The organism is Pseudomonas sp. MF08875 (genome assembly GCF_059862525.1).
Genome location: NZ_JCBCUW010000046.1, coordinates 1 through 44,563, shown reverse-complemented (window position 1 = coordinate 44,563; position 44,563 = coordinate 1). Strand labels below are relative to the sequence as shown.

The 44,563-nt window shown below is 61.7% G+C and carries 47 protein-coding genes and 1 pseudogene; 19 read left to right on the top strand and 29 right to left on the bottom strand.

The genetic code is table 11. The annotated features are described in order from the left end of the window. Positions 1–410: 410 nt before the first annotated feature. From cysN to AC19YT_RS22540, 4 genes and pseudogenes are all read right to left on the bottom strand, one after another. Positions 411–2,309 carry a sulfate adenylyltransferase subunit CysN gene (gene cysN / locus AC19YT_RS22555; protein WP_500611062.1) on the bottom strand — a complete coding sequence of 633 codons (1,899 nt, stop codon included), beginning with the start codon at positions 2,307–2,309 and terminating at the stop codon, positions 411–413. 53 nt (positions 2,310–2,362) lie between these two features. Then, positions 2,363–2,704: pseudogene (locus AC19YT_RS22550) on the bottom strand (four helix bundle protein). A gap of 104 nt (positions 2,705–2,808) precedes the next feature. Next, positions 2,809–3,726, bottom strand: coding sequence for a sulfate adenylyltransferase subunit CysD (gene cysD / locus AC19YT_RS22545; RefSeq protein ID WP_095107849.1), 918 nt, complete (start codon positions 3,724–3,726; stop codon positions 2,809–2,811). A 169-nt stretch (positions 3,727–3,895) separates the two neighbouring features. Continuing rightward, positions 3,896–4,654, bottom strand: coding sequence for a Nif3-like dinuclear metal center hexameric protein (locus AC19YT_RS22540; RefSeq protein WP_095107848.1), 759 nt, complete (start codon positions 4,652–4,654; stop codon positions 3,896–3,898). 102 nt (positions 4,655–4,756) lie between these two features. Between AC19YT_RS22540 and algW the strand changes: the two genes are divergently transcribed. After that, positions 4,757–5,917: a Do family serine endopeptidase AlgW gene (algW, locus tag AC19YT_RS22535; protein ID WP_500599783.1), complete on the top strand. Its 1,161-nt coding sequence runs from the start codon at positions 4,757–4,759 to the stop codon at positions 5,915–5,917. A gap of 71 nt (positions 5,918–5,988) precedes the next feature. Here algW and hisC read toward each other — a convergent pair whose 3' ends face one another. From hisC to AC19YT_RS22485, 10 genes are all read right to left on the bottom strand, one after another. Next, on the bottom strand, positions 5,989–7,041 hold the full coding sequence (hisC, locus tag AC19YT_RS22530; RefSeq protein ID WP_500599782.1) for a histidinol-phosphate transaminase: 1,053 nt from the start codon (positions 7,039–7,041) through the stop codon (positions 5,989–5,991). A 2-nt stretch (positions 7,042–7,043) separates the two neighbouring features. Further along, complete coding sequence (gene hisD, locus AC19YT_RS22525; RefSeq protein WP_095107845.1) at positions 7,044–8,369, bottom strand: histidinol dehydrogenase; 1,326 nt, start codon at positions 8,367–8,369, stop codon at positions 7,044–7,046. A 126-nt stretch (positions 8,370–8,495) separates the two neighbouring features. Next, positions 8,496–9,131 (bottom strand): ATP phosphoribosyltransferase, encoded by a 636-nt coding sequence (gene hisG, locus AC19YT_RS22520; protein ID WP_095107844.1) that lies wholly within the window; start codon positions 9,129–9,131, stop codon positions 8,496–8,498. A 124-nt stretch (positions 9,132–9,255) separates the two neighbouring features. Further along, positions 9,256–10,521, bottom strand: coding sequence for a UDP-N-acetylglucosamine 1-carboxyvinyltransferase (gene murA, locus AC19YT_RS22515; RefSeq protein ID WP_095107843.1), 1,266 nt, complete (start codon positions 10,519–10,521; stop codon positions 9,256–9,258). A gap of 22 nt (positions 10,522–10,543) precedes the next feature. Further along, entirely contained in the window at positions 10,544–10,783 is a 240-nt protein-coding gene (locus AC19YT_RS22510; protein ID WP_095107842.1) for a BolA family protein, read from the bottom strand. Between the two features lie 114 nt (positions 10,784–10,897). Next, positions 10,898–11,203 (bottom strand): STAS domain-containing protein, encoded by a 306-nt coding sequence (locus AC19YT_RS22505; RefSeq protein WP_500611061.1) that lies wholly within the window; start codon positions 11,201–11,203, stop codon positions 10,898–10,900. Continuing rightward, the gene (locus AC19YT_RS22500) at positions 11,200–11,853 is read right to left on the bottom strand and encodes an MlaC/ttg2D family ABC transporter substrate-binding protein (protein WP_095107840.1); all 654 of its coding nucleotides are present in this window, start codon (positions 11,851–11,853) and stop codon (positions 11,200–11,202) included. The genes AC19YT_RS22505 and AC19YT_RS22500 overlap by 4 nt, the downstream gene beginning before the upstream one ends. 11 nt (positions 11,854–11,864) lie before the next feature. Continuing rightward, positions 11,865–12,332 carry an outer membrane lipid asymmetry maintenance protein MlaD gene (mlaD, locus tag AC19YT_RS22495; protein ID WP_095107839.1) on the bottom strand — a complete coding sequence of 156 codons (468 nt, stop codon included), beginning with the start codon at positions 12,330–12,332 and terminating at the stop codon, positions 11,865–11,867. Beyond that, positions 12,332–13,129 carry a lipid asymmetry maintenance ABC transporter permease subunit MlaE gene (mlaE, locus tag AC19YT_RS22490; RefSeq protein ID WP_095107838.1) on the bottom strand — a complete coding sequence of 266 codons (798 nt, stop codon included), beginning with the start codon at positions 13,127–13,129 and terminating at the stop codon, positions 12,332–12,334. The genes mlaD and mlaE overlap by 1 nt, the downstream gene beginning before the upstream one ends. Beyond that, complete coding sequence (locus tag AC19YT_RS22485; protein WP_095107837.1) at positions 13,129–13,938, bottom strand: ATP-binding cassette domain-containing protein; 810 nt, start codon at positions 13,936–13,938, stop codon at positions 13,129–13,131. Before AC19YT_RS22485 ends, mlaE begins: the two co-directional genes overlap by 1 nt. Positions 13,939–14,214: 276 nt before the next feature. Here AC19YT_RS22485 and AC19YT_RS22480 point away from each other — a divergent pair, with 276 nt between their 5' ends. From AC19YT_RS22480 to AC19YT_RS22435, 10 genes are all read left to right on the top strand, one after another. Continuing rightward, complete coding sequence (locus AC19YT_RS22480; RefSeq protein WP_095107836.1) at positions 14,215–15,189, top strand: KpsF/GutQ family sugar-phosphate isomerase; 975 nt, start codon at positions 14,215–14,217, stop codon at positions 15,187–15,189. Further along, the gene (locus tag AC19YT_RS22475) at positions 15,190–15,714 is read left to right on the top strand and encodes a KdsC family phosphatase (protein WP_095107835.1); all 525 of its coding nucleotides are present in this window, start codon (positions 15,190–15,192) and stop codon (positions 15,712–15,714) included. It abuts the gene before it with no gap. A 7-nt stretch (positions 15,715–15,721) separates the two neighbouring features. Continuing rightward, the gene (gene lptC / locus AC19YT_RS22470; protein ID WP_095107834.1) at positions 15,722–16,294 is read left to right on the top strand and encodes an LPS export ABC transporter periplasmic protein LptC; all 573 of its coding nucleotides are present in this window, start codon (positions 15,722–15,724) and stop codon (positions 16,292–16,294) included. Next, the gene (lptA, locus tag AC19YT_RS22465) at positions 16,281–16,826 is read left to right on the top strand and encodes a lipopolysaccharide transport periplasmic protein LptA (protein ID WP_095107833.1); all 546 of its coding nucleotides are present in this window, start codon (positions 16,281–16,283) and stop codon (positions 16,824–16,826) included. Before lptC ends, lptA begins: the two co-directional genes overlap by 14 nt. Next, positions 16,826–17,551, top strand: a complete 726-nt coding sequence (gene lptB, locus AC19YT_RS22460; protein WP_500611060.1) for an LPS export ABC transporter ATP-binding protein — start codon at positions 16,826–16,828, stop codon at positions 17,549–17,551. The genes lptA and lptB overlap by 1 nt, the downstream gene beginning before the upstream one ends. A 176-nt stretch (positions 17,552–17,727) precedes the next feature. Further along, a complete protein-coding gene (locus tag AC19YT_RS22455; RefSeq protein ID WP_095107831.1) occupies positions 17,728–19,221 on the top strand; it encodes an RNA polymerase factor sigma-54 in 1,494 nt (497 codons plus the stop codon). 125 nt (positions 19,222–19,346) lie between these two features. After that, positions 19,347–19,655 (top strand): ribosome hibernation-promoting factor, HPF/YfiA family, encoded by a 309-nt coding sequence (gene hpf / locus AC19YT_RS22450; protein ID WP_095107830.1) that lies wholly within the window; start codon positions 19,347–19,349, stop codon positions 19,653–19,655. Positions 19,656–19,667: 12 nt separating this feature from the next. After that, complete coding sequence (gene ptsN / locus AC19YT_RS22445) at positions 19,668–20,132, top strand: PTS IIA-like nitrogen regulatory protein PtsN (protein WP_095107829.1); 465 nt, start codon at positions 19,668–19,670, stop codon at positions 20,130–20,132. 1 nt (position 20,133) lies between these two features. Continuing rightward, complete coding sequence (rapZ, locus tag AC19YT_RS22440) at positions 20,134–20,991, top strand: RNase adapter RapZ (protein ID WP_095107828.1); 858 nt, start codon at positions 20,134–20,136, stop codon at positions 20,989–20,991. A gap of 16 nt (positions 20,992–21,007) precedes the next feature. Next, positions 21,008–21,280, top strand: a complete 273-nt coding sequence (locus tag AC19YT_RS22435) for an HPr family phosphocarrier protein (protein ID WP_095107827.1) — start codon at positions 21,008–21,010, stop codon at positions 21,278–21,280. A gap of 64 nt (positions 21,281–21,344) precedes the next feature. Here the strand turns inward: AC19YT_RS22435 and AC19YT_RS22430 are convergent, their stop codons facing one another. From AC19YT_RS22430 to AC19YT_RS22410, 5 genes are read right to left on the bottom strand one after another with little or no spacing between them, the layout of a single operon-like run. Continuing rightward, positions 21,345–22,238, bottom strand: a complete 894-nt coding sequence (locus tag AC19YT_RS22430; RefSeq protein WP_500611059.1) for a ZIP family metal transporter — start codon at positions 22,236–22,238, stop codon at positions 21,345–21,347. 32 nt (positions 22,239–22,270) lie between these two features. Further along, positions 22,271–22,882, bottom strand: a complete 612-nt coding sequence (locus AC19YT_RS22425; protein WP_095107825.1) for a superoxide dismutase — start codon at positions 22,880–22,882, stop codon at positions 22,271–22,273. Beyond that, positions 22,883–23,332 (bottom strand): DUF2753 family protein, encoded by a 450-nt coding sequence (locus AC19YT_RS22420; protein WP_500611058.1) that lies wholly within the window; start codon positions 23,330–23,332, stop codon positions 22,883–22,885. It abuts the gene before it with no gap. 27 nt (positions 23,333–23,359) lie between these two features. Then, the gene (locus AC19YT_RS22415) at positions 23,360–24,730 is read right to left on the bottom strand and encodes a class II fumarate hydratase (RefSeq protein WP_500611057.1); all 1,371 of its coding nucleotides are present in this window, start codon (positions 24,728–24,730) and stop codon (positions 23,360–23,362) included. Further along, complete coding sequence (locus AC19YT_RS22410) at positions 24,717–25,118, bottom strand: FagA protein (RefSeq protein ID WP_095107822.1); 402 nt, start codon at positions 25,116–25,118, stop codon at positions 24,717–24,719. Before AC19YT_RS22410 ends, AC19YT_RS22415 begins: the two co-directional genes overlap by 14 nt. A 297-nt stretch (positions 25,119–25,415) precedes the next feature. On the opposite strand from AC19YT_RS22410, the gene AC19YT_RS22405 reads away from it, so the two are divergent. Further along, a complete protein-coding gene (locus tag AC19YT_RS22405; protein ID WP_095107821.1) occupies positions 25,416–25,676 on the top strand; it encodes a hypothetical protein in 261 nt (86 codons plus the stop codon). Positions 25,677–25,781: 105 nt separating this feature from the next. Here AC19YT_RS22405 and pmbA read toward each other — a convergent pair whose 3' ends face one another. Continuing rightward, a complete protein-coding gene (pmbA, locus tag AC19YT_RS22400) occupies positions 25,782–27,128 on the bottom strand; it encodes a metalloprotease PmbA (protein WP_095107820.1) in 1,347 nt (448 codons plus the stop codon). Between the two features lie 108 nt (positions 27,129–27,236). On the opposite strand from pmbA, the gene yjgA reads away from it, so the two are divergent. After that, on the top strand, positions 27,237–27,758 hold the full coding sequence (gene yjgA, locus AC19YT_RS22395; RefSeq protein WP_095107819.1) for a ribosome biogenesis factor YjgA: 522 nt from the start codon (positions 27,237–27,239) through the stop codon (positions 27,756–27,758). Positions 27,759–27,814: 56 nt separating this feature from the next. Here yjgA and tldD read toward each other — a convergent pair whose 3' ends face one another. From tldD to mreB, 8 genes are all read right to left on the bottom strand, one after another. After that, positions 27,815–29,257, bottom strand: a complete 1,443-nt coding sequence (gene tldD, locus AC19YT_RS22390) for a metalloprotease TldD (RefSeq protein WP_500599026.1) — start codon at positions 29,255–29,257, stop codon at positions 27,815–27,817. A gap of 18 nt (positions 29,258–29,275) precedes the next feature. Beyond that, the gene (locus AC19YT_RS22385) at positions 29,276–30,124 is read right to left on the bottom strand and encodes a carbon-nitrogen hydrolase family protein (RefSeq protein WP_500611056.1); all 849 of its coding nucleotides are present in this window, start codon (positions 30,122–30,124) and stop codon (positions 29,276–29,278) included. A 58-nt stretch (positions 30,125–30,182) separates the two neighbouring features. After that, on the bottom strand, positions 30,183–33,986 hold the full coding sequence (locus tag AC19YT_RS22380; protein WP_500611055.1) for a YhdP family protein: 3,804 nt from the start codon (positions 33,984–33,986) through the stop codon (positions 30,183–30,185). 76 nt (positions 33,987–34,062) lie between these two features. After that, positions 34,063–35,520, bottom strand: coding sequence for a ribonuclease G (gene rng / locus AC19YT_RS22375; RefSeq protein ID WP_095107815.1), 1,458 nt, complete (start codon positions 35,518–35,520; stop codon positions 34,063–34,065). A 57-nt stretch (positions 35,521–35,577) separates the two neighbouring features. Next, positions 35,578–36,171: a Maf family protein gene (locus tag AC19YT_RS22370; RefSeq protein WP_500599020.1), complete on the bottom strand. Its 594-nt coding sequence runs from the start codon at positions 36,169–36,171 to the stop codon at positions 35,578–35,580. Positions 36,172–36,214: 43 nt separating this feature from the next. Further along, a complete protein-coding gene (gene mreD / locus AC19YT_RS22365) occupies positions 36,215–36,703 on the bottom strand; it encodes a rod shape-determining protein MreD (protein WP_095107813.1) in 489 nt (162 codons plus the stop codon). Further along, positions 36,704–37,771, bottom strand: coding sequence for a rod shape-determining protein MreC (gene mreC / locus AC19YT_RS22360; RefSeq protein WP_500611063.1), 1,068 nt, complete (start codon positions 37,769–37,771; stop codon positions 36,704–36,706). 141 nt (positions 37,772–37,912) lie between these two features. After that, complete coding sequence (gene mreB, locus AC19YT_RS22355; RefSeq protein WP_002555108.1) at positions 37,913–38,950, bottom strand: rod shape-determining protein MreB; 1,038 nt, start codon at positions 38,948–38,950, stop codon at positions 37,913–37,915. Positions 38,951–39,160: 210 nt separating this feature from the next. Between mreB and gatC the strand changes: the two genes are divergently transcribed. From gatC to AC19YT_RS22325, 6 genes are read left to right on the top strand one after another with little or no spacing between them, the layout of a single operon-like run. After that, a complete protein-coding gene (gatC, locus tag AC19YT_RS22350) occupies positions 39,161–39,448 on the top strand; it encodes an Asp-tRNA(Asn)/Glu-tRNA(Gln) amidotransferase subunit GatC (protein WP_095107811.1) in 288 nt (95 codons plus the stop codon). 16 nt (positions 39,449–39,464) lie between these two features. Continuing rightward, positions 39,465–40,916 carry an Asp-tRNA(Asn)/Glu-tRNA(Gln) amidotransferase subunit GatA gene (gene gatA, locus AC19YT_RS22345; RefSeq protein WP_500611054.1) on the top strand — a complete coding sequence of 484 codons (1,452 nt, stop codon included), beginning with the start codon at positions 39,465–39,467 and terminating at the stop codon, positions 40,914–40,916. Positions 40,917–40,926: 10 nt separating this feature from the next. Next, positions 40,927–42,372, top strand: coding sequence for an Asp-tRNA(Asn)/Glu-tRNA(Gln) amidotransferase subunit GatB (gatB, locus tag AC19YT_RS22340; protein WP_500611053.1), 1,446 nt, complete (start codon positions 40,927–40,929; stop codon positions 42,370–42,372). A gap of 58 nt (positions 42,373–42,430) precedes the next feature. Next, on the top strand, positions 42,431–42,802 hold the full coding sequence (locus tag AC19YT_RS22335) for a septal ring lytic transglycosylase RlpA family protein (protein WP_095107808.1): 372 nt from the start codon (positions 42,431–42,433) through the stop codon (positions 42,800–42,802). Positions 42,803–42,851: 49 nt separating this feature from the next. Next, positions 42,852–43,907 carry a calcium/sodium antiporter gene (locus AC19YT_RS22330; RefSeq protein ID WP_095107807.1) on the top strand — a complete coding sequence of 352 codons (1,056 nt, stop codon included), beginning with the start codon at positions 42,852–42,854 and terminating at the stop codon, positions 43,905–43,907. After that, positions 43,904–44,281 carry a carboxymuconolactone decarboxylase family protein gene (locus tag AC19YT_RS22325; protein WP_095107806.1) on the top strand — a complete coding sequence of 126 codons (378 nt, stop codon included), beginning with the start codon at positions 43,904–43,906 and terminating at the stop codon, positions 44,279–44,281. The genes AC19YT_RS22330 and AC19YT_RS22325 overlap by 4 nt, the downstream gene beginning before the upstream one ends. Before the next feature lie 102 nt (positions 44,282–44,383). On the opposite strand, the gene AC19YT_RS22320 is transcribed toward AC19YT_RS22325, so the two are convergent. Beyond that, a partial coding sequence (locus tag AC19YT_RS22320; protein WP_500611052.1) for a hypothetical protein occupies positions 44,384–44,563 on the bottom strand: 180 nt, incomplete at its 5' end.

The following is a 44,563-nucleotide window of genomic DNA, read 5'->3' as shown; positions in this document are numbered from 1 at the left end:
AGGCTGAACGCTTGGGCACGAGCGATTTGAATGGTGGCGCGTTCTTCAACGCTGAGTTCGGAATAAGACATAGGGGCAACACCGTACCGGAAAGGTCAGGTGTTGCACTCAGTTTTTGCCGCCGCCCCCATTTAAAGTTTTAAAGAACCATCCCCTTTCCGACAATCATGCAGTCCATTTCTGATAGCACCTATAATGGCGGGCTGTCCGTATGTATTTCAGCATTTTCAGGGCCGTTGCTTACGGAGCGGGATGCGCTGCTGGAGCAGATGCATCGGGAGTATCCAGCGAAGTTTTGAGTCGCCTGTACCGGCCCTCATCGCTGGCAAGCCAGCGATGGCGATTTCAAGGACACAAAAAAACCCGCCGATGAGTGATCATCGGCGGGTTTTTAGTGGAGCGGCGAACGCTTAGATCGCGCCGCGTTGACGCAGCAGATCCAGCACTTGCTTGACGCTTTCTTCCAACGATAACGCCTGGGTGTCGATCACCAGGTCGGCATTGAGCGGCACATCGTAGGGGAAGGATTCACCCGGGATGTTGTCGCCACCCGCCGCATACAGGCCCTGCGGGTCACGCTCGGCGCACACCGCAGGCGAGGCCTGGACGTACACGGTGAGCAGGCGCTCGTTGCCGATCAGCGCCTTGGCCTGTTCGCGGCCTTCGGCATCCGGGGCGACGAACGCGGCCAGGGTCAGCAGGCCGGCTTCGTTGAACTGACGTGCGACATGGGCCGCACGGCGCCAGTTCTCGGTGCGCCCGGCGCGGTCCTGGGGCAAGCCCTTGTTCAGGTCGTGGCGCAGGTTCTGGCCATCGAGCACAAACACCGCCCGGCCCATGTCGAACAGCTTGCGCTCTACCGCATAGGCCAGGGTGCTTTTACCGGCGCCCGACAAGCCACTGAACAGCACGGTGGCCGGTTGCTGGCCGAAGCGCTGGGCGCGCTCTTCGGTGGCCACGTGGGCCAGTTTGCCGTGGTGGCTTACGCTGCAGTGGGCCAGGGGCGCGGCGATAATCATGCCGGCGGCGACGGTGCCGTTGGTCAGGCGATCGATGACGATGAACGAGCCAGTGGTGCGGTTGCTGGCGTAACCGTCCAGGGCGATGGCGGCGTCCAGGCTGATCTTGACCCGGCCGATTTCGTTCAACTGCAACGCACTGGCCGGGCCTTCGGCCAGGGTGTTGACGTCCACGCGGTGAACGATGCTGGTGATCGAGCCCGGCACATAACTGGTGGCGCGCTTGATGTCGTATTTCTTGCCCGGCAGCATCGGCTCTTCGGCCATCCACACCAGCATGGCGTCGAAGGCGTCAGTGACTTGCGGCACGTTGTCGGCATGCACCAGCAGGTCGCCACGGGAGATGTCGATCTCGTCTTCCATGGTCAGGGTCACGGCTTGGCCCGGGCCGGCGTGCTCCAGCTCACCTTCGAAGGTGACGATGGATTTGACGCGGCTGCTCTTGCCCGACGGCAGCACCACCACTTCGTCGCCCTTGTGCACGATGCCGCTGGCCAGGGTGCCAGCAAAACCGCGGAAGTTCAGGTTCGGCCGGTTGACATACTGCACCGGGAAACGCAGGTCGGTGTAGTTGCGGTCGTTGGCGATCTCGACGGTCTCGAGGATCTCCATCAGCGACTGCCCGGTGTACCAAGGCGAGCGCTCGCTCTTGTTCACCACGTTGTCGCCCTTGAGCGCCGACATCGGAACGAAGGCCAAGGTGCTCGGCTTGAAGGCGATACCTTCGGCGAACTTCAGGTAATCGGCCTTGATCGACTCGAAAATGCTCTCGTCGAAACCGTTGAGGTCCATTTTGTTGATCGCGACCACGATGTGCTTGATGCCCAACAACGAGGCAATAAAGCTGTGGCGACGGGTCTGGGTCTGCACGCCGTAGCGGGCGTCCACCAGGATGATCGCCAGGTCACAGGTGGACGCACCGGTGGCCATGTTGCGGGTGTACTGCTCATGGCCGGGGGTGTCGGCGATGATGAACTTGCGCTTGGCGGTAGAGAAATAGCGGTAGGCCACATCGATGGTGATGCCCTGCTCACGCTCGGCCTGCAGGCCGTCGACCAGCAACGCCAGGTCGATATCGTCACCGGTGGTGCCGACTTTCTTCGAGTCGCGGGTGATGGCTTCCAGATGATCTTCGTAGATCATCTTGGAGTCGTGCAGCAAACGCCCGATCAGCGTGCTCTTGCCGTCGTCAACGTTGCCACAGGTCAGAAAGCGCAGCATTTCCTTGCGTTCGTGCTGGCCCAGGTAGGCGAGGATGTCCTCGCTAATCAAATCAGATTGATGGCTCATTACGTTCAAGCTCCAAGCTGTGAGCTTCAAGCGGCAAGCTTGTCGGCGTACAGCTAGTCAGAAATTTTGTTAATCAGGCCGCAGAGCATTTTTGAGAGCTCCCGGGTTTCTGCAATCCAGTTATCAGCCAGTGGTTGGGCGATATAAGCGATGTCACTGCCGATGAGAGTCTGAGTTCGGAACTCTCCACAAGAGGCCTTCGCAATCCAGAGAAAACATACCTTTTCTTTGGCACTGCGACGCTCCATTCCTTCAGCAATATTGGAAGGCACCGAAAGTGCTGAGCGAGTGATTTGGTCCTTGAAACCAAGATCCCTGCATTGAGCAAACTCTCAGTAAACTCTCATCGCTAGACACTTGCTTCTCTGCCAAACAACCAACTTCTCGAAATCCATTACGAGTCACTCAAACGCGACCCGCAACAACCGGCTGCTAGCACCAGGCTGCAAGATGACGCATACCGCCCTTCACTTGCAGCTTGAGGCTTGTAACTCGAAGCTTAAAAGTACCCCTGCCGTTTTTTGTCTTCCATGGAGCCTGCGCCATCGTGGTCGATGACACGGCCCTGGCGCTCGGAAGTTCGCGTCAGGAGCATTTCCTGGATGATGTCCGTCAGCGTCTCGGCTTCGGACTCCACCGCGCCCGTCAGCGGGTAGCAGCCGAGGGTGCGGAAACGCACTTTCTTTTTGACGATGCGGGCTTTGTCCTCGTCGGAGAGGTGCTCGAGGATGCGCTCGTCGTCGATCATGATGAGCGTGCCGTTTTTCTCGATCACTTCGCGCTCGGCGGCAAAGTACAGCGGCACGATCGGGATGCCTTCGAGGTAGATGTACTGCCAGATGTCCAGCTCGGTCCAGTTGGACAGGGGGAACACGCGGATCGACTCGCCCTTGTTGACGTTGCCGTTGTAGACGTTCCACAGCTCCGGGCGCTGGTTTTTCGGGTCCCAGCGGTGCTTGCTGTCGCGGAACGAGTACACGCGCTCTTTGGCGCGGGATTTCTCTTCATCGCGGCGCGCACCGCCGAAAGCGGCGTCGAAACCGTACTTATCCAGGGCCTGCTTGAGGCCCTCGGTTTTCATGATGTCGGTGTGCTTGGCGCTGCCGTGGGTGAAGGGGTTGATCCCTTGCGCCACGCCGTCGGGGTTGACGTGGGTAATCAGCTCCAGGCCCAGCTCTTCGACCATGCGGTCGCGGAACCTGTACATCTCCTGGAATTTCCACTGGGTATCGACGTGCATCACCGGAAAGGGCAGCTTGCCCGGGAAGAAGGCCTTGCGCGCCAGGTGCAGCATCACGGCGGAATCTTTACCGATCGAGTAGAGCATCACCGGGTTATCGAACTCGGCGGCGACCTCGCGGATGATGTGGATGCTTTCGGCCTCCAGCTGTTTCAGATGCGTCAGTTTGTCGACCATGGCTACTCACGAAAACGATCTTATGGACGGCCAGCGGGCCGTGTTCGAGCGGGGCATGCTAGCACAGCGCCTGATTCTATAGAGGGCGCCAACTAGATCGAAACGGTATATGAATATGCCTGCTCGTTTGGCCTTGGCGCCCGCCTGCTACGGGGATCGCGTGCAGGGCTCAGATCGGGTTCGGGCAATCGATGAACAGGTGCTCAAGGGCAAAGCGCCGCGCCAGGTAGTCGCCCAACGCCTGAACGCCGTAGCGCTCAGTGGCGTGGTGGCCGGCGGCAATGAAGCTGATGTTGTTTTCCCGCGCACTGTGGAACGTCTGCTCGCTGGCCTCGCCGCTCAGGTAGAGGTCAACGCCGGCCACGACAGCCTGGTCGATGTAGCCCTGGCCGCCGCCGGTGCACCAGCCGACCCGGCGGATCATCTCGCTGCCTTCGATGAGCAAGGGCTCGCGGCCCATGGCGCCCTGCACGCGGCGGGCGAAATCCCGCGCGGTCAGGGGCTCGGCCAGGGAGCCCACCAGCCCCACGACCTTGAGGTTGTCCGGGTCCAGCGGGCCTTCGACGGTGATGTCCAGTTGCCGGGCCAGTTGCACGTTGTTGCCCACCTCGGGGTGCAAGTCCAGCGGCAGGTGGTAGGCCAGCAGGCTGATGTCGTGCTTGAGCAGGGTCTTGAGGCGGCGCTGCTTCATACCGGTGATGCAGGGGTTTTCGCCCTTCCAGAAATAACCGTGGTGGACCAGCACCAAGTCGGCTTTGGCCTCTACCGCCGCATCCAGCAGCGCCTGGCTGGCGGTGACGCCGCTGACGATGCGCATCACCTGCGGGCGGCCCTCGACCTGCAGGCCGTTGGGGCAATAGTCGGCAATTTTCGAACTGCCCAGATAACGATCCGCTTCTTGTACCAGGGTGCTCAGGGCGACGGCCATAAAAGACTCCTAAATATCCCGTTCAGAGCCGCACGCGCGCCTCTATAATGCGCGACATTATGGGCCGTCCATGGCCCTTCGTAACCTCTCAGGACTTGCTTAATGCTCAAGGCGCTGCGTTTCTTTGGCTGGCCGCTGTTGGCCGGCGTGCTTATCGCGTTGCTGATTATCCAGCGTTACCCGCAGTGGGTCGGCCTGCCCAGCCTGGACGTCAACCTGCAACAGGCGCCGCAAACCACGTCTATCCAGCAGGGTCCGGTGTCCTATGCCGACGCCGTGACCCTCGCCGCCCCCGCCGTGGTCAACCTGTACACCACTAAAGTCATCAACAAACCGGCCCACCCGCTGTTTGAAGACCCGCAGTTCCGGCGCTTCTTCGGCGATAACTCGCCCAAGCAGAAACGCATGGAATCGAGCCTCGGCTCGGGCGTCATCATGAGCCCCGAAGGCTATCTGCTGACCAACAACCACGTCACCAGCGGCGCCGACCAGATCGTCGTCGCCCTCAAGGACGGCCGCGAAACCCTGGCTCGAGTGATCGGCAGCGACCCGGAAACCGACCTGGCGGTGCTGAAGATCGACCTCAAGAACCTGCCCTCGATCACCATCGGCCGCTCGGACAACATCCGCATCGGCGACGTGACCCTGGCCATCGGCAACCCCTTCGGCGTTGGCCAGACCGTAACCATGGGCATCATCAGCGCCACCGGGCGCAACCAGTTGGGCCTGAACAACTACGAAGACTTCATCCAGACCGATGCGGCGATCAACCCCGGCAACTCCGGCGGCGCCCTGGTGGATGCCAACGGCAACCTGACCGGCATCAACACCGCGATTTTCTCCAAGTCCGGCGGCTCCCAGGGCATCGGCTTCGCCATCCCGGTGAAACTGGCCATGGAAGTGATGAAGTCGATCATCGAGCACGGCCAGGTGATCCGTGGCTGGCTTGGCATCGAGGTGCAGCCGCTGTCCCAGGAACTGGCGGAATCCTTTGGCCTCTCCGGGCGCCCGGGCATTGTGGTGGCGGGGATTTTCCGGGACGGCCCGGCGCAGAAGGCCGGTTTGCAACTGGGTGACGTGATCCTGAGCATCGACGGCGAACCGGCCGGCGATGGCCGCCGCTCGATGAACCAGGTGGCGCGGATCAAGCCGACGGACAAGGTCCGCATCCAGGTGATGCGCAACGGCCAGGAGCTTAAGCTCACCGCCGAAATCGGCCTGCGCCCACCGCCGGCCGTGGCGCCGGTGAAAGAAGAAGAGTAAGCCGCAATACTCATGTGGGGGCGGGCAAGCCCGCTCCCACACAAGCCTACGCCTGGAAATCCGGCTGAGGCTTAAAGCTCCCCCAACCCTTCGACCAACGCCTGATTCTGCTCGGGCGTGCCGATGCTGATGCGCAGGAATTGGTCGATGCGCTGCTGCTTGAAGTGGCGCACGATCACGCCCTGCTCGCGCAACTTGGCCGCCAGGGCGGCTGCGTCGTGCTGCGGGTGGCGGGCGAAGATGAAGTTCGCGGCCGAGGGCAGCACCTCGAAGCCCTTGGCCTTGAGCTGGCCCACCAGTGCTTCGCGGCTGTCGATGACCAACCGGCAAGTCTTGGCGAAGTACTCGCGGTCGTCGAACGCCGCTGCGCCGCCGACATTGGCCAGGCGATCAAGCGGATAGGAGTTGAAGCTGTTCTTGACCCGCTCCAGCGCCTCGATCAAATCCGCATGGCCTACCGCCAGGCCCACCCGCAGGCCCGCCAGGGAGCGGGACTTGGACAGGGTCTGGGTGACCAACAGGTTCGGGTAGCGATCCACCAGGCTGATGGCCGTCTCGCCGCCGAAATCGATGTACGCCTCGTCGACCACCACCACCGAGGCCGGGTTGGCCTTGAGGATCTGCTCAACCGCTTCCAGCGCCAGCAGGCAACCGGTGGGCGCGTTCGGGTTGGGGAAAATGATCCCGCCGTTGGGCCGTGCGTAATCCGCCGGGTCGATCTGGAACTGCTCATCCAACGGCACTGCATCGAAGTGGATGCCGTAGAGGCCGCAGTAGACCGGGTAGAAGCTGTAGCTGATGTCCGGGAACAGCAGCGGCAAGTCGTGCTGCAACAAGCCGTGGAAGATGTGCGCCAGCACTTCATCCGAGCCGTTGCCCAGGAATACCTGGTTGCCCTGCACGCCGTAGTAGCGGGCGACGGCTTGCTTGAGCAGGTCGCTGTTGGGGTCCGGGTACAGGCGCAACGTATCGCCCAGCTCGGCCTGCATCGCGGCCAGGGCCTTGGGCGATGGGCCATAGGGGTTTTCGTTGGTGTTGAGCTTGACCAGTTTGGTCAGCTTCGGTTGCTCGCCCGGCACGTAAGGCACCAGGTCCTTGACGAATGGGCTCCAGAATTTACTCATGCTCAGTCTCCTTTTTTATCGGCAAGGATGCGGTATTCAGCACTGCGGGCGTGGCCCGTGAGGGATTCGCCCCGGGCCAGTACCGAGGCGGTCTTGCCCAGCTCGGAGGCGCCTTGAGGCGAGCAGAAAATGATCGACGACCGCTTCTGGAAGTCATACACCCCCAGCGGCGACGAAAACCGCGCAGTGCCGGAGGTCGGCAGCACGTGGTTGGGGCCCGCGCAGTAGTCGCCCAGGGCTTCGCTGGTGTGGCGGCCCATGAAGATCGCGCCGGCGTGGCGGATCTGCGGCAACCAGGCCTGGGGGTCGGCTACCGACAGTTCCAGGTGTTCCGGGGCGATGCGGTTGGCGACGTCTATCGCTTGCTGCATGTCGCGCACCTGGATCAACGCGCCACGGCCGTTGATCGAGGTTTCGATGATCTCGGCACGCTCCATGGTGGGCAGCAACTTGGCGATGCTGGCGGCAACCTTGTCGAGAAACGCGGCGTCCGGGCTGACCAGGATCGCCTGGGCGTCTTCATCGTGCTCAGCCTGGGAGAACAGGTCCATGGCGATCCAGTCCGGGTCGGTCTGGCCATCGCACACGACGAGGATCTCCGAAGGGCCGGCGATCATGTCGATACCCACTTGGCCGAAGACATGGCGCTTGGCCGTGGCCACGTAGATGTTGCCCGGGCCGACCACTTTGTCCACCTTGGGCACGCTTTCGGTGCCGTAGGCCAGGGCCGCCACCGCTTGGGCGCCGCCGATGGTGAACACCCGGTCCACCCCGGCAATGCAGGCAGCGGCCAGCACCAGCTCATTGATTTCGCCGCGCGGCGTAGGCACGACCATGACCACTTCGGCCACACCCGCCACCTTGGCCGGAATCGCGTTCATCAATACCGACGACGGATAAGACGCTTTGCCGCCCGGCACGTAGAGGCCGGCGCGGTCCAGTGGCGTGACCTTCTGGCCCAGCACCGTGCCGTCGGCCTCGGTGTAGGTCCAGGAGTCCTGCTTCTGTTTTTCGTGGTAGCTGCGCACGCGCTCGGCGGCGGTTTCCAGGGCCTGGCGCTGCTCGGCGGTGATGCGGGTCAGGGCCAGCTCCAGGCGTTCGCGGGGCAGGATCAGGTCCGCCATGGACGCCACTTGCAGGCCATCGAACTGCTGGGTGAACTCCACCAACGCCGCATCGCCGCGCTCGCGCACAGCCTTGATGATGTCCAGCACCCGCTGGTTGACCGAGTCGTCGGACACACTCTCCCAGCTCAGCAGATGATCCAGATGATGGGCGAAATCCGGGTCGGCAGCGTTGAGTCGGCGAATGGCAGTGGACGTGGTCATAGCGAGAGCCTCATAGGATTGGCAAAAACTCAGGCGCCCATAACTAGCAGTCATTTCCGCTTGGGCACCTGAGAATTCTGGCTATGAGGCGGATAGACGGGCGCGCTTTAGGGGCGCGCGAGTAAATCAACCGCGGTGTCGCGACTCCACTGCTGTGCGCAGGGTATCGATCAACGCCTGAATCCGGGCGTGCTGCATTTTCATCGAGGCTTTGTTGACGATCAGCCGGGAACTGATGGCCGCGATGAATTCCTGGGGTTCCAGGCCATTGGCGCGCAGGGTGTTACCGGTGTCGACGACGTCGATGATTTTGTCGGCCAAGCCGATCAACGGCGCCAGTTCCATCGAGCCGTAGAGCTTGATGATATCGACCTGGCGGCCCTGTTCTGCGTAGTAACGCTTGGCGACATTGACGAACTTGGTGGCGATGCGCAGGCGGCCCTTGGGCTCGGGCGCGCCGACCTTGCCGGCCGTCATCAGCTTGCACTGGGCAATCTGCAGATCCAGCGGCTCGTACAGGCCCTGGCCGCCGTACTCCATCAACACGTCCTTGCCCGCCACGCCGAGGTCGGCGGCGCCATGCTCGACGTAGGTCGGCACATCGGTGGCGCGCACAATCAGCAGGCGCACATCGGCCTGGGTCGTGGGGATAATCAGCTTGCGGCTCTTGTCCGGATCCTCGGTCGGCACGATGCCCGCTTCAGCCAGAAGCGGCAGGGTGTCGTCAAGGATGCGGCCCTTGGACAGTGCGATGGTCAACATGGGAAACGTCAGTCCTTATCAGGCTACTGATGCCCGGTCGCAAACGGCGCCGGACATGAATCGAGGCCGTGAAGCCCCGATCGAAAAAACCTTGTGGGCACGTCCCTGTGCCCTGCTGCGAGAACTAGCCCGGTACGCGGCGGATTTTCGCGCCGAGCATCTGCAGTTTCTCTTCGATGCACTCATAGCCACGGTCTATGTGGTAAATGCGGTCGATCAGCGTGTCACCTTCGGCGATCAGCGCCGAAATCACCAGGCTGGCCGAAGCCCGCAGGTCGGTGGCCATGACCGGGGCGCCCTTGAGCTTCTCGGTGCCGGTGACGATGGCAGTGTTGCCTTCGACCTGGATCTTGGCACCCATGCGATGCAGCTCGTAGACGTGCATGAAGCGGTTTTCGAAGATCGTCTCGATCACCGCGCCGGTGCCTTCGGCAATGGCGTTCAGGGAGATGAACTGCGCCTGCATGTCGGTGGGGAACGCCGGGTATGGAGCAGTACGCACGTTGACAGCCTTGGGCCGCTTGCCGTGCATGTTCAGCTCGATCCAGTCTTCGCCGGTGGTGATCTCGGCGCCCGCTTCCTTGAGTTTTTCCAGGACAGCTTCGAGGATGGTCGGATCGGTGTCCTTGACCTTCACACGGCCGCCGGTCACGGCAGCGGCGACCAGGTAGGTGCCCGTCTCGATACGGTCCGGCATCACTTTATAAGTGGCCGAGTGCAGGCGAGGCACGCCGTCGATGGTGATGGTGTCGGTGCCCGCGCCGGACACTTTCGCGCCCATGGCGTTGAGGAAGTTCGCCAAGTCCACCACTTCCGGCTCACGGGCGGCGTTTTGCAGCACGCTGCGGCCAGTGGCCAGTGCAGCGGCCATCATGATGTTCTCAGTGCCGGTCACGCTGACGGTATCGAAGAAGAAACTCGCGCCGCGCAGGCCACCCTCAGGCGCCTTGGCCTTGATGTAGCCACCTTCGACGTCGATGGTCGCGCCCATGGCTTCCAGGCCACGGATGTGCAGGTCGACCGGACGTGAACCGATGGCGCAACCGCCCGGCAGAGCCACTTCAGCCTCACCGAAACGGGCAACCATCGGCCCCAGCACCAGGATCGAGGCCCGCATGGTTTTCACCAGTTCGTACGGGGCGATCAGGGTCTTGATGGTGCGTGGGTCGATTTCGACGCTCAGCTTCTCGTCGATCACCGGCTCAATACCCATGCGCCCGAACAGCTCGATCATGGTGGTGATGTCATGCAGGTGCGGCAGGTTGGCGACCGTGACCGGGCCATCGCACAGCAGGGTGGCTGCCAGAATCGGCAGGGCAGAGTTCTTTGCCCCGGAAATACGGATCTCGCCATCAAGACGAACACCGCCGGTAATAATCAGTTTATCCATAAGAATCTCGACGCCCTTGGGCTCAGGTGCGCTCGGCCCAGGCCGCGCTGCTGAAAAATTTCATAGTGACCGCGTGGATGCTGCCATCGGCGATCCATGGGTTCAAATGGGCATAGACCTGCTGCTGACGCTTGACCGGGCTCAAAGCCACCAGTTCGTCGCTAATCACGTTCAGCTGGAAGTTGCAGCCTTCGCCTTCAACTTCCACCTGCGTATCTGGCAGCTTTCCTTCAAGGAAGCTCTTCACTTCTACGGCCTGCATGCTCAACCTCAATCGGCGCCCTGTGCGCGCGGGTCGTGCATCATACAAAAAAGCCCCGCGCCTGCGAACCCCGCGAAGCAGGACTCTGACGGGGGGCTTTTGTATCGATGCTATTTAGGGATGGATCAGCAACTCGGTCAAACCGCTGACCTGGGCGATTTCCTGCATGTCTTCAGGCAACGCGCGAATGCTCAACGGCTTGCCGGCGGCCTGCGCATCGCGCATGAAGGCCAGCAACAGCGACAAACCGACGCTGCTGGATTTGACCACCGCCGAACAGTCGACTACCAACGCAGTGGCCGTGCTGCTCTTTATCAGGGCCTGGCCCTGCTTGCGCAGGCCCGGGCCGCTGCGGTAGTCGAGCACACCGCTGAGCAGCAACTCGCCGGCCGTGCCCATACGGATTGCCGGCTCGCTCATTGCTCGACCTTTATGGCGGGGTCGTCGGTCTTTTCCTTAGCCTTGGCCACTTCGCCCGCCCAACCGTCGATGGTCTTATCCAGATTGTTGCCATTGCGCTGCATGGCATCGGCGAACTGGTCGCGGAACAACTTGCCGATGTTGATGCCGTTGATAATCACGTTCCGCACTTTCCACTCACCGTTAATCTTGGTCAGGGTGTAGGAAACCGGGTAGATGGAACCGTTGTTACCCTTGACCTGCATGTCGACGCTGGTACGGTCCGCACCTTCATCCTTGGCCGGGGAAACGGTAATGCCCTGGTTGTTGTACTCCAGCAGGGCATTGCCATAGAACTGCATCAGGCTGCGCTTGAAGTTTTCCTGAAAGCGCGCCATCTGCGCCGGCGTAGCCTTGCGCGAATACTTGACGGTCATGATGCTGCGCGAGATGCCATCGGCATCCACCACCGGGCCGACGATGCCATTGAGCGCGTCGTAGAACTCGCTCGGGCTCTGCTTGTACTTCTCCTTGTTGGCGGCAAGGTCCGCCAGCAGGCGGGTGGTCGTATCCTGGACGATGTCGTGCGCCGAAGGCGCTGCCACAGCGTTGGCCATCAACGGCAGGGCCGCCAAGAGGACCAACAGGCCACGTCGCAAGGTAGAGATCATAAAAAACTTCCTCATTTGGCGTCTTTGCTAACGGTATTGAGCAGGAATTTACCGATCAGGTCTTCGAGCACCAACGACGACTGGGTGTCGTGGATGGTTGCACCATCCTTGAGCAGGGTCTCCTCCCCGCCCACGCTGAGGCCGATGTACTTCTCGCCCAACAGGCCAGCCGTGAGGATAGATGCAGTGGAGTCGGTCGGCAGGTTATCGACACGTTTTTCCAGTTGCAGCGTGACTCGCCCGGTGAAACTGTCGCGATCCAGATCGATAGCCGTGACCTTGCCGATGGTCACACCGGCCATGGTCACTTTCGATCTGACCGTCAAACCGGCGATATTGTCGAAGTAGGCATAAAGTTTATAGCTGTCGCTGCTTGAACTCGGGGACAGTCCACTGACCCGCAGGGCCAGCAACAGCAAAGCCAGGATGCCAGCCAGCAAGAAAAGGCCGACACCGATTTCCAGGGTGCGGTTTTGCATCAGAAATCTCCAAACATCAAGGCGGTCAAAATAAAGTCCAGGCCAAGAATGGCCAACGAGGCGTACACCACGGTTTTCGTGGTGGCACGACTGATCCCCTCGGAAGTGGGCTCGCAGTCGTAACCTTGGAACACGGCAATCCAGGTCACTACAAAGGCGAAGACAATGCTTTTAATCACACCATTGAGCACGTCACCGCTGAACGTCACGCTATTTTGCATGTTCGACCAGTAGGAACCTTCGTACACCCCGAGCCAGTCCACGGCGACCCATGAACCGCCCCAGATCCCGACCACGCTGAAGATCATCGCCAGCAACGGCAGGGAAATGAAGCCGGCCCACAGGCGCGGGGCAATAATGTATTTGAGCGGATCAACACCAATCATCTCCAGGCTGGAGAGCTGCTCGGTGGACTTCATGTTGCCGATCTCGGCGGTCAGCGCAGACCCGGCCCGGCCGGCGAACAATAGGGCCGTGACCACCGGCCCCAGTTCACGCAGCAAGGTCAGGGCCACCATCTGCCCCACCGCTTGCTCGGAACCGTAGCTGGACAGGATGTTGAAACCCTGCAACGCCAGCACCATGCCGATGAAGATCCCGGAGACGACGATAATCACCAGGGACATCACCCCCACCGAGTGCAACTGTTTAACCAGCAGCCCAAACCCACCACCGATGCCGCCACGGCCCAACAACGCATGAAACAGGAACAGCGTCGAACGCCCCAGCACCTGGACGATATCGATCGCCCCCTGGCCCAAGCGTCGGACTCTCTCAATAATCGATTGCTTGCGCATCAGCGCTTCCCCAGAAGATCTGCGCGGTAGTCCGGCGCCGGAAAGTGAAACGGCACCGGGCCATCCGGATCGCCGGTCATGAACTGGCGAATGCGCGGGTTATCGGTGTTCATCAATTCTTCGGGCGTGCCCTGCCCCAACACCTGGCCATCACCCACGACATAGAGGTAATCGGCAATGCTCGCGGTTTCTGCAAGATCATGGGAAACCACGATACTGGTAATGCCCAACGCGTCGTTGAGCAAACGGATCAGGCGCACCAACACGCCCATGGCGATCGGGTCCTGACCGACGAACGGCTCGTCATACATGAGAATTTGCGGATCGAGGGCGATGGCCCGCGCCAACGCGACACGGCGCTTCATCCCGCCGGACAATTCGTCCGGCATCAGGTCGATGGCGCCGCGCAAGCCTACCGCCTGCAACTTGAGCAGGACGATGTCGCGGATCATCTCCTCCGGCAACTGGGTATGAACCCGCAGGGGAAAAGCGACGTTCTCGAACACATCGAGGTCGGTGAACAACGCGCCACTCTGGAACAGCACGCCCATTTGCTTGCGGGCGTCGAACAGATCGCTGCGCGACAGCTTGGGCAGGTTCTGCCCATTGACCCAGACTTCGCCCCCGTTGGGACGCAACTGTGCCCCCATCAGCCGCAGTAGCGTGGTCTTTCCGCAGCCGGAAGGCCCCATGATGCCGGTGACCTTTCCCCGCGGAATGCGAATATCGACGTTATTGAAGATGCTGCGCGCACCGCGCTTGAAGGACACACCCTTCAGCTCGACCGCGTAGGCTTTATCGGCACTCATCTAAACTCCTTGCGATGCAGCCTGTCACTCGGACGCCTGGCTCCCTACCGAAAGCACATACATCCTGGGCAGGCCGAGCCGGCGGCGAACTATATCACTGCTCAAGCGTGGCGCCCAAGGCCAAGCCCGGGGCCGTTCAGGATCGAGACAGACAAAAACACTGCACTTGGAGCACAGCCACACGATGGAGTTGCACAAAGCCTGACGAACTTCTGTAAGGCACTGCCTCATTCCCGCTATAATCGCCGCCTTTTCATCTGGGTAATCGATTTCTACATGAGCCAATCCAGCGACCTGATTCAATCGGCACAACGCACCATCCGCCTCGAAATTGAAGCCATTCAAGGCTTGATACCCCATATCGACGCAGATTTCGTACGCGCTTGCGAGATGATTCTGGCCAGCAAAGGCCGCGTGGTCGTGGTCGGCATGGGCAAGTCCGGACACATCGGCAACAAGATCGCCGCAACCCTGGCAAGCACTGGCACCACGGCATTCTTCGTACACCCCGCTGAAGCCAGCCATGGCGACATGGGGATGATTACCCGTGACGACGTCATCATTGCCCTGTCCAACTCTGGCTCAACCAACGAAATCATCACTCTGCTGCCGCTTATCAAGCGCCTGGGCATCCAGATGATTAGCCTGACCGGCAACCCGGGCTCGCCGCTAGCCAAAGCTGCCGACGTCAACCTCGATTGCCGCGTGGCCCAGGAAGCCTGCCCGCTCAACCTGGCCCCCACCTCCTCTACCACCGCGGCCCTGGTGATGGGCGATGCCCTGGCCATTGCCCTGCTGGAAGCTCGCGGCTTTACCGCTGAAGATTTCGCTTTTTCCCACCCAGGCGGCGCTCTGGGCCGACGCCTGCTGCTGAAGGTGGAAAACGTCATGCACACAGGTGAAGAACTGCCGAAGGTGCAACGCGGCACACCGCTCAAGCATGCCTTGATGGAAATGACCCGCAAGGGCCTGGGCATGACCGCCGTACTGGAAGCCGACGGCCGCCTGGCCGGGGTTTTCACTGACGGCGACCTACGCCGCACCTTGGACCGCGACCTGGACCTGCGCACCGCCACCATCGACGACGTAATGACCGCCCACGGCAAAACCGCCCGCGCAGAAATGCTCGCCGCCGAAGCCCTGAAAATCATGGAAGACCACAAGATCAGCGCGCTGATCGTGGTCGACGAGCAGGACCACCCGGTGGGCGCGTTCAACCTCGGCGACCTGCTGCGCGCAGGAGTGATGTAAATGAACGACGAACTGATGCAACGGGGTAAAGCCATCAAACTGGCGGTTTTCGACGTTGATGGCGTTTTGACCGACGGTCGTCTGTATTTCCTCGAAGATGGCAGCGAGTTCAAGACGTTCAACACCCTCGACGGGCAAGGCATCAAGATGCTGATGGCCACGGGCGTGACAACCGCCATTATCAGTGGGCGCAAAACCCCGGTGGTCGAACGCCGGGCCAAGAATCTCGGTATCCCCCACCTATTCCAGGGGCGCGAGGACAAAATGGTCGTGCTCGACGGGCTTCTGGCGCAACTAGGCCTAAGCTATGAGCAAGTCGCCTACCTGGGCGACGACCTGCCCGACCTGCCGGTGATCCGCCGCGTGGGCCTGGGGATGGCCGTGGCCAACGCCGCCAGCTTCGTACGTGAACACGCCCATGGCATTACCCAGGCCCGCGGCGGCGAAGGCGCTGCACGGGAGTTCTGCGAGTTGATCCTGCGCGCCCAGGGCAACCTAGAAGCGGCCAACGCCGCCTACCTGTGAGCCACACATGCTGAGTAAAAACATCCGCAACATTCTGATTTTCGCGGTCATTGCGGCGATTTTCGTCGCCGTTGGCTACTGGAACATCAGCCCGGAGCGCTTTCTGGGCCGTGCTGGCACGGTCACCAACGAAAGCGCCATCGACTACTACGCCATCAATGCCCACAGTGTGCAGTTCCTGCCCGACGGCAAGCTGCAATACGAGATGACCTCCGACAAAGTCGAGCATCTCAAGGCCACAGACGTGACGCTACTGACCAAACCCGACCTACAGATGTATCGCGGCACCACCTTCCCCTGGCACATCCAGAGCGAACGCGGTGAAGTCAACCCTGGTGGCACCGAAGTAGAACTGATTGACTCGGTACGCATCGCGCGCACCGACGAGAAGAACCGTACGACCCTGATAACCAGCAGTCGTATGACCGTATTCCCCCAGAAGCAATATGCGCAGACCGAGCAAGCCGTTAGAATCGACGGCGCTGGCGGCGTATCGACTGGCAATGGAATGAAAGCGTACTTGAAAGAAAGCAGGATACACCTGCTATCGAACGTAAGAGGACAGTATGAGTCTCGTTAAAACCCTCCCTATTTTGCTCAGCCTGAGCGCAGCACTGGGAAGCGTGAGCGCCTGGGCTCTGCCGAACGATAGCCAGCAACCGATCCGCATCCAGGCCGACGACGCCCAACTCGATGACAAGCAAGGCATTGCCACCTACCGGGGCGACGTCATCATCACCCAGGGCTCAATGAAGATCACTGGCAACACCGTGACCATCACCCGGGCCGGCTCGGGCGATATCGACGTCGTAACCGCCGTGGGCAACCTGGCTTACTTCGAGCAGTTGCAGAAACAGACCGATCCCAAGCCGGTCCAGGCCTACGCCGTAACCATCCAATACCATGCGCCGCAGAACCGCATCGTGCTGATCGACCGCGCTAAGGTCATCAATGACGGCAACACCACCGAAGGCGAGAAAATCGTCTACGACACCGTCAAACAGATCGCCAACGCCGGCCGCGCCAACGGCTCCTCTGTCACCGCGCCACGTCCGCGGATCGACATGGTGATCCAGCCCAAGAAGAAAACCGACGAGAAAAAGGCCCCTTAATGGCAACTCTGAAAGCTCAGCATCTGGCCAAGAGCTACAAGAGCCGCCAGGTAGTGCGTGACGTCAGCCTGTCCATCGACAGCGGCCAGATCGTCGGCCTGCTCGGCCCCAACGGCGCCGGCAAGACCACCTGCTTCTATATGATCGTGGGTCTGGTACAGGCCGACCAAGGCCGCATCCTGATCGATGACCTGGATGTGAGCCACCAACCCATGCATGGCCGCGCCAAGGCCGGTATCGGCTATCTGCCGCAAGAAGCGTCGATCTTCCGCAAACTGTCGGTAGCCGACAACATCATGGCCATCCTCGAAACCCGTAAGGAGCTCGACAAGGCTGGCCGGCGCAAACAGCTCGAAAGCCTACTGCAGGAGTTCCACATCAGCCACATCCGCGACAACCTGGGCATGAGCCTTTCCGGTGGCGAGCGTCGCCGCGTGGAAATTGCCCGAGCCCTGGCCACAGCACCAAAATTCATCTTGCTCGACGAACCTTTCGCCGGCGTGGACCCGATCTCGGTGGGCGATATCAAACAGATCATCCATCACCTCAAGGCCAAGGGCATCGGTGTGCTTATCACCGACCACAATGTGCGCGAGACTCTGGATATCTGCGAAACCGCCTACATCGTCAACGACGGCCAGCTGATCGCCGAAGGCGACTCTGCCACCATCCTTGCCAACGAGTTGGTCAAGGAAGTGTACCTGGGCCATGAGTTCCGCCTGTAAGCGTGGAGTTTGGCTTTTCGCCAGGGCGGCCAGCAGTGAACTCTGAAAAGTTTATTATTGCGGCGCCCTAGGCAAGCACTCCAGTTTCAGGCATATAATTTGCTTAAGTTTGGCGCTCCGGCGCCCTGTAGTGGATGGCGCATGTGCGCCGGCAAATAAGGTGTTAAGCCCCTGCCATGAAACCATCGCTAGTCTTGAGAATGGGCCAGCAGCTGACGATGACACCGCAGCTGCAACAGGCCATCCGCCTGCTCCAATTGTCGACCCTGGACCTGCAACAGGAAATCCAGGAGGCTCTGGAATCCAATCCGATGCTCGAACGCCAGGAAGAAGGCGACGACTTCGACAACGCCGATCCACTGGCCGACAACGTCGAACAGAAACCTAATGCCGACGTTCAGGAACCTTCCTACCAGGAAAGCGCCCCGACGGTGGACAACCTTGAGGATGGCGAGTGGGGCGAGCGCATTCCCAATGAACTGCCCGTCGACACCGCCTGGGAAGACATCTACCAGACCAGCGCCAGCAGCCTGCCGAGTAACGATGACGACGAGTGGGACTTCACCACACGCACATCGGCCGGTGAAAGCCTGCAAAGCCATCTGCTGTGGCAATTGAACCTGGCCCCGATGTCCGACACCGATCGCCTGATCGGCGTGACCCTGATCGACTGCATCAACAACCAGGGCTACCTGGACGAATCCCTCGAGGAAATCCTCGAAGCCTTCGACCCGGAACTGGACATCGAACTCGACGAGATCGAAGCCGTACTGCACCGCATCCAGCAGTTCGAGCCGGCCGGAATCGGCGCACGCAACCTGGGCGAATGCCTGCTGCTACAACTGCGCCAACTCCCCGCCAAGACCCCTTGGCTGACCGAGGCCAAGCGTCTGGTCAGCGACTTCATCGACCTACTCGGCAGCCGCGACTACAGCCAGCTGATGCGCCGCATGAAGATCAAGGAAGATGAACTGCGCCAGGTCATCGAACTGGTGCAGAGCCTCAACCCGCGCCCAGGTTCGCAGATCGAGTCCAGCGAGGCCGAATACGTCATCCCCGACGTCATCGTGCGCAAGGATAACGACCGCTGGCTGGTCGAACTCAACCAGGAGTCGGTACCGCGTCTAAGGGTCAACCCGCAATACGCCGGTTTCGTGCGCCGCGCCGACACCAGCGCCGACAACACCTTCATGCGCAACCAATTGCAGGAAGCACGCTGGTTTATCAAGAGCCTGCAGAGCCGCAACGAAACCCTGATGAAGGTTGCTACCCAAATCGTCGAGCATCAGCGCGGCTTTCTCGAGTACGGCGACGAGGCGATGAAACCCCTGGTTCTGCACGACATCGCCGAAGCGGTGGGCATGCACGAGTCGACCATTTCCCGGGTAACCACCCAGAAATTCATGCACACGCCCCGCGGCATCTACGAACTGAAATATTTTTTCTCCAGCCATGTCAGCACCTCCGAAGGCGGTGAATGCTCGTCCACGGCGATCCGCGCGATCATCAAAAAACTGGTTGCCGCGGAAAATCAGAAAAAGCCGTTGAGTGATAGCAAGATCGCTGGTTTACTGGAGGCACAAGGCATTCAGGTAGCCCGCCGCACCGTCGCCAAGTACCGCGAATCCCTTGGGATTGCGCCTTCAAGCGAACGCAAGCGGCTGATGTAACGGGTTACGCCACAGCGTTCCAGGGTGTGCTTGACGTCTCGCCCAAAAGCAGGTCTTCGAGCACAACCTAAGTGGCAGGCAAACCGGCCTGCCGCCTTATGCACTGGCAACGAAGGAGAAGCTGTATGCAAGTCAACATCAGTGGACACCAACTGGAAGTGACCGAACCTCTGCGGGCCTATATCGGCGAAAAACTCGACCGACTCGAAAGGCACTTCGACAAGATCACCAATGTGCAGGTGACGATGAATGTCGAAAAACTGAAGCAGAAAATCGAAGCCACCCTGCACATTCACGGAGGGGAGGTCGTTGCCAATGCCGAACATGACGATATGTACGCTGCCATCGACCTGCTCACCGACAAGCTTGACCGCCAACTCAAAAAGCATAAGGAAAAGACCCAAAGCCTCCTCCAGGGCGCGACCGGTCGTTAACACTCCCCACCCATGATCCGACTTGAAAATATCCTGACCCCCGGCCGTTCCCTCGCGAACGTGCCGGGCGGCAGTAAAAAGCGCGCACTCGAAAAAATTGCCAACCTGATCGCGGATCAAGTTCCCGATCTGGAAATGCAGGATGTTTTCGAGAGCCTGATTGCCCGTGAGAAGCTTGGCTCTACCGGCTTCGGCAACGGCATCGCCATTCCCCATTGCCGTCTCAAGGGTTGTGAGTCGCCCATCAGCGCCTTGATCCACTTGGACGCCCCCATCGATTTCGACGCCATCGACGGTGCACCGGTCGACCTGCTGTTTGTCCTGCTGGTCCCGGAAGCGGCCACCGATGCCCACCTGGAGCTGCTACGCCAGATCGCCAGCATGCTGGACCGCGAAGACGTGCGCAAAAAACTGCGCAGCGCCCAGAGCAGCGAAGCCTTGTACCAGGTCGTCCTGGACGAGCAGAACGGCCAATAGCATGCGCCTGATAATCGTCAGCGGCCGCTCCGGCTCCGGTAAAAGTACCGCCCTCGATGTCCTGGAGGACAACGGCTACTACTGCATCGACAACCTCCCGGCAGGCCTGCTGCCGGAACTGGCCGAACGGGCCCTGATCCACACGGAACTGGCTCAACCGCTGGTCGCGGTGTCCATCGACGCCCGTAACCTGCCCAGCCACCTGTCGCGTTTCCCGGAGTTGCTGGAGGAAGTCAAGAGCCGGCACATCCAGTGCGAAGTGCTGTACCTAGACGCCGACGAAGAAACCCTCATCAAGCGCTTCTCGGAAACCCGACGCCGGCATCCACTGACCAGCGCCAACCGCTCCCTGCCCGAAGCCATCAGCGATGAGACTAACCTGCTGGGGCCGATTGCCGATCTGGCCGACCTGAAGATCAACACCACCAGCCTGAACCTCTATCAACTGCGTGACACCATCAAGCTGCGCCTGCTGAACCAGCCTGAACCGGGCACAGCCTTCCTGGTGGAGTCCTTCGGGTTCAAACGCGGCATGCCGGTGGATGCAGACCTGGTGTTCGACGTGCGTTGCCTGCCCAACCCCTACTGGAAGCCCGAACTGCGCGCCCAGTCAGGCCTGGACCAACCCGTTGCCGATTACCTGGCCGCCCAGCCGGATGTGGAGGAGATGTTCCAGGACATCTCTTCCTACCTGCTCAAGTGGCTGCCCCGCTTTGCCGCCAGCAGCCGCGCCTATGTCACGATCGCCATTGGCTGTACGGGCGGACATCACCGCTCTGTCTACCTGACCGAACGCCTGGGCCGGGTCCTGCAGCAGTCCCTGAAGAATGTCCAGGTCCGCCACCGCGACCTCAGTTGAAAGGATCTACATCGCGATGCCCGCTCTGGAAATTGAAATCATCAACAAGCTGGGCCTGCATGCCCGGGCATCCGCCAAGTTCGTCGGCGTTGCCGGCCAGTTTCCTTGCCAGGTAAGAGCTGGGCGCACCCCCGAGAGCATGGTCGATGGCAAAAGCATCATGGCCATGATGATGCTGGCGGCCGGCAAAGGCACCAAGATCCACCTGAAGACCGAGGGCGAGCAAGAACAGGAAGCCCTCGAAGCGCTGAAAAAACTCATCAATAACTATTTTGATGAAGGCGAGTAAGCGGCCGCTATCTCGCCAAGCCCGCGGCGCCTACACAGGCGTGTAGGCCACCGACAACAAACGCTCAAGCCAACGCAGTATCCATCACCATCATCAGGCAAAAGCCGATGCACAGCCCCAGGCTGGCCAGCTTGTCGTGCCCATTGCGGCGGGACTCCGGGATCACTTCATGAGTCACCACCAGCAGCATCGCCCCCGCCGCCAGAGCCAGGCCCAACGGCAGCAACAGCTCGGCCAGGCTCACCAGCCACGCGCACAAAAGTGCGAACACCGGCTCCACCAACCCTGACGCCGCGCCGATCAAGAACGCCTTGCCCCGCGACATCCCAGCCCCGGCCAACACCAGCGCTATCACCAGCCCCTCGGGCACGTCTTGCAAGGCAATGCCCATAGCCAGGCTATCGGCATCGGCCATGCCGCCGCCGGCAGACACCCCAACCGCCATGCCTTCGGGAATGTTGTGGGCGATGATCGCAAACACAAATAGCCAGATGCGCGGGGCGACCACCGGGTGCTCAGCAGTGCCCACCAGCATGTCGGGGCTGACCCCGGAGACCTTGCGGTCCACCAGAAACAAACCGAATGCGCCGAGCATGATGCCGAAACTCACCAAACCGCTCGCGGCCCAGGGCGACAACCCGAGGCTTTCTGCGGCGGCGATCCCCGGAACGACCAGGGAAAACGCCGTGGCCGCCAGCATCACACCTGCGCCGAAGCCCAGCAGGGTATCGCTGACCGCTTGCGGCATCCGCCGAATGACCAACACCGGAACGGCGCCCAACGCCGTGCCCAAGGCGCAGATCGCCCCGCCTTGCAATGCGCGCAGCAAACGTGGCTCAAGGTTGAGCCATTCCAAACCTTGAGCTACCAGCAACGTCATACCCGCTAACAGCAACAGCGAGCCCAAGGCGAAACGAAACATCCGCCCGCTGCTGCTCGCCAGTGTTTCAGTGCCCATAATCGGCCTTAGGTCGTTTTGTAGTGGAGAGCTTAGACCAGCGCAGCCTCGTACCGCTGGGCAACTTCGGGCCAATTAATCACGTTGTAGAACGCATTGATGTATTCCGGGCGACGGTTCTGGTAGCGCAGGTAATAGGCGTGCTCCCACACGTCCAGCCCCAGGATCGGCGTGTTGCCGCTCATCAGTGGGCTGTCCTGGTTACCGCTGCTCTCCACCACCAGTTTTTTTTGTGGCGTTACGCTCAGCCAGGCCCAGCCGCTGCCGAAGCGGGTCAACGCAGCTTTGGTGAAGGCGTCCTTGAAGGCCTCGAAACCACCCAGGTGTTCGTCGATGGCCGCGCCCAACGCGTCGCTTGGCGCGCCGCCGCCCTTGGGAGTCATGACCGCCCAGAACAACGAGTGGTTGGCATGCCCGCCACCCTGGTTGATGACGGCGGCGCGCAGTTTTTCCGGTAGTTGCTGGACACTGGCCACCAGTTTTTCCACCGACCAATCCGCCCATTCGGTGCCTTCGACGGCGGCGTTGAGGTTGTTGATGTAGGTCTGGTGGTGCTTGGTGTAGTGGATTTCCATGGTCTGCGCATCGATGTGCGGTTCCAAGGCATCGTAGGCGTAAGGCAAGGCAGGCAAGGTAAAAGGCATTCAATGTGCTCCGTAATGTGGGCCATTCGGGGACGAGGCATCCTGTGCCCCAGGTGTCACACCGCTGTGCAGCAGGCGATGGGTGCGCGGGTATTCACCATGGTCGCTGATGAAATTGAGCAGTTCGACGTAGGTTTTGCTGCTTTGGCGCAGCGCGGCTTCGCGCAGGGCCAGGCTCAGGCGTGCGTCCTGGATGGTTTGCAGCAGCCGCTGATGGATCGCGCACAGGTACTCCGCGCTTTCCTCCGGCTGATTGAGGCGCAGGTGCAGGTCGGCCAGGTTGTGATGGGAAATCACACAGGCCGCCACCGCTTCGTCCGCGTCGGCCCAGCGCTCGAACAGCACCTGGGCCAAGGCCAGCGCCTGCAGGTAATGCTCGCGGGCGTCCACCAGTTCGCCCTGCATAAAACAGCGGTTGGCCCTTTCGATCGTGCGTTTCCAGTGTTCCATGGTGAGCCTCCAAAACCGGGTCGGTGACTAGACCCCGCCTGCCGTGAGCTTTTCTGGATTGAGCAACACTTCCAGTTGGCTACGCGGCAGGTCGGTGTGTTCAAGGGCCACGTCTATGACCGGGCGCCCTTGCTGATAGGCCTGCTTGGCGATTTCGGCAGCCTTCTGGTAGCCAATGATCGGGTTCAGCGCAGTCACCAGGATCGGGTTGCGCGACAGCGCTTCGCTGAGCTTGGCCTCGTTGACCTTGAAACTGGCGATGGCCTTGTCGGCCAGCAAACGGCTGGAATTGGCCAGCAACTCGATGCTGCTCAGCAGGTTGTGGGCAATGATCGGCAGCATCACGTTGAGTTCAAAGTTGCCGGACTGGCCCGCCACCGTAATCACGCTGTCGTTGCCGATCACCTGGGCCGCAACCATCGCGGTGGCTTCCGGGATCACCGGGTTGACCTTACCCGGCATGATCGAGGAGCCCGGCTGCAACGCTTGTAGCTCGATTTCACCGAGGCCGGCCAGGGGGCCGGAGTTCATCCAGCGCAGGTCGTTGGCGATTTTCATCAAGGACACTGCGGTGGTCTTGAGCTGGCCCGAAACGGCGACCGCTGTGTCCTGGGAACCGATCAAAGCAAACAGATCCTTACCCGGCGTGAACGGTACGAGGGTCAAGGCGCTGAGTTGCTCGCTGAAGCGCACCGCGAACTGCGGGTGGGCGTTGATTCCGGTGCCCACGGCGGTGCCGCCCTGAGCCAGGGATTGCAGGCTCGGCAGCAGGTTCTGCAAGTGCTCGAGGTTGGTCTTGAGCTGTTGCGCCCAGCCATTGAGCACCTGGCTCATGCGCACCGGCATGGCGTCCATCAGGTGGGTGCGGCCGGTCTTGATAAAGGGGTGGACCTCTTGCGCCTTGCGCTCGATCACTTGCACCAGGTGAGCGAGTGCCGGCAGCAGGTGTTCGTGCAGGGCCAACGCGGCGCTGACGTGGATGGTGGTGGGAATGATGTCATTGCTGCTCTGGCCGCAATTGACGTGGTCGTTAGGGTTCACCAGCTCGCCCAGCAAACGGCTGGCCAGGGTGGCGATCACTTCGTTGGCGTTCATGTTGGAGCTGGTGCCGGAGCCGGTCTGGAAGATATCCACCGGAAAATGCTGCATGAAGTCGCCTTCGAGCAGGCCTTGCGCGGCATCGACGATGGCCTTGCCCTGGGCCGGGGTGATTTGCTCCAGCGCGATGTTGGCGCGGGCGGCGGCAGCCTTGGCCAGGATCAGCGCGCGAATGAACTGGGCCGGCATGCGTTGCCCGCTGATGGGAAAGTTATCTACCGCGCGTTGGGTCTGCGCGCCGTACAGGGCCTCTACCGGGACGTTCAGTTCGCCCATGCTGTCGCGTTCAATACGAGTCATCGGAAAATCCTTGGACCAATTCGATAAGGGGAATGGAGGGCTGCAACTGGCAGGTCGCCAGTTGCCAGGTGTAGCTTTGCCAGCGCTTGAGGCGGCAGGTGCACAGGGCAAGGCGTTCGAGGTCGCGCAACGGGCGCCAGGCCTGGTCCAGGCACAGCGTGCGCCAATGCCAGGGCAATGCGGTGTCGGCAGCCGTATCGAGCAGCAGGCGGAATGAGGTTTGGGCGATGGTCCAGGGCGATGCGGCAGTGCAACAGCCCAGGTAGCGGCCTTCGGCCAGGTAATGTTCGATCAGCCGCGGCTCATCGGGATCCATCGCGCAACGAATCTGGCGACTCATCCAGCGCCAGCTTTCGAGGTAGGGCTGCTCGTGCAAGGCAGAACTCATAATCCGGGCTCATTCGGTAATGAGATTTATTATTATATGATAATGATAACCAAAACAAGCCTGAATCATCCCCACGCGCACCACGCGGTCGAAGGTGGGCCGCTTAAGTACCGAAGCCCAAGAGCTTCGGAAAAAGTACGGCAGGCAGGGAAAAGTCGTCGCAAGACTTCAAAACAACGTAGGAAAATATCAACTTATATAAACGCTGCAATACATTTATATGCCCTCTCAAAAAAAAACGAATCTATTATCTCAGGCGAACACCCATATTTTTCCCATGAAGGATCTTGAGAAAACATGACAAACATCGAACTTAATGTATTTATTGAAACCGAACTGAACTTGCTTGCCCGACGAATTATCGACAAAAAAAACGTCAGTGATGAAATTGCCCACGCGAAGATTGGATTCTATCTTTCCCTGCGCAGAGTCCTGAACTCAAAGGAAACCCCTGCTGATATAGGCTTTCTCGACGCCATTAACGACACGCTGCAGGCCTTGGGTATCATCGAAAAAAACAGGACATTCCTTGCCAACACCAAAGAATTAATTAAGTAATAGTGATTACTTGCCCAATACTACCCGCACCATTTAAATAACAAATATACACAACGCGGATTCGCGCCTAACAACCCATCGTATTGTTAGGCGCTTCTATCTTTATCAGCTACCCGCCACCGTCATCCGCTCGATCAACACCGAACCAGTGCGAATGTTGCTGCGCAGTTCCAGGTCATTCCCCACGGCGACGATCTGCTTGAACATGTCGCGCATGTTGCCGGCAATGGTCACTTCCTGGACTGCGAACTGAATCTCGCCGTTCTCCACCCAGAAACCCGCCGCGCCCCGGGAGTAGTCGCCGGTGACCATATTTAGGCCCTGGCCCATCAACTCGGTCACCAACAGGCCGCGGCCCATGCGCCGCAGCAACGCGGCCTGGTCTTCATCGCCGTGGGTGACGAACAGGTTATGCACGCCACCGGAGTTGGCGGTGCTGGGCATGCCCAACTTGCGGCCCGAATAGGTGCCCAACACGTAGGACACCAACTCGCCGTTCTCGACGAAAGGTTTGGCGTAGGTCGCCAGGCCATCGCCATCGAACGACGCACTGCCCATGGCGCGCATCAAGTGCGGGCGCTCGTCCAGGGTCAGCCACTGGGGGAAGACCTTCTGCCCCAGGGCGCCTTCGAGGAACGATGATTTGCGGTACAGGTTGCCGCCGGAAATCGCCCCCAAAAAGCTGCCGAACAGACCGCCAGCCAGTTCGGCGGAAAACAGCACCGGCACTTCGCAGGTCGGCACCGGGCGTGCGCCCAGACGGCTGGCGGCACGCTGCGCGGCGCGTTGGCCGATGGTCACCGGGTCCATCAGCAATTCACCCTGGCGGTTCACGTCATACCAGTAATCGCGCTGCATCTGGCCGTCGGCTTCGGCGATCATCACGCAACTGAGGCTGTGGCGGGTCGAGGCGTAGCCGCCGACGAAACCGTGGCTGTTGCCGTACACGCGACAGCCCTGGTGGGTGCTCAGCGTGGTGCCGTCGGCGTTCTTGATCCGGCTGTCGGTGGCGAACGCCGCCGCTTCACAGGCCAAGGCCTGTTCGATGGCTTGTTCGGGGGTGATATCCCAGGCGTGGAATAGGTCGAAGTCTTGCAAGTCCCTGGCCATCAGCGCCGCGTCGGCCAGGCCCGAGCTTTCGTCTTCAGAGGTGTGCTGGGCGATGGCCAGGGCCGCGGCCACGGTTTCGCGGATCGCTTGCGGGCCGCTGGCCGAGGTGCTGGCCGAGCCTTTGCGCTGGCCCACGTACAAGGTGATGCCAAAACCCTGGTCGCGGTTGAACTCGACCGTTTCCACTTCCCGCTGGCGCACCGAGGTGGATAAGCCCTGCTCCAGGGAAACGGCGACCTCACAGGCACTGGCGCCCTGGCGCTTGGCTTCGGCGATGATCTGCTCGACTTGGTCCTGCAGGGCCGGCAACGCTTGCGGGCCGACGCTTTGGGCTGCACTCATGGTTTTCTCCACTCAAATTCTGCTTTCGGTTAAGGCCTTCGAGCGACCGGGCCGGACAAGCGGCCCCCGACTGGTTATCATGGCGGCGTTTCTTTGCGGACTGCCACCATGGTTGATTCTTACGACGACTCCCTCGATGGGGAGAAAAGCAAATCCCAGGTTAAACGCGAGCTTCATGCTCTGGTTGACCTCGGCGAGCGCCTTACAACACTCAAGCCTGACTTGCGCGCCAAACTGCCCTTGACCGACGCCATGCGCCGGGCCCTGGACGAAGCGCCCAAGCACACCGCGAACATTGCGCGTAAACGGCACCTGCAATTTATCGGCAAGCTGATGCGCGACCAGGACACGGACGCCATTCTGGTTTTGCTCGATCAACTGGATGCCTCCACCCGCCAATACAACGAACGTTTCCACGGCCTGGAACGCTGGCGCGATCGCTTGATCGCGGGCGATGACGGCGTGCTGGAAAAATTCGTCGTCGATTACCCGGACGCGGACCGCCAACAACTGCGCTCCCTGATCCGTCAGGCCCAGCATGAGCTTGCCCATAACAAGCCCCCTGCTTCGAGCCGCAAAATCTTCAAGTACATCCGCGAGCTGGACGAGACACAACGCGGCCTGCGTTAGTTTTCGCCCCCGGGTGGGCCGGGCCGCAATGCGGGCCGCCCACCCAAGGCTCCTCCTCACGCGCCCGTGCCACCCACGGTGATCGCGTCAATCTTCAGCGTTGGCTGGCCGACACCCACCGGCACCGACTGCCCATCCTTGCCACACGTCCCCACACCGCTGTCCAACGACAGGTCGTTGCCCACCATCGACACCCGGCTCATGGCCTCCGGCCCGTTGCCGATCAGGGTCGCGCCTTTGACCGGTGCAGTGATCTTGCCGTCCTCGATCAAATACGCTTCGCTGGTGGAGAACACGAACTTGCCGCTGGTGATGTCCACCTGGCCGCCGCCCAGGTTGGCGCAGTAGATACCCTTCTTCACCGAGGCGATGATTTCCGCCGGGTCGCTTTCGCCGCCCAGCATGTAGGTATTGGTCATGCGCGGCATCGGCAGGTGCGCATAGGATTCGCGGCGGCCGTTGCCGGTGCGCGCCACACCCATCAGGCGGGCGTTGAGCTTGTCCTGCATATAGCCTTTGAGCACGCCGTTTTCGATCAGGGTGGTGCACTCGGTCGGCGTGCCTTCATCGTCCATGCTCAGCGACCCGCGACGCCCGGCCAGGGTACCGTCGTCCACGATGGTGCAGAGTTTGGAGGCGACCATTTCGCCCATGCGCCCGCTGTAGGCCGAACTGCCCTTGCGGTTGAAATCACCCTCCAGGCCATGGCCGACCGCTTCGTGCAACAGCACACCGGACCAGCCCGACCCCAGCACCACCGGGAAAGTGCCGGCCGGCGCGGGGATCGCTTCAAGGTTGACCAACGCCTGGCGCAGCGCTTCGCGGGCATAGCCCATGGCGCGGTCCTCGGCGAGGAAGTACCGGTAGTCGGTACGCCCGCCACCGCCGTGGCCGCCTCGCTCGCGGCGGCCGTTCTGCTCGACGATCACGCTGACGTTGAAGCGCACCAACGGCCGCACATCCGCTGCCAGGGTGCCATCGGTGGACGCCACCAAAATGCGCTCCCAGACCCCAGCCATGCTCACGGTGACCTGCTGGATGCGCGGGTCGAGGGCGCGGGTCGCGGCATCGACACGCTTGAGCAGCTCGACCTTTTCCGCACGGCTGATGACTTCCAGGGGGTTGTCAGGGCCGTAGAGCTGGGTCACGTCCTGGGTGCTGAAGGCCTGCACGCTGCCGTGCTGGCCGGCGCGGGAAATCGACCGTGCTGCACGGGCCGCCAGGCCCAGGGCTTCGAGGGTGATGGCGTTGCTGTAGGCGAAACCGGTTTTTTCCCCGGCCTGGGCACGCACGCCCACGCCTTGGTCGAGGTTGAAACTGCCTTCCTTGACGATGCCGTCTTCCAGCGCCCAGGACTCGGAAATCTGCCCTTGGAAATACAGGTCCGCCGCGTCGATGCCGGGGCCGGCCAGGTCACCGAGCACCGCTTGCAGGCTGTCGATCGTCACGCCACCCGGCGCGAGAAGGTGTTCACTGACTGAGGACAACAACTGGCTCATATGCTTTACGCCTTACATTCATTGTTCTGAGGCAGGCCGCCGGGCGCCCTGCGAGAAAAAGCGCCGATGGCTCGCCACCGGCATGCGCGCCCGGATGGACGCTTGCTCGCTGCTGTCGCGCGAGGCCAGCAATACGGCCTCGCCCTGATCCTGCTGAGCGAGAATCCGCCCCCAGGGGTCGATAATCGCCGCGTGACCAAAGGTCTCCCGCGGGCCCGGATGCACCCCGCCTTGGGCCGCCGCCAGCACATAGCATTGAGTCTCGATGGCGCGGGCGCGGATCAATACATCCCAATGGGCAGCACCGGTCACGGCGGTGAAGGCCGACGGCGCGGTAATCAGTTCGGCCCCCGCGGCACGCAATTCGCTGTACAGCTCGGGAAAGCGCAGGTCGTAGCACACCGTCAGGCCGACCCGGCCTACCGGGGTGTCGGCGACGACCACCGCACCGCCATGAGCATAGTCATCAGATTCGCGGTAACGGCCACGGGCATCGGCCACATCCACGTCGAACAAGTGCAACTTGTCATAGCGCGCCGCGATGGCACCCTGTTCGTCGATCAACAACGAACAGGCGTTGGCCTTGCCCTCGGGCTGCCCTTCGGGCGGTAGCGGCAACGTGCCAGCGACTATCCATACGTTGAGGTCGCGGGCGGCTTGTTTCAACCACGGCAGGATAGGGCCTTCGCCCAGCGCTTCGGCGCGACCAATAGCGGCGGTATCGCGACGGCCCATGGCGGCGAAATTTTCCGGCAGCACCGCCAGCCGCGCACCGCTGTCGGCGGCACGCTCCAGCAGGCGCCGGGCCTGCAGCAGGTTGGCCGCCACATCGCTCTGGCTGACCATTTGAATCACCGCAAAAGACATGGGGCGCTCCTTGAACGAGATGGCGCCATGCTACTGCATAGGCCCGGATCGTGGCTTTTCAAAAAGGCTTGTCGAAGGTGATCTTCGGTTCTTTCCACGGCCCCTTGACCGTGTACTGCACGCTGGCAAAACGCGCCACGCGGTCGCCGATCAATTTGTCGATGAGGAACAACGCGCCGCCAATGGCCGGCGCCCCCACGATCAATGCGGCGATGGGCAGGTTGTTGGTCACCGGCAAGGTCACCTGGAGCTTGGCATCGACGCGGTCGGCGACCATGTCCAGGGTGCCGTTGAGTTCCAGATTGCTCGACGGCCCGGTCAGCACGATGGGCTCGCGGGTCACGTAGACCCCTTCGCTCGCCACCAGCAGGCCTTTGACCCGGTCGTAGCTCAGGCCTTTGCCGAACAGGTCGGAGAAGTCCAGGCGCAAACGGCGGCCGATGGAGTTGAAATTGAGCAGGCCAAACACCCGCAGCGCCTGGGCGCCGCCTTCGACCTCGACGAACTGGCCTTTGCGCAAGGTCGCGTCGAGGCTGCCGGAATAACGCTTGAGGCCGACCCCCGCCGGCGAGCCACTCCAGCGGCCATCGACGTCCAGGTGGAAACTCTCGCTGGTCACGGTAGGCGCGAAGCCCCAGCCCTTGAGTACATCGGCGAGGTTCTTGCCGCTCAGGCGCCCTTTGTACCAACTGCTGGTCGCGCCCGGCACCCCTTCCCATCCACCGGCGCCCTTCAACACCATGCCCTTGAGACCCAGGTCGAGGTTATTGAACGCCATGCCCTTGGCGGTGGGCCGCACGTTGAGCGACCAAGGACCCAGCAAGTCCTGCCCCTGAAACAGTTGATCGATGGACAAATCCAGCGCCGGGACTTTTTTCGGGTCCACCGAGGCCAGAGGGTCGGGCGCGTTCTCGTCAGCCTGGGCTGTGGGGTCGGCGGCCGGCAAACGCACGTACTGCATGTTGATCGCCATGGGCGCAGCCTTGGCATCGGGGATCGACACGCTGCCCTTGGCCTGCTGGCTGTCGATCTGCAAGGCCCAGGCCGCCGGTTTGCGCGCCAACTGCAACTTGACCTGATCCAGGCTGGTGCCAAAGCCACTGAGCTTGCCGACCTTGAAGTCCGCGCCGCTGAGCAGTTGCTTGGCGCTGCCGCCCGGGTCCTGGCCGGCATAGCGTTCCACCAGCACTTTCCAGGGTTCGATATCCAGCTGCGACAACACTCCGCGCACCCGCAGGCCCTTGGCCCCGGGCAGCAGTGCATCGCCGTCGCCGAGGAACAGTTCGCCACGGCCCTCGGCGAACTTGCCGCTTGGCGCAGCGAAAGTGAAGTTGGCCAACTCGCCGTAGTCGAACCAGTAACGCCGCTCGGCGCCCTGCAAAGTCATGCGAAACACGCTGTCGCGCCCGGTGCTGGCCGCCATGCCGAAGGGCGCCGGCAGGTCCACGGCGACGCCTTTGAGGTTGGAGTTGATGCGCAACTGGCTGTCCGGGCCATCGAGGGTCAGTTGCAGTTGGTAAGGGATATCGCCAGACACCGGCAGCGGTTGGCTGACGTTCAACCACTCGGTGAGCTTCTTGACCGTGACTTGCCCCTTGGCCACCACCCGCGTATTGAGGCTCTTGCCCTTGCCGTCGGCGAAAATCTGCGCGGTCACCGGGCGCTCGAACGCTTGGGCGCTGATGTCCTTACCGCTCAGCCCCTTGCTGCTGTCAAAACGCAGGTCGCCCTTGAGTTGGGTCAGTTCCAGGGCCGGCTCGCTGAGTTTGAGGCGGGCCTTGTCGACCTTGAAGTCCACGACAATCTTCGGTTCTTCGCCCTTGACCAGCGGGATGTCGAGTTTCAGGGCGCCACGCAGGTCCCCTTCGCCTTGCCAACCGGCAAAGGTCGAAGCGGTACCGATGGGCGCTTCCTGGAGGATTTTCAGGCCATCGCCCAGGCCACCGGCAAATTCGCCGTCGAGCAGCAAATGGCTGCTTTGCCCGGCCGGGGCATGGGGAATGCTGACGTAGATATCGCGTACCTGGGTATCGAGCAACTGGCCCTTGCTGGCCAGGATGCGCACGCCGCTGTCTTCGACGAACACATCGCCGCTGACCTTGCTGACATGGGGCCAGCCTGGCTGGAACGCCAGCTCGGCGTCATGCACCTTGAAGAACAGGCTGATGCTGCGCGCCGCGTCGATGGCGCCATGGTTCAGCGAGCCCTGGTACTGGAAGAAACCTTCGTCCACCGCGCCCTTGATGATCGCCGTGCGCAGCCATTCGTCCAGCGCCGGGCTGAGCACGGCCGGCAGGTATTTGGCGGTGTAACGGCCGTCGCCGTCCACCAGGCCCACCCGCAGGTCCATGTAGTCTTCCAGGGCTTCATCGAAATTCAGGCGGATCAGGAAGTCGCCGGCGATCTTGCCCTCTTCGCCCAGCACCTTCAGGTAAGGCGCGATCAGGGTGAAGGCGTCTTTGTCGAGCTTCCAGGTCAGCCGTGCGTTGGCTTGGATGTACTGCCAGGGTTTGGCGAAAATCGGGTCCAGGTGCAAGGAGAAATCCTTGCTGTCCATGCGCAACTCGCCCTGGCCGAGGTCGCCCGTGAGGCTGCCGCTGACGTTACGGGCCGCCGGCGCACCGTGATAGGCGTTGAAACCGACCCGCTCCAGATTGGTGGCAAAACTCAGGCGCTGGTCGCCCACAGCCTGGGGCCGGTAATCGAGCAGGACATTGCGCAGTGTGCCGGTAACCTTGAGGTTGTCGATGACCACCGCGACTTTTTCCGGGATCGGCACCAGGGCGTCGAGCACCGGCGTCAGCGGGGTCAGGTCGAGGCGGTCGGCCTGTACCTGCCAACGCTCCTCGGTTTTCTCGGTGGCCGCGGTTTGCTTGAGTTGCAGGTGGGATTCCCAGCGGGTCGGCCCCAGGTTCATCGCCAGGGAATCGACCTTCACCTCAAAGCCCTGGGCACTGCGCTGGAACCAGGCGTTGAGGGCCAGGTTCTGGAGCGCCACGGGGCTGCGCTCGGCGTAGGCTCCTTTGACTTGCGGCGCATTGAGGCGGGCCACCGCGCTCTGCACGGTACCCTGGCTCCAGTTCAACCAGAACTCGCCTCCGGCCTTGAGCTCGGCAAACCGCCATTGCCGGGTCAGGCGCGCCGGCAGCCAGCGCGACCAATCGCTCTGCGGCAGGCTCAGGTAGACATCCGCCGCGCCTTCACGCCATTGCCCGGCACGCACCTGGGTACGCAGGTTCAGCGCCAGTGGCTGGCCATCGGGCAGGGTCAGGCGTGCATCGAGGCGCTGGCGGCTAGTGCCTGTTTTCAGGCTCAGGCCGACGTAAGTGAGGGTCAGGGGGGCTTCGGCGAACGGCTGCAAAGTGACTTGGCTGTCGAGCACCGACAGCCGCGAGATCATTTGCAGGCGATTGAACAACTGCTCCGGGTCCAGCGGTTGGTCGTCGCGCACCGGCAGGCCTTCGAGGGCCCACTTGCCGTCCTGGTCTTCCTTGAGGTTGAGCTTCAAACCATCGAGTTGCAGGTGGGCGATGCGCACTTCCCGCGCCAACAGGCTGGCCCACAGGTCGGGCACTACGCGCACCTGGTCCAGGTGCAGGGCGTTGCTGCCCTCCCCCAGCACCACGTCATGGGCTTGCAGGATCGGCGCCAGGCCACTCCAGGTGCCCTCCAGGCTGGCGATGTGCAATGGCATCGCCAACGCAGCGCGGCCCTTGGCCTCGACCTCGGCGCGGTATTCGGCCACCAGGGGAATGAGCTCGCGGCCCAGGCTGACGTAGAGCGCAACCAGCACCAACAGCAGCGCACATAGCCCCAGGCCCCAGCGGGTCAGTGCAGCGAAAAAGCGTATTAGACGCTCCATGTCGGGTGGCTCCCATGGCGGTGGTCAGGCAAAACGCTGGAGGCAGCCGCTATTGCGAAAAGTAAAGCACGCGGCTTCAGAGCAGCACCACGTCGTATTGTTCCTGGGAATACATGGTTTCGACCTGAAAACGTATGGTTCGCCCAATAAAGCCTTCCAGTTCCGCGACGTTGCCGGACTCTTCGTCCAGCAAACGGTCCACGACTTTCTGGTTGGCCAGGACGCGATAGCCTAACGCTTGATAGGCCCGGGCCTCGCGTAGGATTTCTCTGAAAATCTCATAACAAATGGTTTCCGGGGTCTTCAACTTACCGCGCCCCTGGCAACTGCTGCACGGCTCGCACAGCACCTGCTCCAGGCTTTCGCGGGTGCGTTTGCGGGTCATCTGCACCAGCCCCAGCTCGGTGATGCCGATGATGTTGGTCTTGGCGTGGTCGCGCTCCAGCTGTTTTTCCAGGGTGCGGATCACCTGGCGCTGGTGCTCTTGGTCTTCCATGTCGATGAAGTCGATGATGATGATCCCGCCCAGGTTGCGCAGGCGCAGTTGCCGGGCAATGGCGGTGGCGGCTTCCAGGTTGGTCTTGAAGATCGTCTCTTCCAGATTGCGATGGCCGACAAAGGCCCCCGTGTTGACGTCGATGGTGGTCATCGCTTCGGCCGGGTCCACCACCAGGTAGCCGCCGGACTTGAGCGGCACCTTGCGCTCCAAGGCTTTCTGGATCTCGTCTTCGACGCCATAGAGGTCGAAAATCGGCCGCTCGCCGGGGTAGTGCTCCAGGCGATCAGCGATCTCAGGCATCAATTCGGCGACGAACTGCGTGGTTTTCTGGAACGTTTCCCGCGAGTCGATGCGGATCTTCTCGATCTTCGGGCTGACCAGATCGCGCAGCGTGCGCAGGGCCAGGCCCAGGTCTTCGTAGATCACATTGGGTGCGCCGCTGGTCTTGATCTGCGCGTCGATCTGGTCCCACAGGCGCCGCAAGTAGCGGATGTCCATGAGGATTTCTTCGGCGCCGGCACCCTCGGCGGCAGTGCGCAGGATAAAACCGCCCGCTTCCTTGATGCCTTCCTGGGCCACGCAATCGCTGACCACTTGCTTGAGGCGCTCGCGCTCGGCTTCGTCTTCGATCTTCAGGGAAATGCCGACGTGGGCGGTGCGCGGCATGTACACCAGGTAGCGGGACGGGATCGATAGTTGGGTCGTCAACCGGGCGCCCTTGGAGCCGATCGGGTCCTTGGTGACCTGCACCACCAGGCTCTGCCCCTCATGGACCAGGGCGCTGATGCTCTCCACTGCCGGGCCTTCGCGCATGGAAATTTCCGAGGCGTGAATGAACGCGGCGCGGTCCAGGCCAATGTCCACGAACGCTGCCTGCATGCCCGGCAGGACCCTGACCACTTTGCCTTTATAGATGTTGCCGACGATCCCACGCTTTTGTGTGCGTTCGACGTGAACTTCTTGCAGGACACCGTTTTCAACCACCGCCACGCGCGATTCCATCGGCGTGATGTTGATTAGAATCTCTTCGCTCATGGCAGGATCTCGTTCAGGCATGTTCACGATAATGGCCGTATCAGTCTGGGACGGCGCTTAGCGCACTGTAAGGTTTTGCCAACAGGGTATGCCGAATTGGCCGAGCAGCTCGTAGGTTTCGCACAAGGGCAGGCCCACAACCGCAGAATAGCTGCCGCTGACCCCCGCCACGAACACCGCGCCTAACCCTTGAATCCCATAGCCACCGGCCTTATCGCACGGTTCGCCGCTGGCCCAGTAGGCCGCTGCCTCGGCCTCGCCAATGGGGCGAAAGCGCACCAGGCTGCGCACCACACGCGCATCGCAGCGGCCACCATCCTCGACGGCCACGGCGGTGAGAACTTCATGCTCGCGCCCGGACAACGCCATCAGCATGGCCCGCGCATCGAGTTCGTCCGCAGGTTTGCCCAGAATCCGCCCATCGAGCACCACCGCCGTGTCGGCTCCCAGCACGCAGAAGTCGCCCTCGCCCACAGCGCCGCGACCGGCCCGGGCCTTGCCGCGCGCCAAGCGCTCGACATAGGCCGCAGGGGGTTCGTCTGCCAGGGGAGTTTCATCGATATCGGCGCCGATGACGCGGAATGCCACGCCGATCTGCGTCAGTAATTCGCGCCGACGCGGGGAGCCAGAGGCCAGATAAAGCGGTTTCATCAAGACATCTCCCTAACGAGGTACGGGCAAATGCCTGACCGAATCAATTGATTTTGTAGCGTCGGCTCAAGCCCCGCAGGCCGAAGCTGATCCAGGGCCAGAGCAAGGCACTGACCAAGGCCGGAAGCACCAGCGCCAATGTCGGCTGGCGGTTGCCGGTCAAGGCACTGAGCCACAGTTGCACCAGTTGCGCCAGACCGAAGATCACCAGGATCACCAGGCTCTGCTGCCACATCGGGAACATGCGCAGCCGCTGTTGCAGCGACAGCACCAAGAACGTAATCAGGGTCAGGATCAGGGCGTTCTGCCCCAGCAGGGTGCCGTACAGCACATCTTCGGTCAGCCCCAGGCAAAACGCGGTGACCATGCCGACCTTGTGGGGCAGCGCCAGCGACCAGAACGCCAGGAGCAGCGCCAGCCACAGTGGACGCAGGATTTCCATGAATTGGGGCAGAGGCGAAATGCTGAGCAGTAGACCGATAGCGAAGGTCAGCCAGACCATCCAACCATTGCGCAAATGTGTACCTGCCATTTATTGCCTCTGCCCTGTGGGGGCCGTCGGGGCCGCGGTAGGTGGCTTGGCGGCAGCAGGCGTGGCCGGCTTGACCGCGTGTGCGGGTGATGGAGCGGTGGTCGCGGCGGGCAGCGGGGCTGGCGCGACGAGTGCCGACGGGGCGACCGGTTTGGGCACGGTGGCCGGCACGACAGGCGCAACACCGCTTTGCTGATCCTCGGCTTCCTGCGCCTGGGCGGCGTCGTTGGCGCGCTCCTCGGCAGTGCGGTTGTCACTGAACACCAGCAGCAGGTAACGGCTGCGGTTGAGTGCTGCCGTCGGCACGGCGCGGACAATGGCGAAAGGCTGACCGGAGTCGTGGATGACTTCCTTGACCGTCGCCACCGGATAACCTGCCGGGAACCGCTGGCCGAGGCCGGAGCTGACCAACAGGTCGCCTTCCTTGATGTCGGCGGTGTCGGCCACATGGCGCAACTCCAGGCGTTCCGGGTTGCCGGTACCGCTGGCAATCGCCCGCAGGCCATTGCGGTTGACCTGCACGGGAATGCTGTGGGTGGTATCGGTCAGCAGCAGCACGCGGGAGGTGTAGGGCATCAACTCGACCACTTGGCCCATCAGGCCACGGGCATCGAGCACCGGTTGGCCGAGGACCACGCCATCGCGCTCGCCCTTGTTGATGACGATGCGGTGGGTGAAGGGGTTGGGGTCCATGCCGATCAACTCGGCCACTTCGACCTTCTCGTTGACCAGCGCCGAGGAGTTGAGCAACTCGCGCAGACGCACGTTCTGCTCGGTGAGGGCGGCAAGTTTCTGCATGCGGCCCTGCAACAGCAGGTTCTCGGTCTTGAGTTTTTCGTTTTCGGCGACGAGTTCGGTGCGGCTGCCAAACTGGCTGGCAACGCCTTGCCATAGCCGTTGCGGCAGGTCGGTGATCCAGTAGGACTGCATCAACACCAGCGACATTTGACTGCGCAGCGGCTTGAGCACGGTGAAGCGGGCATCGACCACCATCAGGGCTACCGACAGCGCGGCCAGCACCAGCAGGCGTACGCCCAGTGAAGGGCCCTTGGCAAAAAGCGGTTTAATAGGCCGCTCCTCCCAGGCAAAGGTTCTCGTTGTTCATACGGTTTCAAACCGGCCTGGATGCAGATTGACAGAAGATAAACGCAACAGGCAGCACTGCAAAGTGCTGCCTGCGCGGTAACAGCGTAGGTGCTTCCGGCGAGATCACTCGCTGGAAAGCAGATCCATGGTGTGCTTATCCATCATCTCCAACGCCCGACCACCGCCGCGCGCCACGCAGGTCAGCGGGTCTTCGGCAACGATCACCGGCAGCCCGGTTTCCTGGGCCAGCAGCTTGTCCAGGTCACGCAGCAACGCGCCGCCACCGGTCAGCACCAGGCCACGCTCGGCGATGTCGGAAGCCAGTTCCGGCGGCGATTGCTCAAGGGCGCTTTTCACGGCCTGAACGATAGTAGCCAGGGACTCTTGCAGCGCTTCCAGCACTTCATTGGAGTTCAGGGTGAAGGCACGCGGCACGCCTTCGGCCAGGTTGCGGCCGCGCACATCGACTTCGCGCACTTCGCCGCCCGGGTAGGCAGTACCGATTTCCTGCTTGATGCGCTCGGCGGTCGATTCACCGATCAGGCTGCCGTAGTTGCGGCGCACGTAGGTGATGATCGCTTCGTCGAAACGGTCGCCGCCGACCCGTACCGATTCGGCATACACCACACCGTTGAGGGAGATCAGCGCGATTTCAGTGGTACCACCGCCGATATCGACGACCATCGACCCACGTGCCTCCTCAACCGGCAGGCCGGCACCGATGGCCGCAGCCATTGGCTCTTCGATCAGGAATACTTCGCGAGCACCGGCGCCGAGGGCCGACTCACGGATGGCACGACGCTCAACCTGGGTGGATTTGCAAGGAACGCAGATCAACACGCGCGGGCTAGGCTGCAGAAAGCTGTTTTCGTGAACTTTGTTGATGAAGTACTGGAGCATCTTCTCGCAGACGCTGAAGTCGGCGATCACGCCGTCCTTCATCGGACGAATGGCGGCAATGTTGCCAGGTGTGCGGCCCAGCATACGCTTGGCCTCGGTGCCGACGGCAACGACACTTTTCTGGTTGCCATGGGTACGAATGGCCACAACCGATGGCTCATTCAGGACGATACCGCGCTCACGCACGTAAATAAGGGTGTTGGCAGTGCCCAGGTCAATGGAAAGATCGCTGGAAAACATGCCACGCAGTTTCTTGAACATGGGAAAGGGACCCTAGGCAACGCGTGGGTAAAAAAGTGCGGCAAACTCTAACAACGACAGGGATTTTGGGCAAGGCGCCAATATGTTAAATTGACCGCTTTTCTGTGCACCAACCCCCACAATCGCGGCCATATGACCGTAGAAATGCGGTAGTGTTCCGACAATCTAACACACGGACAGCATCCGTTCTGTTTTCCACTGGAGAATCCCATGGCGCTTGAACGCTCCGACGTGGAAAAAATCGCTCATCTGGCCTGCCTTGGCCTGAATGAAGTCGATCTTCCACACATCACTTCGGCCCTGAACAGCATTCTCGGGCTGGTCGACGAAATGCAGGCTGTCGACACCGACGGCATCGAGCCACTGGCCCACCCACTGGAAGCCAGCCAACGCCTGCGTGCAGATGTCGTGACCGAGTCCAATCACCGCGAGGCCTATCAGGCCATCGCGCCAGCGGTCGAGAACGGCCTGTACCTGGTTCCGAAAGTCATCGACTAAAGGGAAAGAGCCTGCAATGCATCAATTGACTCTGGCCGAGATCGCCCGCGGTCTTGCCGACAAGAAATTCTCCTCTACCGAGCTGACCTGCGAGTTGCTGGCGCGTATCGCCAAGCTTGATCCGCAGCTCAACAGTTTCATCAGCCTCACCCAGGACTTGGCCCTGAGCCAGGCCAAGGCCGCCGACACCCGGCGCGCCAACGGTGAGAGCGGCGCCCTACTCGGCGCGCCGATCGCCCATAAAGACCTGTTCTGCACCCAGGGCATCCGCACCAGTTGCGGCTCCAAGATGCTCGACAATTTCAAGGCCCCTTACGACGCCACCGTCGTCGCCAAGCTGGCCGCGGCCGGCGCCGTGACCCTGGGCAAGACCAACATGGACGAATTCGCCATGGGGTCGGCCAACGAGTCGAGCTACTACGGCGCGGTGAAAAACCCGTGGAACCTGGAACACGTGCCCGGCGGTTCGTCCGGGGGTTCGGCCGCTGCCGTGGCAGCGCGCCTGTTGCCGGCCGCCACCGCCACCGACACCGGCGGCTCGATCCGCCAACCGGCGGCGTTCACCAACCTCACCGGCCTGAAACCGACCTACGGTCGCGTTTCGCGCTGGGGCATGATCGCCTACGCCTCCAGCCTCGACCAGGCCGGCCCGCTGGCCCGCACCGCGCAAGACTGCGCGATCCTGCTGCAAGGCATGGCCGGTTTCGACCCGCAGGACTCCACCAGCATCGACGAGCCCGTGCCGGACTACAGCGCCAGCCTGAACACCTCGCTCAAGGGCCTGCGCATCGGCGTACCGAAGGAATACTTCAGCGCCGGCCTCGACCCGCGTATCGCCGAGTTGGTGCACAACAGCATCAAGGAGCTGGAGAAACTCGGCGCCGTCATCAAGCACATCAGCCTGCCGAACAACCAGCACGCGATTCCTGCCTATTACGTGATCGCCCCGGCCGAAGCCTCCTCCAACTTGTCGCGCTTCGATGGCGTACGGTTCGGCTACCGCTGTGAAGACCCCAAAGACCTCACCGACCTCTACAAGCGCTCGCGCGGCGAAGGTTTCGGCGCCGAAGTGCAGCGCCGGATCATGGTCGGCGCCTACGCCCTCTCGGCCGGCTACTACGACGCCTATTACCTCAAGGCCCAGAAAATCCGGCGCCTGGTGAAAAACGACTTCATGGCAGCCTTTGCAGAAGTCGATGTCATCCTCGGCCCGACCACGCCCAACCCGGCCTGGAAACTCGGCGCCAAGAACGACGACCCGATCGCCGCGTACCTGGAAGACTTCTACACCATCACCGCCAACCTCGCGGGCCTGCCAGGCCTGTCGATGCCGGCCGGTTTCGTCGATGGCCTGCCGGTGGGCGTGCAACTGCTGGCGCCGTACTTCCAGGAGGGGCGTCTGTTGAACGTCGCCCACCAGTATCAGTTGAACACTGACTGGCACACCCGCACCCCGACAGGCTTCTGAGGAGAAACACATGCAATGGGAAGTCGTGATCGGGCTGGAGATTCATACCCAGCTCGCCACCCAATCGAAGATTTTCTCCGGTAGCGCCACCACGTTCGGCGCAGAGCCCAACACCCAGGCCAGCCTCGTAGACCTGGGCATGCCTGGCGTGCTGCCGGTGCTGAACCAGGAAGCGGTGCGCATGGCGGTGATGTTCGGCCTGGCAATTGATGCCGAGATCGGCCAGCACAACGTGTTCGCGCGCAAGAACTACTTCTACCCAGACCTGCCCAAGGGCTACCAGATCAGCCAGATGGAACTGCCGATCGTCGGCAAGGGCCACCTGGACATCGCCCTTGAAGACGGCACGGTCAAGCGCGTCGGCATCACCCGCGCACACCTGGAAGAAGACGCCGGCAAGAGCCTGCACGAAGAATTCAACGGCGCCACCGGCATCGACCTGAACCGCGCCGGTACGCCGCTGCTGGAAATCGTCTCCGAGCCGGACATGCGCAGCGCCAAGGAAGCCGTCGCCTACGTCAAGGCGATCCACGCCCTGGTGCGCTACCTGGGCATTTGCGATGGCAACATGGCCGAAGGCTCGCTGCGTTGCGACTGCAACGTGTCCATCCGGCCCAAGGGCCAGGTCGAGTTCGGCACCCGCTGCGAGATCAAGAACGTCAACTCGTTCCGCTTCATCGAGAAGGCGATCAACACCGAAGTGCGTCGCCAGATCGAACTGATCGAGGACGGCGGCAAGGTGATCCAGCAAACGCGCCTGTACGACCCGAACAAAGACGAAACCCGCGCCATGCGCAGCAAGGAGGAAGCCAACGACTACCGTTACTTCCCCGACCCGGACCTGTTGCCGGTGGTCATCGAGGACTCGTTCCTGCGTGACATCCGCGCCACCCTACCGGAATTGCCGCCGCAAAAACGCGAGCGCTTCCAGGAGCAGTTCGGCCTGTCGGTCTACGACGCCAGCGTGCTGGCCACCAGCCGCGAGCAAGCGAACTACTTCGAGCAAGTGGTGAGCATCGCCGGCGACGCGAAACTGGCCGCCAACTGGGTCATGGTCGAGTTGGGCAGCCTGCTCAACAAGCAAGGCCTGGAAATCGACGAAGCGCCGGTCAGCGCCGAGCAACTGGGCGGCATGCTGCTGCGGATCAAGGACAACACCATCTCCGGCAAAATCGCCAAGACCGTGTTTGAAGCCATGGCCGCCGGCGAAGGCAGCGCGGACGAGATCATCGACAAGCGCGGCCTCAAGCAGGTGACCGACAGCGGCGCGATCAGCGCGGTGCTGGACGAAATGCTCGCGGCCAACGCCGAGCAGGTCGAGCAGTACCGCGCGGCGGACGAAGCCAAGCGCGGCAAGATGTTCGGTTTCTTCGTCGGCCAGGCCATGAAAGCCTCCAAGGGCAAGGCCAACCCGCAACAGGTCAACGAACTGCTCAAAAGCAAGCTCGAAGGCTGACCTCTGTAGGGGCCGGGTATTCCCGGCCCCTACAGCATTTGCTTGGGGGATACCTTGCATGAAGCGCCTCCTGGGCCTACTGGCCCTGTTCTCTGTCCTCGCGGGTTGCGCCAGCGGCGTGATCGACCCCGACGGCTACGATAAAACCGGCACCGCCTCCTACTACGGCGCCAAACACCACGGCAAACGCACCGCCAGTGGCGAACCCTTCGACCAGCACGCCCTGACCGCCGCCCACCGCCAGCTCCCTTTTGGCACCCGGGTCAAGGTCACCAATGTGAACAACGACAAAACCGTGGTGGTACGCATTAACGACCGCGGCCCCCATGTACGCGGGCGCCTGATCGACCTGTCCCGCGCGGCGGCGCAGCAACTGGGCATGCTGCGCAGCGGCACCGCTCGCGTGCGCGTGCAAGCCCTGAACAACTGACAGCGGAGCCCCGGCCATCCTCGGATTAAGCGCGTTACCCCTCATCAGCCTGCTGCAATTGCTCGGCGGGTTGCTGTTGCTGCTGGTCGGCGCCGAACTGCTGGTACGCGGCGCCGTGCGCCTGGCCGCGCGCCTGAAGGTGCGCGCCCTGATAATCGGCCTGAGCATCGTCGCCTTCGGCAGCAGCGCGCCGCAAATGGCGGTCAGCCTGCAAGCTACCCTCTCGCAGAACACCGACATCGCGGTGGGCAGCGTGATCGGCGGGAGCATTTTCAACGTGCTCGTCACTCTGGGGTTTTCCGCTCTCATCATTCCGCTGCGGGTCTCGCGGCAATTGGTGCGCCTGGAAATCCCCCTGATGATCGGCGCCAGCCTGCTGGTGTTTGCCCTGGCCTGGAATGAAGAACTGACGCCCCTCGATGGTCTCGCTTTGCTGACCGCCCTGGTGCTGTACCTGGGGTTGCTGCTGCGCCGATCACAGCACTCGACCCACCCCTACCCCACGCCCGGTGAAACCACACCCTGGTTTGGCAGTTTGCTGCTGATGTTCGGCGGGCTGCTTCTATTAGCGTGCGCCGGGCACTTGCTGTTGAACGCGGCGGTCGAGGTGGCGACCGACCTGGGCCTGTCGGAACGGGTGATCGGCCTGACCGTGGTCGCGGTCGGCACTTCGTTGCCGCAACTGGCCACCTCGCTGATTGCCGCCCTGCGCGGCCAGCGCGATATCGCAGTGGGCAACGTGATCGGCAGCAACCTGTTCAACCTGCTGGGGGTACTGGGCTTCACCGCCCTGGTGGCGCCCACGCCGCTGTCAGTCTCGCCCAATGCCCTGGCTTTCGACCTGCCGGTGTTGCTGGGCGTGGCGCTGCTGTGCCTGCCGGTGTTCTATTCCGGCTACCGCATCACCCGCGCCGAAGGCCTGTTGTTTCTGTGCCTGTACCTGGCCTACGGGCTGCATGTGGTGTCGTTCACCACCGGCATGCCCCTGGCGGGCAAGCTGGAACACTTGATGCTGTTTTACGTTCTGCCGGCGCTCCTGGCGTTTTTGCTGTTCACGTCCGTGCGCGCCTGGCGCCGCCAACACCACAAGAGGGAATCGCAATGACCGAGAACAAAAAGACCGGCCTGGACATGCGCCGCCAGGTAATGGGCGACGCCTTTGTCGACCGTGCCCTGGGCAACGCCACCGAGTTCACCCAGCCACTGCAGGATTTCGTCAACGACCACGCCTGGGGCGGGGTGTGGAACCGCGAGGGCCTGCCCCTCAAGACCCGCAGCCTGATTACCCTCGCCACCCTCACTGCCCTCAAGTGCCCGCAGGAACTCAAGGGCCACGTGCGCGGGGCGCTGAACAATGGTTGCAGCGTCGAAGAAATCCGCGAAACCCTGCTGCACTGCGCGGTGTATGCCGGCGTACCAGCCTGCATCGACGCCTTTCGCGCGGCCCAGGAAGTGATCGAAGCCTACCCGAATACTTGAATCCCTGACGGGCCGGCGCCAGGCAACTTGCGCCCGCCCGCCACAACTACCGATTCATATCTGGCAAATCATTAGTCATACCCCAAGTCACCCGCAAATAGCTTACTGGCTGCCCTTAAAAGACTTGCCGGCGAATATTCTCATGACTAAAACAAGGCGGCGGCAAAAACTGAGTGCAACACCTGACCTTTCCGGTACGGTGTTGCCCCTATGTCTTATTCCGAACTCAGCGTTGAAGAACGCGCCACCATTCAAATCGCTCGTGCCCAAGCGTTCAGCCTG

Excerpts from the sequence above, each read along its gene's own strand:
- cysN (WP_500611062.1), bottom strand. The coding sequence starts at position 2,309 with ATGAGCCATCAATCTGATTTGATTAGCGAGGACATCCTCGCCTACCTG.
- cysD (WP_095107849.1), bottom strand. The coding sequence starts at position 3,726 with ATGGTCGACAAACTGACGCATCTGAAACAGCTGGAGGCCGAAAGCATC.
- AC19YT_RS22540 (WP_095107848.1), bottom strand. The coding sequence starts at position 4,654 with ATGGCCGTCGCCCTGAGCACCCTGGTACAAGAAGCGGATCGTTATCTG.
- algW (WP_500599783.1), top strand. The coding sequence starts at position 4,757 with ATGCTCAAGGCGCTGCGTTTCTTTGGCTGGCCGCTGTTGGCCGGCGTG.
- hisC (WP_500599782.1), bottom strand. The coding sequence starts at position 7,041 with ATGAGTAAATTCTGGAGCCCATTCGTCAAGGACCTGGTGCCTTACGTG.
- hisD (WP_095107845.1), bottom strand. The coding sequence starts at position 8,369 with ATGACCACGTCCACTGCCATTCGCCGACTCAACGCTGCCGACCCGGAT.
- hisG (WP_095107844.1), bottom strand. The coding sequence starts at position 9,131 with ATGTTGACCATCGCACTGTCCAAGGGCCGCATCCTTGACGACACCCTG.
- murA (WP_095107843.1), bottom strand. The coding sequence starts at position 10,521 with ATGGATAAACTGATTATTACCGGCGGTGTTCGTCTTGATGGCGAGATC.
- AC19YT_RS22510 (WP_095107842.1), bottom strand. The coding sequence starts at position 10,783 with ATGCAGGCCGTAGAAGTGAAGAGCTTCCTTGAAGGAAAGCTGCCAGAT.
- AC19YT_RS22505 (WP_500611061.1), bottom strand. The coding sequence starts at position 11,203 with ATGAGCGAGCCGGCAATCCGTATGGGCACGGCCGGCGAGTTGCTGCTC.
- AC19YT_RS22500 (WP_095107840.1), bottom strand. The coding sequence starts at position 11,853 with ATGATCTCTACCTTGCGACGTGGCCTGTTGGTCCTCTTGGCGGCCCTG.
- mlaD (WP_095107839.1), bottom strand. The coding sequence starts at position 12,332 with ATGCAAAACCGCACCCTGGAAATCGGTGTCGGCCTTTTCTTGCTGGCT.
- mlaE (WP_095107838.1), bottom strand. The coding sequence starts at position 13,129 with ATGCGCAAGCAATCGATTATTGAGAGAGTCCGACGCTTGGGCCAGGGG.
- AC19YT_RS22485 (WP_095107837.1), bottom strand. The coding sequence starts at position 13,938 with ATGAGTGCCGATAAAGCCTACGCGGTCGAGCTGAAGGGTGTGTCCTTC.
- AC19YT_RS22480 (WP_095107836.1), top strand. The coding sequence starts at position 14,215 with ATGAGCCAATCCAGCGACCTGATTCAATCGGCACAACGCACCATCCGC.
- AC19YT_RS22475 (WP_095107835.1), top strand. The coding sequence starts at position 15,190 with ATGAACGACGAACTGATGCAACGGGGTAAAGCCATCAAACTGGCGGTT.
- lptC (WP_095107834.1), top strand. The coding sequence starts at position 15,722 with ATGCTGAGTAAAAACATCCGCAACATTCTGATTTTCGCGGTCATTGCG.
- lptA (WP_095107833.1), top strand. The coding sequence starts at position 16,281 with ATGAGTCTCGTTAAAACCCTCCCTATTTTGCTCAGCCTGAGCGCAGCA.
- lptB (WP_500611060.1), top strand. The coding sequence starts at position 16,826 with ATGGCAACTCTGAAAGCTCAGCATCTGGCCAAGAGCTACAAGAGCCGC.
- AC19YT_RS22455 (WP_095107831.1), top strand. The coding sequence starts at position 17,728 with ATGAAACCATCGCTAGTCTTGAGAATGGGCCAGCAGCTGACGATGACA.
- hpf (WP_095107830.1), top strand. The coding sequence starts at position 19,347 with ATGCAAGTCAACATCAGTGGACACCAACTGGAAGTGACCGAACCTCTG.
- ptsN (WP_095107829.1), top strand. The coding sequence starts at position 19,668 with ATGATCCGACTTGAAAATATCCTGACCCCCGGCCGTTCCCTCGCGAAC.
- rapZ (WP_095107828.1), top strand. The coding sequence starts at position 20,134 with ATGCGCCTGATAATCGTCAGCGGCCGCTCCGGCTCCGGTAAAAGTACC.
- AC19YT_RS22435 (WP_095107827.1), top strand. The coding sequence starts at position 21,008 with ATGCCCGCTCTGGAAATTGAAATCATCAACAAGCTGGGCCTGCATGCC.
- AC19YT_RS22430 (WP_500611059.1), bottom strand. The coding sequence starts at position 22,238 with ATGGGCACTGAAACACTGGCGAGCAGCAGCGGGCGGATGTTTCGTTTC.
- AC19YT_RS22425 (WP_095107825.1), bottom strand. The coding sequence starts at position 22,882 with ATGCCTTTTACCTTGCCTGCCTTGCCTTACGCCTACGATGCCTTGGAA.
- AC19YT_RS22420 (WP_500611058.1), bottom strand. The coding sequence starts at position 23,332 with ATGGAACACTGGAAACGCACGATCGAAAGGGCCAACCGCTGTTTTATG.
- AC19YT_RS22415 (WP_500611057.1), bottom strand. The coding sequence starts at position 24,730 with ATGACTCGTATTGAACGCGACAGCATGGGCGAACTGAACGTCCCGGTA.
- AC19YT_RS22410 (WP_095107822.1), bottom strand. The coding sequence starts at position 25,118 with ATGAGTTCTGCCTTGCACGAGCAGCCCTACCTCGAAAGCTGGCGCTGG.
- AC19YT_RS22405 (WP_095107821.1), top strand. The coding sequence starts at position 25,416 with ATGACAAACATCGAACTTAATGTATTTATTGAAACCGAACTGAACTTG.
- pmbA (WP_095107820.1), bottom strand. The coding sequence starts at position 27,128 with ATGAGTGCAGCCCAAAGCGTCGGCCCGCAAGCGTTGCCGGCCCTGCAG.
- yjgA (WP_095107819.1), top strand. The coding sequence starts at position 27,237 with ATGGTTGATTCTTACGACGACTCCCTCGATGGGGAGAAAAGCAAATCC.
- tldD (WP_500599026.1), bottom strand. The coding sequence starts at position 29,257 with ATGAGCCAGTTGTTGTCCTCAGTCAGTGAACACCTTCTCGCGCCGGGT.
- AC19YT_RS22385 (WP_500611056.1), bottom strand. The coding sequence starts at position 30,124 with ATGTCTTTTGCGGTGATTCAAATGGTCAGCCAGAGCGATGTGGCGGCC.
- AC19YT_RS22380 (WP_500611055.1), bottom strand. The coding sequence starts at position 33,986 with ATGGAGCGTCTAATACGCTTTTTCGCTGCACTGACCCGCTGGGGCCTG.
- rng (WP_095107815.1), bottom strand. The coding sequence starts at position 35,520 with ATGAGCGAAGAGATTCTAATCAACATCACGCCGATGGAATCGCGCGTG.
- AC19YT_RS22370 (WP_500599020.1), bottom strand. The coding sequence starts at position 36,171 with ATGAAACCGCTTTATCTGGCCTCTGGCTCCCCGCGTCGGCGCGAATTA.
- mreD (WP_095107813.1), bottom strand. The coding sequence starts at position 36,703 with ATGGCAGGTACACATTTGCGCAATGGTTGGATGGTCTGGCTGACCTTC.
- mreB (WP_002555108.1), bottom strand. The coding sequence starts at position 38,950 with ATGTTCAAGAAACTGCGTGGCATGTTTTCCAGCGATCTTTCCATTGAC.
- gatC (WP_095107811.1), top strand. The coding sequence starts at position 39,161 with ATGGCGCTTGAACGCTCCGACGTGGAAAAAATCGCTCATCTGGCCTGC.
- gatA (WP_500611054.1), top strand. The coding sequence starts at position 39,465 with ATGCATCAATTGACTCTGGCCGAGATCGCCCGCGGTCTTGCCGACAAG.
- gatB (WP_500611053.1), top strand. The coding sequence starts at position 40,927 with ATGCAATGGGAAGTCGTGATCGGGCTGGAGATTCATACCCAGCTCGCC.
- AC19YT_RS22335 (WP_095107808.1), top strand. The coding sequence starts at position 42,431 with ATGAAGCGCCTCCTGGGCCTACTGGCCCTGTTCTCTGTCCTCGCGGGT.
- AC19YT_RS22325 (WP_095107806.1), top strand. The coding sequence starts at position 43,904 with ATGACCGAGAACAAAAAGACCGGCCTGGACATGCGCCGCCAGGTAATG.